The 52,021-nt window shown below is 69.5% G+C and carries 63 protein-coding genes and 1 pseudogene (1 of these 64 cut by a window edge); 30 read left to right on the top strand and 34 right to left on the bottom strand.

Annotation, left to right across the window (positions count from 1 at the left end; translation table 11 throughout):
• Positions 1-559 carry the start of a TAXI family TRAP transporter solute-binding subunit gene (locus AAFN86_RS13220; protein ID WP_347543809.1) on the bottom strand. It extends 815 nt beyond the left edge of the window, so only the first 559 of its 1,374 coding nucleotides appear in the window; it begins with the start codon at positions 557-559; its stop codon lies off the left edge, out of view.
• 41 nt (positions 560-600) lie between these two features.
• Between AAFN86_RS13220 and AAFN86_RS13215 the strand changes: the two genes are divergently transcribed.
• A complete protein-coding gene (locus AAFN86_RS13215) occupies positions 601-1,005 on the top strand; it encodes a VOC family protein (RefSeq protein ID WP_347543808.1) in 405 nt (134 codons plus the stop codon).
• Positions 1,006-1,133: 128 nt separating this feature from the next.
• Entirely contained in the window at positions 1,134-1,697 is a 564-nt protein-coding gene (locus AAFN86_RS13210) for a DedA family protein (protein ID WP_347543807.1), read from the top strand.
• Between the two features lie 274 nt (positions 1,698-1,971).
• On the opposite strand, the gene AAFN86_RS13205 is transcribed toward AAFN86_RS13210, so the two are convergent.
• From AAFN86_RS13205 to AAFN86_RS13175, 7 genes are all read right to left on the bottom strand, one after another.
• Positions 1,972-2,502 carry a papain-like cysteine protease family protein gene (locus AAFN86_RS13205; protein ID WP_347543806.1) on the bottom strand — a complete coding sequence of 177 codons (531 nt, stop codon included), beginning with the start codon at positions 2,500-2,502 and terminating at the stop codon, positions 1,972-1,974.
• A gap of 82 nt (positions 2,503-2,584) precedes the next feature.
• Positions 2,585-3,916, bottom strand: coding sequence for a TRAP transporter large permease subunit (locus AAFN86_RS13200; RefSeq protein WP_347543805.1), 1,332 nt, complete (start codon positions 3,914-3,916; stop codon positions 2,585-2,587).
• Positions 3,916-4,455 carry a TRAP transporter small permease gene (locus AAFN86_RS13195; protein ID WP_347543804.1) on the bottom strand — a complete coding sequence of 180 codons (540 nt, stop codon included), beginning with the start codon at positions 4,453-4,455 and terminating at the stop codon, positions 3,916-3,918. The genes AAFN86_RS13200 and AAFN86_RS13195 overlap by 1 nt, the downstream gene beginning before the upstream one ends.
• Before the next feature lie 97 nt (positions 4,456-4,552).
• A complete protein-coding gene (locus AAFN86_RS13190) occupies positions 4,553-5,551 on the bottom strand; it encodes a TRAP transporter substrate-binding protein (RefSeq protein ID WP_347543803.1) in 999 nt (332 codons plus the stop codon).
• Positions 5,552-5,706: 155 nt separating this feature from the next.
• A complete protein-coding gene (locus AAFN86_RS13185) occupies positions 5,707-6,690 on the bottom strand; it encodes a TRAP transporter substrate-binding protein (protein WP_347543802.1) in 984 nt (327 codons plus the stop codon).
• Between the two features lie 141 nt (positions 6,691-6,831).
• Positions 6,832-7,095 carry a hypothetical protein gene (locus tag AAFN86_RS13180; RefSeq protein WP_347543801.1) on the bottom strand — a complete coding sequence of 88 codons (264 nt, stop codon included), beginning with the start codon at positions 7,093-7,095 and terminating at the stop codon, positions 6,832-6,834.
• Between the two features lie 175 nt (positions 7,096-7,270).
• Positions 7,271-8,692 carry a mannose-1-phosphate guanylyltransferase/mannose-6-phosphate isomerase gene (locus tag AAFN86_RS13175; protein ID WP_347543800.1) on the bottom strand — a complete coding sequence of 474 codons (1,422 nt, stop codon included), beginning with the start codon at positions 8,690-8,692 and terminating at the stop codon, positions 7,271-7,273.
• 154 nt (positions 8,693-8,846) lie between these two features.
• On the opposite strand from AAFN86_RS13175, the gene AAFN86_RS13170 reads away from it, so the two are divergent.
• On the top strand, positions 8,847-9,326 hold the full coding sequence (locus tag AAFN86_RS13170) for a PaaI family thioesterase (protein WP_347543799.1): 480 nt from the start codon (positions 8,847-8,849) through the stop codon (positions 9,324-9,326).
• 44 nt (positions 9,327-9,370) lie between these two features.
• Here AAFN86_RS13170 and AAFN86_RS13165 read toward each other — a convergent pair.
• Positions 9,371-9,718 (bottom strand): annotated as a pseudogene (locus AAFN86_RS13165) (type I-E CRISPR-associated protein Cse1/CasA); the annotation flags it as partial.
• Positions 9,719-10,690: 972 nt separating this feature from the next.
• Here AAFN86_RS13165 and AAFN86_RS13160 point away from each other — a divergent pair.
• Together AAFN86_RS13160 and AAFN86_RS13155 are read left to right on the top strand one after the other, a co-directional pair.
• Positions 10,691-11,116, top strand: coding sequence for a DUF3597 domain-containing protein (locus tag AAFN86_RS13160; RefSeq protein ID WP_347543798.1), 426 nt, complete (start codon positions 10,691-10,693; stop codon positions 11,114-11,116).
• 124 nt (positions 11,117-11,240) lie between these two features.
• Positions 11,241-11,864, top strand: coding sequence for a YidB family protein (locus AAFN86_RS13155; protein WP_347543797.1), 624 nt, complete (start codon positions 11,241-11,243; stop codon positions 11,862-11,864).
• A 182-nt stretch (positions 11,865-12,046) separates the two neighbouring features.
• On the opposite strand, the gene AAFN86_RS13150 is transcribed toward AAFN86_RS13155, so the two are convergent.
• From AAFN86_RS13150 to AAFN86_RS13140, 3 genes are read right to left on the bottom strand one after another with little or no spacing between them, the layout of a single operon-like run.
• Positions 12,047-13,552: a tripartite tricarboxylate transporter permease gene (locus AAFN86_RS13150; protein ID WP_347543796.1), complete on the bottom strand. Its 1,506-nt coding sequence runs from the start codon at positions 13,550-13,552 to the stop codon at positions 12,047-12,049.
• 18 nt (positions 13,553-13,570) lie between these two features.
• Positions 13,571-14,167: a hypothetical protein gene (locus AAFN86_RS13145; protein ID WP_347543795.1), complete on the bottom strand. Its 597-nt coding sequence runs from the start codon at positions 14,165-14,167 to the stop codon at positions 13,571-13,573.
• A gap of 45 nt (positions 14,168-14,212) precedes the next feature.
• The gene (locus AAFN86_RS13140; protein ID WP_347543794.1) at positions 14,213-15,190 is read right to left on the bottom strand and encodes a tripartite tricarboxylate transporter substrate binding protein; all 978 of its coding nucleotides are present in this window, start codon (positions 15,188-15,190) and stop codon (positions 14,213-14,215) included.
• 128 nt (positions 15,191-15,318) lie between these two features.
• On the opposite strand from AAFN86_RS13140, the gene AAFN86_RS13135 reads away from it, so the two are divergent.
• The 4 genes from AAFN86_RS13135 to AAFN86_RS13120 all read left to right on the top strand — a co-directional run bounded on the left by AAFN86_RS13135 (position 15,319) and on the right by AAFN86_RS13120 (position 19,270).
• A complete protein-coding gene (locus AAFN86_RS13135) occupies positions 15,319-16,494 on the top strand; it encodes a M20 family metallopeptidase (protein WP_347543793.1) in 1,176 nt (391 codons plus the stop codon).
• 107 nt (positions 16,495-16,601) lie between these two features.
• Positions 16,602-17,390, top strand: coding sequence for a creatininase family protein (locus tag AAFN86_RS13130; RefSeq protein WP_347543792.1), 789 nt, complete (start codon positions 16,602-16,604; stop codon positions 17,388-17,390).
• A gap of 352 nt (positions 17,391-17,742) precedes the next feature.
• On the top strand, positions 17,743-18,738 hold the full coding sequence (locus AAFN86_RS13125; RefSeq protein ID WP_347543791.1) for a 2-dehydropantoate 2-reductase: 996 nt from the start codon (positions 17,743-17,745) through the stop codon (positions 18,736-18,738).
• A 388-nt stretch (positions 18,739-19,126) separates the two neighbouring features.
• Complete coding sequence (locus AAFN86_RS13120) at positions 19,127-19,270, top strand: hypothetical protein (protein ID WP_347543790.1); 144 nt, start codon at positions 19,127-19,129, stop codon at positions 19,268-19,270.
• Positions 19,271-19,280: 10 nt separating this feature from the next.
• Here AAFN86_RS13120 and AAFN86_RS13115 read toward each other — a convergent pair whose 3' ends face one another.
• Genes AAFN86_RS13115 through AAFN86_RS13105 form a run of 3 tightly spaced genes read right to left on the bottom strand, consistent with a single transcriptional unit; the run spans position 19,281 to position 22,323 of the window.
• Entirely contained in the window at positions 19,281-20,036 is a 756-nt protein-coding gene (locus AAFN86_RS13115; RefSeq protein ID WP_347543789.1) for a metallophosphoesterase family protein, read from the bottom strand.
• Positions 20,037-20,088: 52 nt separating this feature from the next.
• On the bottom strand, positions 20,089-21,348 hold the full coding sequence (locus AAFN86_RS13110) for a hypothetical protein (protein WP_347543788.1): 1,260 nt from the start codon (positions 21,346-21,348) through the stop codon (positions 20,089-20,091).
• Between the two features lie 51 nt (positions 21,349-21,399).
• Positions 21,400-22,323 (bottom strand): hypothetical protein, encoded by a 924-nt coding sequence (locus tag AAFN86_RS13105; RefSeq protein WP_347544009.1) that lies wholly within the window; start codon positions 22,321-22,323, stop codon positions 21,400-21,402.
• A gap of 250 nt (positions 22,324-22,573) precedes the next feature.
• On the opposite strand from AAFN86_RS13105, the gene AAFN86_RS13100 reads away from it, so the two are divergent.
• Together AAFN86_RS13100 and AAFN86_RS13095 are read left to right on the top strand one after the other, a co-directional pair.
• The gene (locus AAFN86_RS13100) at positions 22,574-23,164 is read left to right on the top strand and encodes a cytochrome b (protein WP_347543787.1); all 591 of its coding nucleotides are present in this window, start codon (positions 22,574-22,576) and stop codon (positions 23,162-23,164) included.
• 29 nt (positions 23,165-23,193) lie between these two features.
• Complete coding sequence (locus AAFN86_RS13095; protein ID WP_347543786.1) at positions 23,194-23,508, top strand: hypothetical protein; 315 nt, start codon at positions 23,194-23,196, stop codon at positions 23,506-23,508.
• A 12-nt stretch (positions 23,509-23,520) separates the two neighbouring features.
• Here AAFN86_RS13095 and AAFN86_RS13090 read toward each other — a convergent pair whose 3' ends face one another.
• Complete coding sequence (locus tag AAFN86_RS13090; protein WP_347543785.1) at positions 23,521-24,396, bottom strand: hypothetical protein; 876 nt, start codon at positions 24,394-24,396, stop codon at positions 23,521-23,523.
• Positions 24,397-24,426: 30 nt separating this feature from the next.
• The gene (locus tag AAFN86_RS13085) at positions 24,427-24,642 is read right to left on the bottom strand and encodes a hypothetical protein (RefSeq protein ID WP_347543784.1); all 216 of its coding nucleotides are present in this window, start codon (positions 24,640-24,642) and stop codon (positions 24,427-24,429) included.
• Between the two features lie 80 nt (positions 24,643-24,722).
• On the opposite strand from AAFN86_RS13085, the gene AAFN86_RS13080 reads away from it, so the two are divergent.
• From AAFN86_RS13080 to AAFN86_RS13070, 3 genes are all read left to right on the top strand, one after another.
• Positions 24,723-24,878 carry a hypothetical protein gene (locus tag AAFN86_RS13080; RefSeq protein WP_347543783.1) on the top strand — a complete coding sequence of 52 codons (156 nt, stop codon included), beginning with the start codon at positions 24,723-24,725 and terminating at the stop codon, positions 24,876-24,878.
• A gap of 9 nt (positions 24,879-24,887) precedes the next feature.
• The gene (locus tag AAFN86_RS13075) at positions 24,888-25,220 is read left to right on the top strand and encodes a DUF1491 family protein (RefSeq protein ID WP_347543782.1); all 333 of its coding nucleotides are present in this window, start codon (positions 24,888-24,890) and stop codon (positions 25,218-25,220) included.
• A 146-nt stretch (positions 25,221-25,366) separates the two neighbouring features.
• Positions 25,367-25,660: a GYD domain-containing protein gene (locus AAFN86_RS13070; RefSeq protein ID WP_347543781.1), complete on the top strand. Its 294-nt coding sequence runs from the start codon at positions 25,367-25,369 to the stop codon at positions 25,658-25,660.
• A gap of 319 nt (positions 25,661-25,979) precedes the next feature.
• Here the strand turns inward: AAFN86_RS13070 and AAFN86_RS13065 are convergent, their stop codons facing one another.
• From AAFN86_RS13065 to AAFN86_RS13045, 5 genes are read right to left on the bottom strand one after another with little or no spacing between them, the layout of a single operon-like run.
• Positions 25,980-26,804 carry a GGDEF domain-containing protein gene (locus tag AAFN86_RS13065; protein WP_347543779.1) on the bottom strand — a complete coding sequence of 275 codons (825 nt, stop codon included), beginning with the start codon at positions 26,802-26,804 and terminating at the stop codon, positions 25,980-25,982.
• A gap of 10 nt (positions 26,805-26,814) precedes the next feature.
• Positions 26,815-28,719 (bottom strand): peptidoglycan -binding protein, encoded by a 1,905-nt coding sequence (locus tag AAFN86_RS13060; protein ID WP_347543777.1) that lies wholly within the window; start codon positions 28,717-28,719, stop codon positions 26,815-26,817.
• 17 nt (positions 28,720-28,736) lie between these two features.
• Positions 28,737-29,876 carry a flagellar motor protein MotA gene (locus tag AAFN86_RS13055; protein ID WP_347543776.1) on the bottom strand — a complete coding sequence of 380 codons (1,140 nt, stop codon included), beginning with the start codon at positions 29,874-29,876 and terminating at the stop codon, positions 28,737-28,739.
• Complete coding sequence (locus tag AAFN86_RS13050; protein WP_347543775.1) at positions 29,873-30,403, bottom strand: hypothetical protein; 531 nt, start codon at positions 30,401-30,403, stop codon at positions 29,873-29,875. Before AAFN86_RS13050 ends, AAFN86_RS13055 begins: the two co-directional genes overlap by 4 nt.
• A complete protein-coding gene (locus AAFN86_RS13045; RefSeq protein WP_347543774.1) occupies positions 30,400-31,245 on the bottom strand; it encodes an inositol monophosphatase family protein in 846 nt (281 codons plus the stop codon). Before AAFN86_RS13045 ends, AAFN86_RS13050 begins: the two co-directional genes overlap by 4 nt.
• 243 nt (positions 31,246-31,488) lie before the next feature.
• Here AAFN86_RS13045 and AAFN86_RS13040 point away from each other — a divergent pair, with 243 nt between their 5' ends.
• Positions 31,489-31,737: a hypothetical protein gene (locus tag AAFN86_RS13040; protein WP_347543773.1), complete on the top strand. Its 249-nt coding sequence runs from the start codon at positions 31,489-31,491 to the stop codon at positions 31,735-31,737.
• A 138-nt stretch (positions 31,738-31,875) separates the two neighbouring features.
• On the opposite strand, the gene AAFN86_RS13035 is transcribed toward AAFN86_RS13040, so the two are convergent.
• The 5 genes from AAFN86_RS13035 to AAFN86_RS13015 form a co-directional block, all read right to left on the bottom strand.
• Positions 31,876-32,148: a hypothetical protein gene (locus tag AAFN86_RS13035; RefSeq protein WP_347543772.1), complete on the bottom strand. Its 273-nt coding sequence runs from the start codon at positions 32,146-32,148 to the stop codon at positions 31,876-31,878.
• Between the two features lie 111 nt (positions 32,149-32,259).
• Positions 32,260-32,826: an elongation factor P gene (gene efp / locus AAFN86_RS13030; RefSeq protein WP_347543771.1), complete on the bottom strand. Its 567-nt coding sequence runs from the start codon at positions 32,824-32,826 to the stop codon at positions 32,260-32,262.
• 143 nt (positions 32,827-32,969) lie between these two features.
• The gene (locus AAFN86_RS13025; protein WP_347543770.1) at positions 32,970-33,548 is read right to left on the bottom strand and encodes a hypothetical protein; all 579 of its coding nucleotides are present in this window, start codon (positions 33,546-33,548) and stop codon (positions 32,970-32,972) included.
• A 44-nt stretch (positions 33,549-33,592) separates the two neighbouring features.
• Positions 33,593-34,009, bottom strand: coding sequence for a type II toxin-antitoxin system VapC family toxin (locus AAFN86_RS13020; RefSeq protein WP_347543769.1), 417 nt, complete (start codon positions 34,007-34,009; stop codon positions 33,593-33,595).
• A gap of 23 nt (positions 34,010-34,032) precedes the next feature.
• Positions 34,033-34,305: a type II toxin-antitoxin system prevent-host-death family antitoxin gene (locus tag AAFN86_RS13015; protein ID WP_347543768.1), complete on the bottom strand. Its 273-nt coding sequence runs from the start codon at positions 34,303-34,305 to the stop codon at positions 34,033-34,035.
• Between the two features lie 177 nt (positions 34,306-34,482).
• Here AAFN86_RS13015 and AAFN86_RS13010 point away from each other — a divergent pair, with 177 nt between their 5' ends.
• Both AAFN86_RS13010 and AAFN86_RS13005 read left to right on the top strand, forming a co-directional pair.
• Complete coding sequence (locus AAFN86_RS13010) at positions 34,483-35,040, top strand: transposase (protein WP_347543767.1); 558 nt, start codon at positions 34,483-34,485, stop codon at positions 35,038-35,040.
• 103 nt (positions 35,041-35,143) lie between these two features.
• Positions 35,144-36,064 (top strand): DMT family transporter, encoded by a 921-nt coding sequence (locus tag AAFN86_RS13005; protein WP_347543766.1) that lies wholly within the window; start codon positions 35,144-35,146, stop codon positions 36,062-36,064.
• Here AAFN86_RS13005 and AAFN86_RS13000 read toward each other — a convergent pair.
• Positions 36,061-37,047, bottom strand: coding sequence for a lysine-2,3-aminomutase-like protein (locus AAFN86_RS13000; protein WP_347543765.1), 987 nt, complete (start codon positions 37,045-37,047; stop codon positions 36,061-36,063). The genes AAFN86_RS13005 and AAFN86_RS13000 overlap by 4 nt on opposite strands.
• A gap of 37 nt (positions 37,048-37,084) precedes the next feature.
• Between AAFN86_RS13000 and epmA the strand changes: the two genes are divergently transcribed.
• The 3 genes from epmA to AAFN86_RS12985 all read left to right on the top strand — a co-directional run bounded on the left by epmA (position 37,085) and on the right by AAFN86_RS12985 (position 39,151).
• Positions 37,085-38,107: an EF-P lysine aminoacylase EpmA gene (gene epmA / locus AAFN86_RS12995; RefSeq protein WP_347543764.1), complete on the top strand. Its 1,023-nt coding sequence runs from the start codon at positions 37,085-37,087 to the stop codon at positions 38,105-38,107.
• 115 nt (positions 38,108-38,222) lie between these two features.
• Positions 38,223-38,840, top strand: coding sequence for a hypothetical protein (locus AAFN86_RS12990; RefSeq protein ID WP_347543763.1), 618 nt, complete (start codon positions 38,223-38,225; stop codon positions 38,838-38,840).
• Positions 38,831-39,151, top strand: a complete 321-nt coding sequence (locus tag AAFN86_RS12985; protein WP_347543762.1) for a cytochrome c — start codon at positions 38,831-38,833, stop codon at positions 39,149-39,151. Before AAFN86_RS12990 ends, AAFN86_RS12985 begins: the two co-directional genes overlap by 10 nt.
• A gap of 89 nt (positions 39,152-39,240) precedes the next feature.
• On the opposite strand, the gene AAFN86_RS12980 is transcribed toward AAFN86_RS12985, so the two are convergent.
• Both AAFN86_RS12980 and AAFN86_RS12975 read right to left on the bottom strand, forming a co-directional pair.
• Positions 39,241-40,086: a TauD/TfdA family dioxygenase gene (locus AAFN86_RS12980; protein WP_347543761.1), complete on the bottom strand. Its 846-nt coding sequence runs from the start codon at positions 40,084-40,086 to the stop codon at positions 39,241-39,243.
• Between the two features lie 24 nt (positions 40,087-40,110).
• Positions 40,111-40,848, bottom strand: a complete 738-nt coding sequence (locus tag AAFN86_RS12975) for an FkbM family methyltransferase (protein WP_347543760.1) — start codon at positions 40,846-40,848, stop codon at positions 40,111-40,113.
• Between the two features lie 147 nt (positions 40,849-40,995).
• On the opposite strand from AAFN86_RS12975, the gene AAFN86_RS12970 reads away from it, so the two are divergent.
• The 3 genes from AAFN86_RS12970 to AAFN86_RS12960 all read left to right on the top strand — a co-directional run bounded on the left by AAFN86_RS12970 (position 40,996) and on the right by AAFN86_RS12960 (position 43,623).
• Complete coding sequence (locus tag AAFN86_RS12970; protein WP_347543759.1) at positions 40,996-42,654, top strand: L-lactate permease; 1,659 nt, start codon at positions 40,996-40,998, stop codon at positions 42,652-42,654.
• Positions 42,655-42,756: 102 nt separating this feature from the next.
• Positions 42,757-43,143 carry a DUF1330 domain-containing protein gene (locus AAFN86_RS12965; protein WP_347543758.1) on the top strand — a complete coding sequence of 129 codons (387 nt, stop codon included), beginning with the start codon at positions 42,757-42,759 and terminating at the stop codon, positions 43,141-43,143.
• A 117-nt stretch (positions 43,144-43,260) separates the two neighbouring features.
• Positions 43,261-43,623 carry a nuclear transport factor 2 family protein gene (locus AAFN86_RS12960; RefSeq protein ID WP_347543757.1) on the top strand — a complete coding sequence of 121 codons (363 nt, stop codon included), beginning with the start codon at positions 43,261-43,263 and terminating at the stop codon, positions 43,621-43,623.
• A 6-nt stretch (positions 43,624-43,629) separates the two neighbouring features.
• On the opposite strand, the gene thiE is transcribed toward AAFN86_RS12960, so the two are convergent.
• On the bottom strand, positions 43,630-44,280 hold the full coding sequence (gene thiE, locus AAFN86_RS12955; protein ID WP_347543756.1) for a thiamine phosphate synthase: 651 nt from the start codon (positions 44,278-44,280) through the stop codon (positions 43,630-43,632).
• Here thiE and AAFN86_RS12950 point away from each other — a divergent pair.
• Positions 44,268-44,687 carry a VOC family protein gene (locus AAFN86_RS12950; RefSeq protein WP_347543755.1) on the top strand — a complete coding sequence of 140 codons (420 nt, stop codon included), beginning with the start codon at positions 44,268-44,270 and terminating at the stop codon, positions 44,685-44,687. The two genes, thiE and AAFN86_RS12950, sit on opposite strands and share 13 nt — an antisense overlap.
• Here the strand turns inward: AAFN86_RS12950 and AAFN86_RS12945 are convergent.
• From AAFN86_RS12945 to AAFN86_RS12935, 3 genes are all read right to left on the bottom strand, one after another.
• Positions 44,660-45,049 (bottom strand): DUF4345 domain-containing protein, encoded by a 390-nt coding sequence (locus tag AAFN86_RS12945; RefSeq protein WP_347543754.1) that lies wholly within the window; start codon positions 45,047-45,049, stop codon positions 44,660-44,662. The genes AAFN86_RS12950 and AAFN86_RS12945 overlap by 28 nt on opposite strands.
• A 290-nt stretch (positions 45,050-45,339) precedes the next feature.
• Positions 45,340-46,260, bottom strand: coding sequence for a class I fructose-bisphosphate aldolase (locus AAFN86_RS12940; RefSeq protein ID WP_347543753.1), 921 nt, complete (start codon positions 46,258-46,260; stop codon positions 45,340-45,342).
• 61 nt (positions 46,261-46,321) lie between these two features.
• The gene (locus tag AAFN86_RS12935; protein WP_347543752.1) at positions 46,322-46,762 is read right to left on the bottom strand and encodes a hypothetical protein; all 441 of its coding nucleotides are present in this window, start codon (positions 46,760-46,762) and stop codon (positions 46,322-46,324) included.
• A 106-nt stretch (positions 46,763-46,868) separates the two neighbouring features.
• Between AAFN86_RS12935 and AAFN86_RS12930 the strand changes: the two genes are divergently transcribed.
• The 6 genes from AAFN86_RS12930 to AAFN86_RS12905 all read left to right on the top strand — a co-directional run bounded on the left by AAFN86_RS12930 (position 46,869) and on the right by AAFN86_RS12905 (position 51,839).
• Positions 46,869-47,078 carry a hypothetical protein gene (locus tag AAFN86_RS12930; protein ID WP_347543751.1) on the top strand — a complete coding sequence of 70 codons (210 nt, stop codon included), beginning with the start codon at positions 46,869-46,871 and terminating at the stop codon, positions 47,076-47,078.
• A gap of 1 nt (position 47,079) precedes the next feature.
• Complete coding sequence (locus AAFN86_RS12925) at positions 47,080-47,424, top strand: cell division protein ZapA (protein WP_347543750.1); 345 nt, start codon at positions 47,080-47,082, stop codon at positions 47,422-47,424.
• A 424-nt stretch (positions 47,425-47,848) separates the two neighbouring features.
• Complete coding sequence (locus AAFN86_RS12920) at positions 47,849-48,448, top strand: 5-formyltetrahydrofolate cyclo-ligase (protein WP_347543749.1); 600 nt, start codon at positions 47,849-47,851, stop codon at positions 48,446-48,448.
• Positions 48,445-49,266 carry a TIGR00282 family metallophosphoesterase gene (locus tag AAFN86_RS12915; protein WP_347543748.1) on the top strand — a complete coding sequence of 274 codons (822 nt, stop codon included), beginning with the start codon at positions 48,445-48,447 and terminating at the stop codon, positions 49,264-49,266. The genes AAFN86_RS12920 and AAFN86_RS12915 overlap by 4 nt, the downstream gene beginning before the upstream one ends.
• The gene (locus tag AAFN86_RS12910; RefSeq protein ID WP_347543747.1) at positions 49,263-51,026 is read left to right on the top strand and encodes a solute carrier family 23 protein; all 1,764 of its coding nucleotides are present in this window, start codon (positions 49,263-49,265) and stop codon (positions 51,024-51,026) included. Before AAFN86_RS12915 ends, AAFN86_RS12910 begins: the two co-directional genes overlap by 4 nt.
• Before the next feature lie 21 nt (positions 51,027-51,047).
• Positions 51,048-51,839, top strand: a complete 792-nt coding sequence (locus AAFN86_RS12905; RefSeq protein WP_347543746.1) for an SDR family oxidoreductase — start codon at positions 51,048-51,050, stop codon at positions 51,837-51,839.
• Positions 51,840-52,021 lie beyond the last annotated feature (182 nt).

The following is a 52,021-nucleotide window of genomic DNA, read 5'->3' as shown; positions in this document are numbered from 1 at the left end:
TGCCGGTGACGGGCAGCGCCTCGACATCGTCCGGCCGCAGGTCGTTCGCCGCCATCAGCGCGAAGGCCAGGGCGCGGGTGCCGCTGCCCTCCGGGCCCACGGCGATGCGGCGGCCGCGCAGCGCGGCGAGGCCACCGGCATCCTGCCCCGCACCACGGAACACCCAGACCGGTTCGTGAAACACGGCGCCGAGCGATTCGAGCCCGGCATCGCGCGCCCGGTCGGCGATGCCACCCTGGACAAGCGCGACATCGACACGGCCCGCGCGCAGCAGGTCGAGATTCTCGACCGAGCCCTGGGTCGGCACGCGGCGGACGCGAAAGCCGGTCGCCTCCAGCCGGGCCGCATAGGCCTCCGCCGCCTGGGTATAGGCGGAATCAGCCTGGGTGCCCGTGGCGATGCGGATCTCGCGGGGCGGCGGCGGGGCCGCCAGCGCATATCCCAGCGCGGCGCAGCCGATCAGCAGCGTGATCGCGCTCAGCACCCAATGGCGGACCGTCCAGGCAAGAAGGCGCTGCATCGCGATGCCGACGATGCGACGGCTGCGGCGCGCCGGCAATCCCACTGGCCGGCTGCGGTGCGCCCGGCCATCCTGCGGCGATGCACGCCCCCTTCGATCAGCAGGTCACCTTCCTCTATGCCGAGGACCCCGCGCCAAGCTGGCGCTTCTATGAGGAGGTGCTGGGACTGCCCCTGGCGCAGGACCAGGGATCGTGCCGCATCTATGCGGCCGCGCCGGGCGGGCGCGGCTTCCTGGGCGTGTGCCGGGCGCGCGGGCCGCGCGTGACCGACAACCCGCGCGTGCAGGGCGGCGCCGTGATCACCTTCGTCGTGCAGGACGTCGAAGGCTGGCATGCCAGGCTGCAGGCCGCCGGGGTCGAGGTCGCGGCGGCGCCCGCCTTCTCGGACACCTACCGGGTCACCTCCTTCTTTTTCCGCGATCCGGCCGGCTATACGCTGGAGATCCAGCGCTTCGAGCGGTCGGACTGGCCGGGGCCGGCGTAACCCTCGCCGGCATCCGGAGGTTGACAATTTGGCGTCCAGGGCTCTCTGAGGGGTGTCAGTCTCCGATCACCATTTCCTTACCCGCCAAGGGCATGCATGGTGGTCGCAAGAAACACGGGGGCTTCCGCTTGGCCGAATTCTGGGCCGACTGGGGTGCGTTCGCCTATCTGGGCGCGGCACTCTGGTCATTCTTCGAAGGGGAGACCTTCGTCCTTGCCGCGGCCGCCATCGGCGCGACGGTGGGCGTCGTCGATCCGTGGATTCTGCTCGGTTCCGTCTGGATAGGGTCCTACCTGGGCGACCAGACCTGGTTCTACCTGGGGCGGCGCTACGGCCCCGCCATCCTCCAGCGATTCCCGAAATCCCGACCGCGGGTCGAAAGTGCCAACCGCCTGCTCGAACAATACGGTACGCTGTTCATCCTGAGCTTCCGTTTCCTGTACGGCATCCGCAACGTCGCCTCGGTGGTGTGCGGCCTCGCGGGGTACTCCCGGTTGCGCTTCGCCGTGCTGAACTTCATCGCGGCGGGGGTGTGGGCCAGCAGCTTCGTGGCGGCCGGCTGGTTCCTGGGTGCCTGGCTTGGCGTAGAGCGCCTGTTCTGGACAATCTGCGCCATCGCCGGCGTGGCGCTGGTGTTCTTCGTGGCGCGGCATTTCTGGTGCCGGTCGCGGGCCCGCGCCCCGGCCGAGTAGGGGACGCCGCGCGAAGCCCGGTCCTTTGCGCGGTCGGTCAAGGACCCGGCGAGGCCGGCCAGCACGACGCCAACAGCACGCGGGCTTGAGACTGCCCCCGGCCCTTTCGGTCCGATGCTCTGCATCGGGCCGGGAGCGCAAGGCGCGACCGCGCCCAGGCCACCCGCTGCCGCCAACGCAACAGTGCTTGGCGCGCAAGCCAAGCGCCCGGACGGGCGCGCCGGCGCTTGAGGCCCAATCGAACTCCGACGGCCCATTCCATGGGCCGTCGGCATCAGCCTTGCACGCCGGCCCCGCAGGTGAAGGGCAGCGCGTCGCGGCGCAGCAGCGGCCAGCCCTGCGCGAGCTGCGCCCGCATCGTCTCGAGCGGCGTCTGGCTGCGCGGCGCGTTCTCGGGGTCGTGGTAGATGATGTTGGCGTCCTGCGCGCCGATGATTACCGAGGCATGGCCATAGGTGCTGCCGCCATGCGTCTTCAGCCAGGGGATGAAGATCGGCCCCCATTGGCGCAGCGCGAGGTCCAACTCGGGGACCGAGGCGGGCAGCCCGCCTGTGAGTTCCACCAGATGCTCATTGGCCATCAGCGTCGGCAGCCAGTCGTAGGAGATGGTCCAGTGGCCGATGGTGGTCGTGCCATCGGCCTGCGGCAGCGGGCGGGAATACAGCGCCGGCACGCCCTGTCGTGGCCCGGCCTCGAAGCTGTAGGCGATCATGCAGGCGCTGGCGTACCAGCAGCCCGTCGGGTCATCGAGGTGCTGGTCGCCGCCGAAATCCAACTGACTGACGAAGGGAACATCGAGATACATGGCGCAGCCTCCCGCCCCCGGGGGATGAAGGCTACGCGGTCCGGCCGGGGGCGCGCCATGACGAAGGTCACGCCCCCTTTTTCTACCGCGCCAGCATGGTCTGCGGCAGCCAGGTGACGATGGCGGGGAACGCCGTGACAATCGCAACCCCGATCAGCATCAGGAAGAAGAAGGGCAGGGTGTGCTTCGCCACCTCAAAGATGCCCTTGCCGGTCAGCCCCTGCAGCACGAACAGGTTGAAGCCCACCGGCGGGGTGATCTGCGCGAGCTCGACGACGAGGACGATGAAGATGCCGAACCACACCAGGTCGAAGCCGGTGCCCTGGATGATCGGCAGCACCACCGACACCGTCAGCACGATCATGCTGATGCCGTCGATGAAGCAGCCGAGGATCAGGTAGATCACCGTCAGGCAGAAGATGATCATGAAGGGGCTGAAGCCCTGCGCACCGACCCAGGCAGCCATCGCCGCCGGAATGCCGGAATAGGCCATGGCCTGCGTCAGGAAGGCCGCCCCCGCGAGGATCAGGTTGATCATGCAGGACAGGCGCACCGCGCCCATCAGGCTGTCCGAGAAGGACGCCCAGGACAGCGTCCGCCCCCAGGCCGACAGCGCCAGCGCGCCGACCACGCCGAACACCGCCGCCTCGGTCGCCGTCGCCCAGCCCAGATAGATGCTGCCCATCACGAAGCCGATCAGCAGCACCACCGGGATAAGCTGGCCGCTTTCCTTCAGCTTCTGCGCGAAGGGCATCGGCGGGTCGCGCGGCGGCGTCAGCGCCGGGTTCATCAGCGACCAGATCGCGATATAGCCGCTGAACAGGATCATCAGCATGATCCCCGGCAGCACGCCGGCGATGAACAGCCGCACGATCGAAACTTCGGCCGCCACGCCATAGACGATCATCACGATCGAAGGCGGGATCAGCAGCCCCAGCGTTCCGGCCCCGGCGAGCGAGCCAATCGCCATCGGCGCGTGATAGCCGCGTTGCAGCAGTGCGGGCAGCGCCATCTTGCCGATCGTCGCCGCCGTCGCGGCCGACGACCCCGACACGGCCGCGAAGATGCCGCAGCCGATCACGTTCACATGCATCAGCCGCCCCGGCAGCCGTTGCACCCAGGGTGCCAGGCCACGGAACATGTCCTCGGACAGGCGGGTGCGGAACAGGATCTCGCCCATCCAGATGAACAGCGGCAGGGCCGCAAGCGTCCAGGATGCGAGCGACTGCCAGATCGCTGTGCCCATCACCTTCTCGGGCGGCATGGTCGGCATGGCGGGGACCAGGATCGGCAGCACGACGATGCCGACGAGGCCCACCAGCGCGAGCGCGAGGCCGATCCAGATGCCAAGGCCGAGAAAGACGAAGAGACAGCCGAGCAGCAGCAGCCCGGCTTCCGTCTGGGCGATCTCCATCAGACTTCCTCCATCGCCCGTTCGAGCGCCGATGCCTCGGCCGCGCGGCGGTAGGAGGGCACGCCCCCCGTCAGGTGCACGATCAGGTCGTCGAACAGGCAGATCGCCAGCAGCGCGACGCCGCTGCCCACCATTGCCTGGGGCACCCACAGCTTCCAGGCGACCGAACCCTGCGCGACATCCTCGAACTCGAAGCTGTCGAAGGCGAGGTCGAGCATCGCATAGGCGAAGAAGGCGGCCAGCGCGGCGGTCGCCGTCAGCGCCACGGTTTCCATGACGAAGCGCGGCGCGCCCGACAGCCGGCCGATGATCAGGTCCACGCGGATATGCGCGCCGTGCCGGAAGGCATAGGCGAGCGGCAGCGTCGCCGAGGCCGCGACCGAGAAGGCGGTGAGGTCGTCGGCCCCCAGCACGGTCGCGCCGAACTGCCGGCCGATCACCTGGGCGGCGATGATGGCAGCGATCGCGGCAAGGGCCACGCCGCCAAGCACGCCACCAATGAGATACAGCGCATCGAGCGCGCGGCGCAGCGCGGTCATGTCGGCGCGCACCCGCGGCCGGTCAGTGGAATCATGCGGGCGTGCTCCGTTTCAGGCTTGCGACGTGGCCACCATGGGGGCGACCCCGTCGGCTCTGTCAAGCGACCGCGGCGCGGTAGGATTCGATCAGGCGCTTGCCTTCGTCACCGGCCTTGGCCACCCATTCCTCGGCCTGCGTTGCGCCGATGCGCATCAGCCCCTGCATCAGCGCCGGGCTGGCAGCGGCGACGGTCATGCCGCGCTGCGCCAGGATGGCCTGCTGGCTCACCGTCTCCGAATCGGACATCGCCCAGCCGCGTTCCTCGGCCGCCGCGGCAGCCGCGCGGATCGACGCCTGCACGGCGGCCGGCAGCGCGGCCAGGTCGCGCTGGCGCACGAAGATCGCGTTCTTGGTGCGGGTGAAGCCGATCGGCGTGAAGTACTTGCAGAAATCCCAGGACTGCACGTCGACGCCGGTCGCCGCCGAGGTGACCATCGCGTTCACCACGCCGGTGGCGAAGGCTTGCGGCACCTCGGCCTGCTGCACGAGGGTCGGCGTCGCGCCGCACAGCGTCGCGAAGCGGTTGGTCAGCGCGTTGAAGGTGCGCATCTTGGTGCCGCGCAGCGCATCCACGTTGTCGACCGGCGTGTTGGTGTAGAGGCCGGAGGGCGGCCACGGCACCCAGTAGAGTAGCGACAGCCCCTGCCGGTTCAGCCTTGCCTCGACATAGGGCTTCTGCAGGTCGGCAAGCTTGCGGGCCATGGCCGTGCTGGTGACCAGCATCGGCACGGAATCGACCTCGAAGAAGGGATCCTCGTTGCCATAGGCCGACAACAGGATCTCGCCGATCTGCACCTGGCCGGTCTGCACGCCGCGCTTGATCTCGGGCATGCGCAGCAGCGACGCGTTGGAATGCACCTGGATCTGCAACAGGCCGCCGGACGCCGCCTGCGCCGCGTCGGTGAATTCGCGCAGGTTCCTGGTGTGGAAATTGCCGTCCGGATAGGCGGTGGCGACCTGCCAGCGGGTCTGCGCCTGCGCCGCTCCAGGCGCGATGGCCGCGGCGGCAAGCCCGGCGGTGGCCGCGAGCAGCTCGCGGCGACGAATGGAATGCATGCGGCAGCCCCCTGTTGGCTTTCTTGAGGCGCGCATCTTCATCGCCGCGGCCCGGCGCGTGCAAGGGGGGCACAACCGGCGCACCAGGCCATGATGGCCGGATGTGCCTGCAGGCTGGGCCGCCCGGCGCGCGATTGCACGCCGGGCGCGCAGGATCAGGCGATGCTGGCGCGGTACTGTTCCAGCAGCCGCCGCCCATCATCGCCGGCGCGGGTCACCCATTCATCAGCCATGGTGCGGCCGACCCGGGCGCAGTCATCAAGCAATTGCTGCGTCGGCTGCGTCACGTTCATGCCGCGGGCGGCGAGCGTCGCCTCGGTCTCGCGCTGCGCGGCTTCGGCCAGTTCGTAGCCACGCGTCTCGGCGCGCGCGGCGGCGGCACGGATCGACGCCTGCTGGTCCTGCGGCAGGCCCTCCAGCGCGCGGCGGGACATGAACACCGCATTCTTCGTCATGGTGAAGCCGAGCGGCGTGAAGACGCGCGCATAGTCCCAGGACTGCGTGTCGACGCCGGTCGCCGCCGAGGTGACCTGCGCCTGCACCACGCCGGTGGCGAAGGCCTGGGCGAGTTCGGCCGACTGCACCAGCGTCGGCTGCGCGCCGATCAACTGGGCGAAGCGGTTGGTCATCGGCGAATAGGTGCGGAAGCGCGAACCGCGCAGCTGTTCGAGGCTGGTGACCTCCTGCTGCGCATACAGGCCGGCGGCGGGCCAGGGCACCATGTACAGCAGCGTCAGGCCCTGTCGGTTGAAGCGCGCCTCGATATAGGGCTTCTGCAGGTCGGACAGTTTCTTCGCCTGGACGAAGTTGGTCACCAGCTGCGGCAGCGCGTCGGCGTCGAAGATCGGGTCTTCATTGGCGTAGGCGGTGAGCAGGATCTCGCCCATCTGCACCTGGCCGGTCTGCACGCCGCGCTTGATCTCGGTCATCTTTAGCAGCGCGCCGTTGCTGTGCAGCTGGATGGCCAGGCGACCGTTGCTGGCGCCCTGGATCTCGTCGAGGAAGGTCTTGATGTTGCGGGTGTGCAGGTTCCCGTCGGCATAGGCGGTGGCCATCTGCCAGCGGGTCTGCGCCTGCGCGGTGGTGGCCAGGGCGGCAGCCCCGGCGGCGCCCAGCAGGGCGCGGCGATGCATGGTCATGGTCCGGCGTTGTCCTCTCCAGCGCCGCGATATGAGGGGCGCGGCTGCCGCAGAGGCTACTCCAGGAACCGCCGGCGGCTCAAACCGGCGTGATCGGGCAGGCCTGGCTCGCCCGCGGGATCGCGCCGGCGGCCTGGTGGATCAGGCCGGATAGGCGGTCGGGTCGATGCCGGCCTGGGTGAGGAAATGACGGATCGCCACCACCTCCTCCTTCGACAGGCTGTGATGCGTGTCGTGGAAGGCGTGGGACTGGCCGTTGAGCTTCACGCCGATGCGGCCCGTGCCGGTGTGTTCCACCTCGGCGCCGAGTTCCTCGAAGACCGACTGCACGTGCTTCGGGTCGATATTGGCGCTGACCGGATGGGCGAACAGGGCGTGCAGGACCTTGCGGTGACGATGGTTCATGGGCGGCTGGCCTTTCGTGCCGTGATGGCGTCGGCCGCCATATTCCGCGCCTTGCGCAGCGGCGCCTTGCGCCGGATCAAGGATGCCGCTGCATCCGATCGCGCAGGGCGCATGTCTCGATCCAGGGACCGCCCTGGTTCGGATCGAGGCCGGCGCGCCGCGCGGAGGAAGCGCGCTATGCGCGCCCGTAGGTGTCCTCGTAGCGAACGATGTCATCCTCGCCGAGATACGACCCGGACTGCACCTCGATCAGCACCAGCGGGATGATCCCCGGATTCTCCATCCGGTGCACGCAGCCGAGCGGCAGGTACACGCTCTCATTCTCGCGCAGCATGATCTCCTCGGCGTCGCGGCGGACGATGGCGGTGCCGGACACGACGACCCAATGCTCGGCCCGGTGGTAGTGCTTCTGCAGCGACAGCTTCGCCCCCGGGCGCACCTGGATCTTCTTCACCTGGAACCGCTCGCCGAGGATCAGCCCCTCATAATGGCCCCAGGGACGATAGGCGCGGCGATGCTCGATGGCTTCCTTGCGGCCCTTCGCGCGCAGCTGCTCGACCAGCTTCTTCACGTCCTGCGCGCGGTCGCGATGCATCGCCAGCACGGCATCGTCGGTGACGACGATGACCGCATCCTCAAGCCCCACGACGCCGGCCAGGATCCCCTCGCTGCGCACCAGGCAGTTCTTCGCATCGACCAGTTCGACCGGCCCCTGCGTGACGTTGCCGGCAGCATCCTTCGCGCTGATGTCCCACAGCGCCGCCCAGGAGCCGATGTCGGACCAGCCGATGGCTGCGGGCACCACGGCGGCATGCTGCGTCCGCTCCATCACCGCGTAGTCGATGCTGATCGAAGGTGCGGCGATGAACGCCTCCGGCGCCAGGCGGACGAAATCAAGGTCGCGCTTCGCGCCTTCGACCGCCGCGCGGACATGGGCGAGCATCGCCGGCTCCAGCCGCTCAAGCTCGGCCAGCAGGGCCGAGGCGGTGGCGACGAACATCCCCGAATTCCACAGATGCCGGCCCCCGGCGACGAATTCGGCGGCGCGCGCCGCGTCCGGCTTCTCGACGAAGCGGGCAATGGCCTGCACGCCGGGCAGGCCGGGCAGCGCGTCGCCGGCCTCGATATACCCGTAGCCGGTCTCGGCGGCGGTCGGCTTCATGCCGAAGGTGACGATGCGGCCGGCGCGCGCGGCCGCGGCCGCCTGTTGCAGCGCGGCATGCAGCGCCGGCAGGTTTCCCACCGCCGAATCGGCGGCCATGATCCACATGACGGTGTCCGGGCCGGCTTCCTCGGCCAGCAGGGCGGCGGCGGCGATCGCCGGGGCGCTGTTGCGTCCCGCGGGTTCGAGCACGATCCGCGCATCGCGCCCGCGCAATTGCTCGGCGACCAGGAAGCGATGCGCCTCGTTGCAGACGACCATGGTCGGCAGGAAGCCCGGCCCCTCGGCGCGGGCGGCCGTCTCCTCCAGCATCGGCAGGGCGGAGGCCAGCGGCCAGAACTGCTTGGGGTAGCCTTCGCGCGACAGGGGCCAAAGCCGGGTGCCGGTCCCGCCCGAAAGGATGACGGGAAGGATCTGCAGGGGCGTCTGTGTCATGTCGTCCAGTGGTCTGATGCCGGGGGTCGCGATTGTATGCGATGCAATGGCGGCAAAGGAAAGGCGCCGGCCGGCACGGGCAACAGGGCGCGGCATGCCCGACCCGGCGGACCTGGCCGGGTGGTCCGGGTGCCGGACGTCGCTACAATGCGCCATGGCAACCGAGGTGGCGGGCATGGTCGATGGCAGGGCGGCGGATGGCGTGGCGGAGGCGACCGAGGCCGGCGGCATCCCCGATGGCTTCCTGCCCCGGCGCGCCGGCGGACCCTTCCTCGAACCGATCGGGCCGATCTTCCTCCGCGCGGGGCAGGGCGGGTCGACCTTCGGCATCCGGCTGGAACGGCGGCACTGCAACAACCAGTCCGTCGCCCATGGCGGCATGCTGGCGACCTTCGCCGACCTGGTCCTGGGCATCGGCGGCACCGAGCAGGCCGGCGCGCCAGGGCATTTCATCACCGTCAGCCTGGTGACGGACTACCTCGCTCCCGCCCCGCTCGGCGCCTGGCTGGAATGCCGCCCCGCGCTGCTGCGGCGGACCGCCCGGCTGATGTTCGTGGAAGGGCGCTTCGAGGCCGATGGCACCGCCGTGCTGCGGGCGAGCGGGGTGTTCAGCGTGCCACGGCCGAAGGCGTAAGGGGCGGAGGAGGAGGGCTCCCCGCCGAGTTCCTCAGCGTCCTGCAGGAAGCGCGGCCCATCGCCGTCGAGATTGAAGGCGATCCGGAGCGGCGCGAAGGTCGCCTCAAACACATCCGGCGTCGGAGGGCTGTTCCATGCCGTGAACCAAGCCTCCTCATTCGCTGGCGGCCATTCGGTGCAGAGCAGTCCGATCAGGAATTCCAGCGACGCGGCGCGAAAATCGGCCCGGGGCCACGTCAGAGCGAGGATGGGGTCGCTGCCGTAGCTCGAGGTGAGATCGGCGGGGCGGATGAAGCAGGGGTCGGATGGGCGGGTGGCCGGGAGCCAAGCTGAATCGAGAAGATTGTAGGGCGCCACTCCCTTGAATCTCCCCGGCCTGTTCCGACACATACTCTTCCTGCCGGAAGGAGATGCAAGCGTAAGCCTTGCGATGTGAATAAACGCCGAACTGGGACCCCGGCAGAATTAGGACTACCGCTTAGACTAAGCACAAGAAACCCCACCTGATTGCCAAGTTCGACAACACAATCAGCGCGGTGCGGGCGTTTTCGGGTAGGGCAAGATTCGGTGCTTGTTCACAGTGATCGGACCACGCGAGCAACCGCGGCACGCCGGCGTTGCGCTGACCGGAGTGAGCGATGGCGACCGCGGAGCGTTCGCCAACCCCAAAGGCACACTATTGCATTCCGGTAAAGAATCAATAGCAGCCCCGCATCCTCGCAATCCCCCCTACCTCCGCGAGGGCAATTGTGCCCCTAACTCTCGCCCGTCGGGTCCTGAGCCTGACGGGCTTCCTTTTCTTGCACGTCGTGAAGTTTTACAGCCCGTCGAGCGCGGCAGGCGGAGGCCTATTAACCTCCTGGGCTCACGCGATATTACTTTCCGGCACATTGCTTGCATTTCCGTCGCCTGCGCAAAGCGGAGGATCGTCCAATGCAATTTTGGAACGGCTTGCTCGCCTCTGGTCCGTTCGCCCTCTTGGCCGGCGCGTGGGCGTTGGATCCCATTTCGGCCTGAGCTGGCGCACCGGTGTCGATCCCGGAGCCCACCTCGCTCTCAATCCTGGGTGGCGGCGCGGTCGCTGTGATCATGCTCTACCGGGCTGTGCGCGGTAAGTAAGACACGAAACCGCTTGCGTGAGGCAGTTGGGGTCGCTTCTCGGCGCCTGACGAGGCCTTTTCGGATAGGCCTCCCTCCCCGGGAAGTGAGGGCGCCTGTGGTTAACCGGGCCGCCCGTCCCTACGCCGGAGGGGCTGACGGCGTAGGGATCACAGCTTCATTCAGCGGCTCACCGGCGTTTGGACCGCGCGCGCTTCGGGACGATCGGAAAGCGTTCCATTTGTCATGTCCAGGAGACAAGCCATGAGCATATTCGGATCCATCATGAACGGCATTTTCGGGCGGTCGGCCGCGGCACAGACCCCTGGCGCCCAACCGATCGCCTCCCAATCGACGATCGAGGCCGGTTCGACACCTCCAGTCGCTGCGCCTGGATCCGCCCCGGCTACACCGGCCGCCGCCCCGGCCGAACCCGTGGACGTCGTCGCGGTGCTGACGGAGATGCAGTCCAAGGCCGGCCAGCCGTTGAACTGGCGCCAATCGATCGTGGATCTGATGAAGCTGCTCGGGATCGACAGCAGCCTGGCCGCACGGAAGGAACTCGCGACGGAACTCGGCTACACCGGCTCCACGGATGACAGCGCGACGATGAATGTCTGGCTGCACAAGCAGGTGATGACCAAGCTCGCCGCCAATGGCGGCAAGGTGCCGGACGCACTCAAGGGCTGAGCGGCCTGGGACGCTGCCCGTCGCGGTCGGCCGTCGTCCCAGCGCCCCATTTTGTGGCCGACGCCCAATCCGTCACGGGTCCGGCGGATCAGACGCGGGGCATTACCATCACGGGAGGACAACTATGTCGGATAGAACCAGTGACGGTGGGATTGGCGCGCTGCTCGGCGCGCTGACGGGCGGGCGCGGCGGAGTGGAAGGCCTCGGCGACCTCGTGAAGCGCCTGCGGCAAGGCGGCCTGGGAGAGGAAGTCGATAGCTGGGTCGGCTCTGGCGAGAACCGCGATGTCGCGCCCGAACGCCTGGCCAACGCGCTTGGGCCGGACCAGTTGGCGGTGCTCGCACAGCACCTCGGCCTGAGCGGCGGCGAGGCCGCTGGCGGCGGCCAGGGCGCGGCCGGCGGTGGCATGATGGCGGGGATCCTCGCCCAGTTGCTGCCGCTGGTGGTCAACTGGCTGACGCCGCAGGGGCGCGTGCCGCAATCCGATGCCGAATACGGCGCGGGCGGGATGGGCGGCCTGCTGGCGGAGATGATGGGTGGCGCGGGGCAGCCGCAAGGCGGTGGAGGCGGTGGCGGCATCGCCGGGATGCTTGGTGCTCTGATGGGTGGTGGCGGCGGCGGGTCAGCAGGCGGGCTCGGGGCGCTGCTCGGCGGGCTTGCTGGTGGCGACGATGGCCAAGCGCCATCGGGCAAGCCGGGCATGGGCGGCACCGGCCCGCTACCACAGAAGCCGCGGCCGTTGCGCTGAGGCCTCCATCGCGGTGGGGAGGGGCTCACCGCGCCGCTGGCCCCGCGGCCGCATCGCGCGCAGGCCAAGGCCCCCGCATGCGGGCCGCGCGGCATCCGAGGGCACCAAAAACACGAAAGGCGGGTCCCCTGGTGGAACCCGCCTTCCAATCACCCGACCACCTTTCGGCGGTCAGGGAAACCTCAGCCGCCTTCCGCCAGGGCCGAGTCCTTGCCCTTGCGAATGTTGGGCAGCAGCATCGCCGCGAGCGCGACCGCCGCGATGGCGAGCATCGAAGCGCTGATCGGCCGCTCGATGAACACCATCGGGTCACCACGCGACAGCAGCATGGCGCGGCGCAGGTGTTCTTCCATCATCGGCCCGAGCACGAAGCCGATCAGCATCGGCGCGCCTTCCAGCCGCAGCTTCGAGCAGAGGTAGCCGAAGATGCCGAAGAACACCGTCTGGTACACGTCGAACACGTTGTTCTGCAGCGAATACACGCCGATCGCGCAGAAGATCATGATGGACGGGTACATGTAGCGGTACGGCACCGCGAGCAGCTTCACCCACATGCCGACCATCGGCAGGTTGATGACCAGCAGCATCAGGTTGCCGACCCACATGGACGCGATCAGGCCCCAGAACAGGTCCGGCTGGGCTTCCACCATGCGGGGCCCGGGCTGGATGCCCTGGATGATCAGCGCGCCCACCATCAGCGCCATCACGGCGTTGGCCGGGATGCCGAGCGTCAGCAGCGGGATGAAGGAGGTCTGCGACGCGGCGTTGTTGGCCGATTCCGGACCGGCCACGCCTTCGATCGCACCGGTGCCGAATTCGTGGCGGTACTTCGAGAGCTTGCGCTCCATCATGTAGGACCCGAAGGAGGCGAGCGCGGCGCCGCCACCCGGCAGGATGCCCAGGATCGAGCCCAGCGCGGTGCCACGCAGCACCGACGGGATGGACCGCTTCACTTCGGCGCGCGTCATCATCAGGCTGCCGACCTTGCCCGACATGACCGAACGCGATTCCGGCCGCTCGAGGTTGAGGATGATCTCGGCGATGCCGAACATGCCCATGGCGATCGAGACGAAGCCGACGCCGTCCGACAGTTCCGGGATGCCGAAGGTGAAGCGCTGCTGGCCCGTCTGCACGTCCGTGCCGACCATGCCGAGCGAGACGCCGAACACCACCATGCCGATCGACTTGATGACCGAGCCCTGCGCCAGCACGGCCGAGATGATCAGGCCCAGGAACATAAGCGAGAAGTAATCCGCCGGACCGAATGACAGCGCCACCTGGGTCAGCGCCGGGCCCGACGCCGCGACCAGCAGGGTGGAGACGGTGCCCGCGAAGAAGGACCCGAGGGCCGCGATGGTCAGCGCCGCGCCGGCCCGCCCGTTGCGGGCCATCTTGTAGCCTTCGAGCGTGGTGACGACCGAACTGACCTCACCTGGCAAATTCAATAGGATGGCCGTGGTCGAACCGCCGTACTGCGCGCCGTAGTAGATGCCGGCGAGCATGATGATGGCGGTGGTGGCCGGCTGGCCGAAGGTGATCGGCAGCAGCAGCGAGATGGTCGCCACCGGGCCGATGCCCGGCAGCACGCCGATCGCCGTGCCGATGATGCAGCCGATCAGGCAGAACAGCAGGTTGTTCAGCGTGAGCGCGACCGCGAAGCCGTGCCCAAGATTGGTAATGAGATCCATTGGTTCGTTCCCCCCGTCTCAGAACTGCGGCCAGACGGGCACGCGGATGTCGAGTTCCCAGATGAACACCGCCCAGCACAGCACGCAGAGGAAAACCACCAGGCCGGCGACCCCCTTGGGCGTATGCGTCTCATCGGCCAGCGCCGACAGGATGACCGAGGCGGCGATCGCGATCATCAGGCCGAGCGGTTCGAGTAGCAGGCCGAACAGGGCGAAGGCCGCGCTGATCAGGAACAAGGGGCGCCAGGACGGGATGATGCTCGGCACCATGCAGCCGACGAACATGCCGATCCCGAGCGGGTTCCAGCTCGACGACGGCCAGCCCGGGATCTGCGCGGCGACCAGCCCCGCCACGGTGCCGATCACGACGCCGCCGATCAGGGTCCCGACTTCGGCACCCGTCCATTTTTCGAGCGGGTCCGGGCCGTTGAAGAACGCCGCGATCAGCACCAAGATCCCCAGGCCCAACTGGATGGCGAAGGCCAGCCAGGGCATGTAGCCCGGGCCCATGCGCCGCGCGCTGCCCATCGTGTGGTCCATGTTGAGCCAGAGGCCGATGGCCGCCAGCCCTATCAGCAGACCCGCAGAAATCAGGTCCTTTGTGTTTAGCTTCATCCGCTTTCGCCCACCCACTAGATGATGAAGTTGATCGTTGACCGGCTAATCGGCCGTCGCGCCGGAAGCCTGCACGAGTGGCGCCCACAGGGCCACCTCCCGTCGCACGAAATCCGTGTAACCTTCCGCCGTCAGATCCCCGGGCGTGCCGCCGAGCTCGGCGAAGCGCGACCGAATCTCCGGACTGGACAGGAAGGCGCGCGTCTCACTGTTCAGGCGGTCGACGATGCCTGCCGGCGTGCCGGCGGGAAAGGACAGCCCGAACCAGGAATCGCTCGCCAGGTCGAAACCCTGCTCGCGGAAGGTCGGAACATCGGGGAATGACGGGTGCCGCTCGGCCGAGGCCATGCCGACCGCCACCACCGAACCCTGGCGGATATGCGACGCGGCCGAAGGCAGGCTGTCGGACATCATCGCGACCTGGCCGGCGATCACCGCCTGCATCGCGGGCCCCGCGCCACGGAAAGGAATGTGGTTCAGTTCCTTGTCGACCAGCTGGCCCATCCGCACCACCATCAGGTGGTTCGACGACCCCGCGCCGGAGGTCGCGACATCAAGCCCGCTCGGCGAGCGCGCCTTCGCGACGGCATCGCCCAGGGTGCGGATGCCCGAGCGCGGATTGGCCACCCACACGGTCGGATTGGTCACCACCAGCGCAGCATGCGCGAAGTCGGTCACCGGGTCGTAGCGGACGCGACCGCGATAGACCGCCGGGCTGATCGCATGGCTGGCGATGTTCGACATCACCAGCGTGTACCCGTCGGGGGCCGAGCGCGCGACGAATTCGCTGCCCAGCGTCGCCCCGGCGCCGGGGCGGTTGTCGATGATGACCGAGACGCCCAACCGGTCCTGCAGACCCGCCGCGACCAGGCGCGCGACAAGGTCAGTCGTCCCGCCGGGCGCGAAGGGCACCACGATGCGGATCGACTGCGACGGCCATGACTGCGCAACGGCGCTGCGTCCGGCGATCGGTGCTGTGACGATCGAAGCCAGCAATGCGCGCCGGCTTGGCGCCCAGGACATTGAACCTCCCCACTTCTTCCCGGTTCGCCCTATGGCATGCGCCTTGCGGCCCCGCAAGCGCCAGCCTTGTCTGCGCGCCGCGCTCACCTATGCTCGAAGTAATCTGACGTTTCATCGGAATTCCCGCCATGCTCACCAACGACCCGCAGCGCGCAATCCGCGAGGCCGCCGATGCTGCGGCGCCGCATCTGATCGCGATGCGCCGCGACATCCATCGGATGCCGGAACTCGCCTTCCAGGAAACCCGCACCGCGGGCATTGTCGCGGCCGAACTCGCGCGGATGGGCATCCCGCATCGCACCGGCGTGGGCGTGACCGGCGTGGTCGGCGAGATCAAGGGCGGCAGGCCCGGCCCGACGCTCGCGATCCGCGCCGACATGGACGCGCTGCCGATCCATGAGGAGACGGGCCTCGACTTCGCCTCCTCGATCGACGGCCAGATGCACGCCTGCGGGCACGACATTCACACCGTCACGCTGCTTGGCGTCGCCGCGCTGCTTAAGGATCTCGCGCCACAGCTGGCCGGCACGGTGCGGCTGATCTTCCAGCCGGCGGAGGAAGTGCTGGAAGGCGCCGCCGCGATGATCGCCGAAGGTGCGGCGGACGGCGTCGACCTCGCGCTCGGCTTCCACAACCATCCCGACATGCCCGTGGGCAGCTTCGGCTTCGTGCGCGGCCCCTGCCTGGCGGCGTCGGACCGCTTCGACCTGGTGGTGCGGGGCAAGTCGGGCCATGCCGCGCACCCCTACGCCGCCGTCGATCCCATCGTCGCTGCGGCCCATTTCATCACCCAGGCGCAGACCGTCGTCAGCCGGGAGATCAAGCCGCTGCATCCGGCGGTCGTGACGGTGGGCATGGTCCAAGGTGGCGCCACCTACAACATCATCCCCGAGCGGGTGGCGCTGAAGGGCACGGTGCGCACCCTGCATGCCGCCGCGCGCGACACCGCCGAAGCCGCGCTGCGCCGCCTCGCCGACGGGCTGGAGACAACGATGCGCGTGCGCTGCACCATGACCTATGCGCGCATGGTCCCCGCCCTGCTCAATGACGACCGCGTGCTGGAACCCGTGCTGGCGGCCGTCACGCGCCAGATGGGCGTGGCGCCCGAGGAAGGCGAGCCGTCAATGGGCTCGGAGGATTTCGCCGCCTTCGCCGCCCGTGCGCCGGCCTTCCACCTGCGCATCGGTGCCGGTGCCCCCGGCCGCGACGACCGCCTGCACAATGCGATGTACCAGCCCGACGAACGCTGCATCGCCCTCGGCGTCCAGGCGCTTTCCCCCGCGGCCCTGGACATGCTCTCCTAGGAGGCATGCTCTCGTAGGATGGGCGGGCCGGTCCCGTTCGCGCACCCTGCCGACAGACAGAAAAAGGAGGGGGCAGGGGGGAGTGCTCTCCCCCGCCCTTATGTCGAATGACCCATCGCATCGCTGAACTCGCGGCCCCCGAGGTCGCCTCCCGCCTGGCCGCGGGCGCTGTCGCCCTGCTCCCTATGGGCAGCCTCGAAACCCACGGCCCCGCCCTGCCGATGGGCGACTACATCATCGCCGAGGAGATCGCCGCGCGCATCGCGTCGGCGGCGACCGCCATCGGTGCCGACGCGCTGGTCGCCCCCGCGATCCCCTTCGGCGGCGAGGACTACTTCACCGGTGTGGCGGGCGGCATCACGCTGTCCGTGGCGACGCTGACCGCGGTGATCGAGGAGATGGCCGAGGCCTTCATCCGCACCGGCACGCGCCGGATCATGATCGTCAACGGCCATGCCGGCACGATCGGCCCGGCGGAAGCCGCCGCCCGTGCCCTGCGCCGCCGCCACGGCGTCATTATCCCGGCGCTGCATCTGTGGCGGGAGGGGGCGAAGATCCACACCGCGCTCGGCGGCACCGCCGAGACCTTCGGCCATGGCGGCGACCCGGTCGCCTCGGTGGCCTACGCCCTGCGTCCGGAACTGTGCCTGCCGCAGGCGATGCGCCAGCGCGAGCCGGTGGGACCCTATCTTGGCCTGCCGCCGACGAATTTCGGCGTGGTGCGCACCCATGGCCTCGATTTCTCGGTGCCGATGTGGGTCGAGGAGGTCGCACCCGGCGGGCTGATCGCACCCGATGCCAGCGGTGCCGATGCGGCGCATGGCGCGGCGATCGTCGAGCGGCTGGTCGCCGGCGGGGCGGCGATGTGCGCGCTGCTGCGGGACCAGGTGAGCTGAGGGTCGCGCGGGCCGGACCAGAGGGGCCTTGCCCCTCTCGTGCTCACTCCACCAAAGGGCAGTGGCCCTTTGGAAACCATCACCTGGCGCCGGGCATGACGGTCAGGAACGGTGCCCCGGATCATTGTTATGCCGGGCGCGATCCAGGTCGCCGGAGCGGCCGCCGTCCGCCCGGCATCAAGTTGAGGTTTCCAAAGGCCTTAAGCCTTTGGTGGGGGAGGTCCGGAGGGGGCAAAGCCCTCTCCGGTCCCATCGCCCGACCGAACCATGCCGGCGCCCAAGGGGCAGGTCTTTCACGCGCCCCGGCGCAGGATTTGCAAAACCGCCTGCACGACCGCATCAAGGATTCTCCATGACCCGCATTTGCGTTTTCGGCGCCGGCGCCATCGGCAGCCACCTCGCCACCCGTGCCGCGCTTGGCGGGGCGGAGGTCTGCGTCATCGCCCGCGGCCCCCACCTCGCCGCGATGAAGGAACACGGCATCACCCTGCATGCCGCCGACGGCGTGAAGACGGTGAAGGTGCAGGCCGCCGCCACCGCCGCCGAGATCGGCCCGGTCGATGCCGTGCTGATCACCACCAAGGTCCCCGCCCTGCCGGTCGCGGCCGAGGCGATCGGCCCGCTGCTCGGCGCCGACACCCCGGTCGCCTTCGTCACCAACGGCATCCCCTGGTGGTATTTCCTGCGCCATGGCGGCGCTCAGGAAGGCCGCCGGCTGCCGCTGCTCGACCCGGGCGGGGTGATCGAACGCCTGGTCGGCATCGAGCGCACGCTCGGTGGCGTCGTCTATTCCGCCAGCGAGGTCATCGCCCCCGGCGTGGTGAAATCCGAACATGCCGACATCAAGCTGTTCCTCGGCGAACCCGATGGCAGCCTGTCGGACCGTGCGAAGATGATCGCCGGCTTCATCGATGCCGGCGGCATGCCCTGCCCGGTGGTGAACGACATCCGGCATCGGGTGTGGGGCAAGCTGATGGGCAACATCACGTCCGGCCCGCTGTGCATCCTGTCGCGCTCGCACATGAAGGCGACGCTCGCCGACGGGGCGGTGTTCGATGCCGGCGTGCGCATCGCCGACGAAGGGGCGGCCCTGGCGCGTGCCTATGGTTTCGATCTCGCCACCTCGGGCGAATCACGGATGCGGAGGTCGGCCGACATCACGCACAAGCCGTCCATCCTGCAGGACCTTGAACTCGGCCGGGCGATGGAAATCGACGCGCTGCTGACGGTGCCGCTGCTGATGGCGCAGGAAGCGGGCGTGGCGATGCCGACTTTCGAACTCGTCGCAAGGCTGGCGACGCAGGCGGCGACGGCGTCGGGGCTCTACACGCCGGCTGGGGGGATGTAGGGCGAGGCAGGCGGCCCCTCCCGGTCCCTTCGCACCAAAGGCCATTGGGCCTCCCGCCGGCCCCAGTGGCGCGAAGCGGACCGGCATGACGAACCGCATGGGTCCATCCCCCCTTGGCGGCGAGGATTCCCGACAGCGCCCAAGGCAATTCCGGCACCGATCCCCACATTCCGGGCTGCGCGTGCAAATTGCCCAGAATCCCGCGGTCCAGGGACCCCGGCGGTCCCTGGCGGGGTGGCTTGGAGGGGCGGCGCCCCTCCAACTTTCGCGCCATGAGCCGCCACCGTTCGCGGATTGGCCGCGCATGGGTCAACGCCCATCATCGCGATGCAACCTTCCGCCATGTCCCGCGTTGGCTCGTCACCACACCACGAAAGGTTGAGCCACGATGAGCAGCAATGCCCTTTATTTCATGGTCGGTGCCCTGCTGGTCGGGCTGATCGGCGCCGGGGTCTGGATGTATCAGGACAGCCACCGCCCGGGTGTCGAGATCTCGGTCGGCCGCAACGGGGTGTCGATCGAAGGGCGCTGACGGCGGCTGCTCACGCGCTTTCGGGCAGCAGGCCGGTGCGGATCACATGCGGCCAGGCGGCGTTGAAGCCGACATCCTCGGCCCGCTTCGCCGCCGCTTCCCAGTCGTAGGCGATCGCCAGCATCTCCACCTGGACCGCATCGCCATCCAGGTGCAGCACGGCATAGCGCGCATGCGGCGTGCCGGCTTCCTGCCGATGCGCCGGCTCGCGGCTGATGCGGAAGCCCGGCAGGCCGAGGCTGCCCGGATTGACCACCAGCGGCCCGCCCGGGACCTGCACGAGCCCGCTGCGATGACTGTGGCCGCACAGCACGACGCGCGCGGCCATGCCCGCCTCGCCCAGCCGCTCGCGCAGCACCGCCATGGGGGCAGGGCGCAGGCGTTCGGCGACGACTTCCTCGATCAGGTTCTGCACATCCGACCCGGGCGACCCATGCACCGCGAGCACGCCCGGCTCGGGTTCCAGCGCGGTCGGCAAGCCCAGCAGCCAGCCACGCTGGTCCGATGACAATTCATCGTAGGCGAGACGATCCTGCTTACCCATCGTCGCGGGGTCGTGCTCGCTGATCCAGCGGTCATGGTTGCCGCGGATGCAGGGGATGCCGGTCGCGGCGAGCATCTCCACCGTCTCGCGCGGCCAGCCCGCGCCCGAGGCGATGTCGCCCAGGCAGATGATCTCCCGCAGGCCCCGCGCGGCCGCATCCTCCAGCATCGCGTCGAGGGCCGCGGCATTGCCGTGGATATCCGTGATCACTGCCAGTCGCATGCGCGCGCCCTCTCGGTCCGGCGCGCAGTCTTCGCCTTTCCACGCCGCCGCGTCACCCCCGCCGCAGCGCTGCCCCGCCCGCATCGCGCGCCGCGCGGTCGCGCATGGCGACGAAGACCGAACGCTGCGCATGGCTGCCGCCGAGGTCGTGCAGCCGCGGCAGCACCGCATCGAAGCCGCATCGCGCATCCGTCGCCGCGCCGGCCATCGCCGCCGCCACGGCACGCGCCGCACCGAGCCCGACCTCGGCATGAAGCCGCGCCTGGCTGTCGGTTTCGCGTTCCGCATGGGCGGCGATGGCGGCGATCATGCGCGACGCCGCTTCATCCCGCCCGGCACCGCCCAGGGCCAGAACGTAGTGTAGGTCGGCGAAGGCCCAGGCCTGCTCGCCGATGCGGCGTTCGGCGATGTCGGCCAGTGCTTCCCAGCGCCGCGCGCCGACCGGCATGCCGGCCGCCTGCAGTCGCCACAGCAGATGCGCGGCATTCATCAGGTCGCGAACATCCTCGCTCGGCGCCGCCCAGACCTGGCGGTCATACAGCGCCAGCGCTTCCTCATTCTGCCCCAGGGCGAGATGGAACAGCGCCCGGTGCCAATGCACGTGGCGGACGAAATTGCTGCCGCCGGCGAGGTTCGGTTCCAGCCAGCGCAGCCAGGCGATGCCTTCGCGCATGCGCCCCTGCGCGCCGATGGCATGGGCCACCGCATGGGCGCCCCACAAATCACCCGGTTCCATCGCGACGGCGCGGCGCCCGACCACCTCGGCGCGGGCGGCATCGCCGGTCTCCTCCAACGCGAAGGCATGGCAGCCGAGCAGGTACGCGTAGCCCTGCATGGTCGCGTCCCAGCGCGGCAGCGCGCCTTCGATGGCGTGGCGCATCTCGGCCGCCTGGCCGAGCATGAAGCGGATGCCGTGCGACAGCCGCAGCGCCAGGATGTCGTGCGGGTCCTCCTGCACCATGGCCTCCAGCCCGGCAGCCGCCCGGTCCATGTCGCCGCCCTCCGTCCAGCAGGCCAGCGCCTGGGTCAGCGCCCGCTCGCGCGGCGTGGCGCCGCGCGCGGCGATCGCGTCCCGCGCCCGTGCCAGGCTGGCCATCGCTTCGGCGATCAGCGGCCGGCGCGCTGCCAGCATCTGCGCGAAACCGGCCAGCGCATGCCCGGCGACGAGCAGCGGGTCCGCCGCCAGTGCCGCGCCGAGCCGTGCGCCTGCCTCCGCCTTCTGCCCCAGCAGCGCCATGACCGCGGCATCGAAGTCCTGCGCGGCGGCGGCGCTCTCGGTGGTGATGGCCAGGCTGCGGGGGTCGTGCTGCATGGGGTGCTCCTTGCGCCTCTGACCCCGCTTTCGCCGCGTGGTGCGGCGCGGTTACGGGCGCGGCAGCGCGGTCTGGCCGAGCACCCAGCCTTCCCAGGCGTGGATCGCCGGATCATCCGGGATGAAATCCGGCCGCGCCCCATCCAGCACGCCGATCAGGCCGAGCAGCCCGATCACCGAATCGAAGCGGTCCTCGCCGGCGGCATCGGCGCCGAAGCCTGCCGCGACCATGCCGTGGAGGGCGACATCAGGGGTCACCCGCCGCGCCGCCATCGCCGCCAGGACCGGTTTCGCCAGCGCCGCGCGATCCGCCTGCACCCGCTTCGACCCGCGCATCACCAGGCCGCAATGCCGCAGCGCCTCGGCCGGATAGACCTCCGCCAGCACGGCCCGCCCGGGCGCGAGCAGCCCATGCAGCCCGCCCGCGAAAGGCCAGATCGCATAAGGCGCGCCGGCGGCCAGCCCCGGCGCCAGCCAGTCCCGCCAGGCCGCGATCGCCGCCTTGCCCGACTGGTTGGCGCCGAGCGTCCAGAACACCGGCGCACCTGCCGGCCGCTCGGTGGTCGCCCGGTCGCACCAGCGCGACAACCCCCGCGCATCGTCCAACCCCAGCGCCTGCGCATGCGCCGCCCGCGTCATCCCCTTCACCCCTCGCGCCGGATAGAAGGGCCGGCCGCGCGAAACCTCCGCCAATGTTGCCGCCACGCTGAAGAAGCCGGCATCACCCGCCCGCCCGCGCAGGAAATCGACGAAGCCGCCCTCGGCCCGCCCCTGCGCGAAACCCCGCGGCACGCCAAGCGGCAGGTCGAGCCCCATGGCCACCGGCACCCCTTCGGCCAGCAGCCCGCCCACCCGTGCCGCCGGGTCGCCGACCGGCACCGGCGCTGACGCCACCCAGCCACGCGGCCCGCGCCGGGCGATGCTGACCCAGCGCTTGCGCGGGTCGATGCTCCAATCCGCATGCGCCGCGATCATTTCCACGCGCCATCCGCTCCGATCATTCCGCGCGCCTTCCGGTGCCGGCTGTTTCCCACGCGCCTTCCGGTGCCGGCTGTTTCCCACGCGCCTTCCGGTGCCGGCTGTTTCCCACGCGCCTTCCGGCGTCATCTTTCCCACGTGCCTTTCGGCGTCACCTTTCCCACGTGCCTTTCGGCGCCAACTTTCCCACGCGCCTTTCGGCGCGATGTTGCGATACGCTGACGTGACGACCACACGGAGAGCGACCATGGACGCGACCCCAGTCATCGCCCTGCCGGGCCAGGACGCCGCTCATCCGGATGGGCAATACGGCTCCGTCGCCAAATGGTTCCATTGGATCACGGTCGGCCTCATCGCCATCGCCCTGCCCACCGGCTTCGTCATCAAGTTCATCACCGAGGCATCCGACAGCGTCTACAAGATGGGCTTCTACGCCATCCACGAGAGCGCCGGGCTCACCATCCTGTTCGCCGCCATCGCCCGCATCCTGTGGAAACTGACGCACAAGGCGCCGCCGCACCCAGCCGACCTGCCGCCCATCCTGCGCACCGCCGCCACGGCGACGCATCACGGGCTCTATGCGCTGCTGATCCTCCAGCCGCTGCTCGGCTTCTTCGCCACCAATGCCTGGGGCTTCCCGCTGCGCGACCAGACCGCCTATCTCGGCTTCATCCACCTGCCGAAATTCATGGAAACCTCCGAAGGCCTGGCGAACATCCTGCAATGGGGCCACACCATCGGCGGCTACCTGTTCGTGGTGCTGCTGGCCGCGCATATCGGCGGGGCGATCTTCCACCACGCAATCCGCCGCGACGGCACGCTAATGCGGATGCTGTAGTCAGCCCCACGCCGCACCATATCGGGGGCATGGCAGCGACCCGAAGCGACCCCCCGCGCGAGGACGACCTGCGGCACGCGGTCGTCGAATGCCCGATCTGCGGCGAGCCCACCATGCCCAACCTTCTCGCCGATGGCAGCCGCGTCTGCTCCTGCCCGGCGGAACGCGCGCTGGTGCTGCCCGGCGACACCAGCCCGCCCCTGCCGCCACCGGTGGACGACACCAGTTTCGTGGCCACCAAGCACGACGCCTCGGCCGCCCTGCCGATTTTCACGGGCCAGTTTGGCCGAGACATCCAGACCGATGCGTTCAAGCCGCTGAACGATCCGCCGGGCACGGAATAGCCAACTCGCCCTTCACGGATCATCGGCGTCGGCCGTCACCACGCGCAGGCGCATCAGCAGCCCCGGCCCGGCCTCGACCTCCGCACGCAATCCGCGGGCCGAAACCTCCACCACCGGCGCCTCGCCCGGCCCGGCCGCCAGCGCTGTCAGCACCGGCCCGACCGGCAGCCCGAACAGGTCGAGCACCGCACCGGCCGCCGCGGCGGCCCGCCACCATGCCTCCCCGTCGCCAGGCCCGGTCGGCCAGGCCAGCACCACCGCGACCCGCCGACCACCCGCCACCCGCTGCACCGTCAACACCGGCACGGCGGAAGCCGGCACCGCCGTCGGGCATTGGAAGGGCGGCACCTCGATCGCCCCGCGCCACAATTCCGGCTCGGCGCAGCCCAGCGCCCGGGCCACCAGCGGCGCCAGCGCGGCGATGAAACCGGGCAGCACCGCGACATCAAGGGCGAGCGCCTCGGCCTCCGCCACGCCGGCCAGGCGCGGGCCGGGGCAGGGGCGCAGCTCCACCCGGTCGTTCATCGGCTCGGCCAGGCCGGGTGCCGCGAGTTTCGCCGGCACGCGGTCGCCGACCGCATCCAGCGCCACATCGCGCGGATCGATGCCCTGCCGCGCCATGACCCCGGCGATTGCCTGGGCACGGGCCAGCGCCAGCGCCTCCGCTCCCGGTCCGCGGTCGGCATGGCCGCGCAGGCACTGCCCGCGAAAGCCGGGCGGGCGCGGTGGGCGGAGAAAGCCGAGCAGCGCATTGCGCGCATCGACGGTGACTTCGGCGCTGCCGGGGGCGAACAGGATCACCGCGCCATCGGGCACGAACAACTGGCCCCGCGCCGGCATCGCCAGCACGGTCATGCCCAGCAGTATGGCCGGCAGGATCCTCCGCATGGCGCCACGCTACACCGCGCGGCGCCGCGGTCAGAGCGGCTTCTGCGCCTTTTCCAGCAGGCGACCGAAGAAGCCGGGCTTCTTCGCGGCCGCCGCGGCCTTGGCCGGTGCCGCGGCTTCCTCGCGGGCTTCCGCCGCCGCGCGCTTGTCCTTGTCGGCCAGCCACCTGTCGAGGCTCATGCCCGCCTTCGCTGCGCGCTTCGCCTCATAGGCGCGCTGCGCCTCCGTCATCTTCCGATCGCTCATGCCGGGAACCTTTGCCGAGGCGCCGTGAATGGCCCGGCGCGCGCCTTCCGGCAAGGGGCCGCGCGTGCGAGTCTGGCATCATGGATATTCCGGACACCCCCTTCCGTGCCGACACCGCGGCCTTCGGCCCGGGGCGCACCGCCCCGGCCGGGCGCACGCATGCGCAACCACGCGCGACCGACCGCTGCCCCATCCGCGCGAAAGCCGGGCGGGCGGATGCCGGCGCCGGCGTCTGAGGTCAGGACATGGAACCGAAGGTCAAAGCCGGCATCTGGGTCTCGATGGCGATCCGCCTGTCGGACATGGCCGGCCGCCCGGCCGCCGTGCTGCGCAAGGGAGACCCCGATTCCGGCGGCATCCTGTGCCTGCTGCGCGGGCGGGACGGCTTCGTGGTGCTGTCCCAGGCGCGCGACGCCGAAGGCCGCCCGTCCTGGGTCCGCGGTACCGGCGCGGCGCCGGTCGAGGAAGCGCTCGCCAACGCCTATGTCGATCGGCAGGTGAAGCGCGACCCCGATCTTTGGGTGCTGGAATTCGAGGCGCCGGACCTGATGCCGCCGTTCGAGGCGCGGATGATCTGATCGCCCGCCGCGGCGACACCGGCGGTCATCCCGCGGGCCGGCCCGCCGGCGCGATTTCGGCGGCAGGGCATCGCCGCGCATGCTACCGTTCCGACCGGCAACCTTCTTCCACCCCCTCGACCCGTGGCCGGAAAGGAGCACCGCCGATGACCACCTACATCATGCTGGGCGATTGGACCGACCAGGGCATCCGCGCCATCGCGGACAGCCCGAAGCGGCTCGATGCCGCGCGGAAGATGCTGGCCGAGATGGGCGGCAGCTTCGGCGCCTTCTACATGACCATGGGCGACCACGACATGGTCGCGGTCTACGAGGCACCGGACGACGCCATCGCGGCCCGTTTCTCGCTGATGCTGGCACGCAGCGGCGCGGTCCGCACGCGGACCCTGAAGGCGTTCCCGGAAGCGGCCTACCGCCAGGTGATGGCGTCGCTCGGATAGAGCGTGATTCGTACCAACGGCCCGAGTCAAAGCCTCGGGCCGTTGGTATCAAACCTTCGGTGCATTCGCACCCATGGTCATCACACTCCATTGGCCCGGGCAGTTCGACCTGGCGCCGCAGTCGCGCGAAGGGTGTCGCGCGCACGCCGCATCATGACGGGCCCCTGTCCGTGGCGCCGAGCCCATCGATCGCACGTCACGACGACCGCCCGCCATGCCCGTCGCCAAAAGCCCGCGGTCCAGGGGCCCGCTGGCCCCTGGCGGGGAGGTTTGGAGGGGCGGCGCCCCTCCATTCCGCGTCACCGCCCCCTCGGGCTCATCACGCGACCACCACCCGATCCCGCCCGCCCTGCTTCGCCGCATACAGCGCCCGGTCCGCCGCCATCAGCGCCGCCTCGACGCCGTCCTCCATCCCCTCCACCGCCGCCACCCCGGCCGAGGTGGTGACCACCGCCCCGTGGCCCGCCGGATGCGGCACGGCGCTGCGGATCTCGCCGCGCACGCTTTCGGCCAGGGCGGCGGCCTGGGCCGTCGTCATGCCGGGGCACAGCACGGCGAATTCCTCCCCGCCGAGCCGCCCGACCACATCCGATGCCCGCACATGCCGGCGCAGGGCTGCGGCGGTGCCGCGCAGCACTGTGTCGCCGGCGGCGTGGCCGTGGCCGTCATTGATGCTCTTGAAACGGTCGAGGTCGAACATCACGACGGCGGCGCCCTCGCCGCGGCGCCGACACGCGTCCAGCGCGGCCGAGGCGTCGGCGGCGAAGCCCCGGCGATTGGCGAGTTCGGTCAGCGCATCGGTCACCGATGCCCGTTCCAGCGTGGCGAGGGCAGCGTCGCGCTGCCGGACCAGGCGCAGCGCCTGGATCATCAGCAGCGGCACGCCCGCGTCGAACAGCAGCCACAGCCACGCGCCGGCATAGGATGCCATCTGCTCGCCGGGGCTGAGGGCGGCGTGGATGTCGTTGAGCGTGAGCAGCCCGGCGACCAGCAGCAGCGCGGCGGCGAAGCCCAGCATCGGCCGAGGGCTGACGCCGACCGGGGTGCCTGCCCGTGCCTGGCGCCCGACGATCAGCAGCGTGACCAGGCACAGCGCCACGATGCCCGACCGCGCCGCGATGTAGACGATCTCGGTATGGGTCACGGATGCGCGCTCACCGGTCGGTCAGCCGCACCTCGATCCGCCGGTTGCGCGCATAGGCGGCTGGGCCGTCGCCCTCGTCGATCGGCTGGGTGTCGCCGAAGGACGTCGCCGCCACCCGGTTGGCCGGCAGGCCCTCGGCGATCAGCAGCTGCGCGACGGCGATGGCGCGCGCGGCCGCCAGTTCCCAGTTGCTGGCGAAGCGGCTGGAGCGGATCGGTGTTCGGTCGGCATGGCCATCGACGCGCACCACCCAGGCGATTTCGCGTGGGATCTGCGGCGTTACCTCCAGCAGCACGCGCGCCAGGTCGCGCACCTGCTGCCGCCCGGCCTCCGACAACTCGGCCGATGCGGGGGAGAACAACACTTCTCCCTGGAACACGAAGCGGTCGCCAACGATGCGCACCTCGGGGCGTTCGCCCAGCACCTGCCGCAGCCTGCCGAAGAAGTCGGAGCGGTAGCGCTGCAATTCCTCGACGCGGGCGGCCAGCGCCGCGTTCAGCCGCTGGCCGAGCATGGTGATCTGCGCATCGCGGTCGCGGCCAGATGCTTCCTCCAGCTGCAAGGCGGTGACCAGGCGTGCGATCTCGGCGCGCAGGGATTCGACTTGGCGCGTCAGCAACGCGACCTGGGCGCGCGCGCTGTCGGCGAGGCGCGTCTGCTCGGCGGCGGCGGTCTGCGCCTCGGCGGCGCGGGTCGAAGCGGCGGTGCCCTGGTTCTCGGCCTGGGCGCGCAGGGCGTCGGCCTCGGCACGGGCGCGTTCGGCCGCGGCGATGCGCGCGGCGGCATCGCGTTCGGCCTCGGCCCGCGCGCGCTCGGCATTCGCTTGCACGGTGGCGGCCTGGCGGGCGATGTCCTCGGCGCGCTGGCGCGCCTGTTCGGCGGTGGCGGCCCTGGTGACGGCATCGCGGGCGGCGGCTTCGGCAGTGCGTTGCGTGGCCTCGGCAGCGGTCGCGCGCTGCTGGGCGGCGCGGGATTCGGCTTCCGACGCACCGGCGCGCGCATTGGCGGCAGCGGCGAGGCCCTCGGCGGCCTCGCGCCGGCGCTGCGCCTCGGCGGCTTCGGTGGCGGTGCGCGCGGCGGCCTGTTCGGCGGCGATGCGGCCGCGTTCCTCCTGCCCGGCCCGTGCGAGCGCGGCCTGCGCCTGGCGTTCCAGTTCCTCGCGCAGCGCGGTCAGCGCCTGCACCTGCTGGTTCAGCCGGGCGAGGTCGGCAAGCCGGGCGGTGATGGTCTCGCGGTCGGTGCGCACCTGCTGGTTCAGCGTGGCCGCCTCGGCGCGCAGCGCTTCGAGGTCGCGCCGCGCGGCGGCGAGTTGTTCGGCCGTCTGCGTGGCCTGCCGTTCGAGTGCGGCGCGCTGCTGTTCGGTCTGCGTCAGGTTGCGCCGCGCATCGGTCAGGTCCCGCGTGGTGCGCGCGGCATCGCCGCCGACGTTTTCCGCCCGCGCCACCGCCTCGGCCAATTGGCGTTCCAGCGTGGCGACGCGTTCTTCCGTGCCGCGCGCGCCAACGCCGAGGTCGGCGAGCCGCGCCGCCAGCCGTTCCTGTTCGCTGCGCGCGGTGTCGCGTTCGCCGGTCAGCCGGTCGCGTTCCTCGCGCAGCGTGCCCAGTGAGCGCAGCGCGTCGTCGCGCGCCGCGGCAGCGGATGCCAGCTCTCCGGTCGCGCGCGCCAGCCCGCTGCGCAATTCCTCGGCCTGGCCACGTTCCAGCGCCAGCAGTTCCGCCAGTTCCGACACCTGCCGGTTCAGCCGGTCCAGCGCGCGGTCGCGCGAGGTCAGCGCGACCGACAGGAACCCCTGCGCCAGCACGAAGACCATCAGCACGAAGATGATGACCATGAGCAGCGTGGACAGCGCATCCACGTAGCCCGGCCAGACATCGAGGCCGCCACCGCCGCGGCGACGGTTGGAGGAGCCGGCCACGACCTAGGCCCGGCCGGTCATGAGCGCGGCGATTCCTCGGCGATCGCGGCGATGGTACGCGTCAGGATCTTGATCTCGTTCCTGATCTCGGACGTCGCCTGGACGCGCCCCTGCGCCACTTCCTCGATCAGCCGCGCCATGTAGATCTCGAGGTTGCGGATATTGCCCCGCGTCGCCTCGTCGATCGCCCCGCGTTCCTGCCCGTCGGCCAGCTTCGCCAGCGCCATCGCGATGGTGGACTGGCCTTCGGCGACGCGCACCATCACCTGGTTGTTGGCGCGCATCTGCTCGGTCAGCACGGTCAGCCGCTCGGTCATCGTCATGATGGCGTTCGACGTCGCCGCGCGGCCTTCCTCGCCACGCTGCAGGATGGTCTGCAGGCCTTCGAGGTTCTCTGCCGTCTGTTCCAGCAATGCGCTGACATAGGCCGGCACGCTGCCTTCGCCTTCCTGCCCCAGCACGCCGGTGGACAGCCGCGTCAGCCCGGCCAGCCATTCTTCCAGTTCATTGGTGAAGCGCGTCTGCGCCTGCCCGGCCGTCAGGTCCATGAAGCCCAGCACGAGCGCGCCGGCGAGGCCCAGCATCGAGGTCGAGAACGCCGTCCCCATGCCCTCCAGCGGCCGGGCGAGGCCAGCCTTCAGCTGGTTGAACAGCAGGTTCAGGTCGCCCGATCCCACCGACATGTTGCCGATCACATCCGCCACCGACCCGATGGTCAGCAGCAGCCCCCAGAAGGTGCCGAGCAACCCCAGGAAGATCAGCAACCCCGTCATGTAGCGCGACAATTCCCGCGTCTCGTCCAGCCGCGAGACGATGCCATCCAGCAGCGAGCGCATCGCGATCGCCGACATCGACACCCGTTCGCTGCGCCGCGCAGACAACATCGAGGCCATCGGCGCCAGCAGCCGCGGCTGCACCTTCTGATCCGCCCCGCGCACCGACCGGAAGCCTTCGAGCCAAGTCACCTCGGTCCGCAGCACCAGCACCTGGCGCAGGTTCCACCCGACGCCGAACAGCAGCACCGCGACGATCACCGCATTCAGCACCGGATTGGCCGCGAAGGCGTGGCGCAGCTCACCCCACAGGGCGAAGGTCACCAGCGCCACGAAGGCGAGGAACCCCAGCATCCGCCACAGATAGACCACCGGCTGCGTCATCGGCCGCTCCGCGCCTCCGTATTCGGGCTTGCCACGCCGGGCGGGACGACGTCCACCACCTCCACCGCCGCGGGCAGCCGCCCCAACGGGCGCAGATCGATCCGAGTCGCGTCCAGCCCACCTGCCACCAGCGCCGCCTTCACCGCCTGTGCCCGCGCCAGCGACGCCCGCCGCGCGAGCGAGGCATCATTGGCCGGCCCGGCGACCTGCGCCTCGATCGTGATGCGCCCGAAGGGCAGGGCGGCGAAATGCATCCCCATCACGCGCAACGCCTCGGCCAGCGCAGGTTCGATCCGGTCGCTGTGCAGCGCGATCCGCACCACGCCATCGGCCATCGCCGTCATCCCCGGCGGCAAGGCGGGCTGCGCCGGCGCGGCCTGCGGCGCCATCGGTGCCCCGGTCGGCGCCAGCGCCGGCGGCGCGGGCGGCGCGGGTGCCGGTTCCGGCAACAGCGCGTCCGGCACATCCTGCGCCCAGGCCGGCAACGCCAGCAGCAGAACCCCCGACAGGACCGCCCGCCGCATCATCCCGCCGGCCGAGCCTTCACCGCGCCAATCCCCTCCAGCACGATCTCCCGCAGCTTCGGCTGCATCGCCTGGTTTCCCGCCACCACATTGCCGGACACGTAGGGATCGCCGCCCTCCGGATCCGTCGCCGATCCACCGGCTTCCTTCACCATCACCAGCCCGGCCGCGATATCCCACTTCTTCAGCCCGAGTTCCCAGAAGCCGTCGTACCGCCCGGCTGCCAGCCAGGCGAGGTCAAGCGCCGCCGCCCCGAACCGCCGCACGCCCGCCACATGCGGCATCACCCGATGCAGGATGGAACTGAATTCCGCCTTGCGCGGCACCCCCGCGAAGGGGATGCCGGTCGCGAACACCGCCTCCCGGATGTCCTTGCGGCCCGACACCCGCAGCCGCCGGTCGTTCAGGAAGGCGCCCACGCCCTTCTCCGCCCAGAACAGCTCATCGGAAGCCGGGTTGTAGATCACCCCGGCCACCACCTCTGACGTATCCGTCCCCGTCCGCTTCTCGATCCCCACCGAGATCGCCCAATGCGGAATGCCATGCAGGAAATTCGTCGTCCCATCCAAGGGATCGACCACCCAGCGCCATTCCCAGGATTCATCGCCCGACGCCCCGGATTCCTCCATCAGGAAGGCAAAGCCCGGCCGCGCCTTGGACAGCTCCTCCTTCAAGGTCTGCTCCGCCCGCATATCCGCGGTCGAGACGAAGTCCGACGGGCCCTTCATGCTGACCTGGAGTTGCTCCACCTCCCCGAAATCCCGCAGCAGGCGGCGCCCAGCCTTGCGCACGGCCGAGGTGACAACCTGCATGGCAGGCGAAAGACGCGAGGAAACGGGAGCCATGACGGATGAAGACCTTGCGGGGTGGAAAGAGCGTGGGGGGGAGGGTTAGCGGAACAGCGTAGCACAGGCCAGGGGGACAGCCCTGGGGCAGGCGAGGCCGGCAGGGGGGCCTGCCCCCCTGCACCCCCCGCTGGGGGCATACGTGCCCCCAGACCCGCGGATTCGAAGGCGTGTCGAATGGTTCAGCGGGCGGCGGGCGAGTGGGCGTATAGTGGCGGCGCCACACGATCCGGAGGACCAGCGATGGACCGGCTACTGATGGACACCGCGGCGGAGAATTTCGACGACGCGGGGGGGCTGAGCGGGGCGGCGCAGATGCAGCGCCTTCTCCTCGGGCTTGAGCAGATGGCACGGGCAGCACGGGTCGGGTCCCGCAACGCCCTGCTGCTCGCCACCGCCGCGGAGAATTTCGAGGACGCGCAGAACCTGGCGGGGGCCGAGCAGATGCAACGCCTCTGCCTCGGCCTGGAGCAGTTCGCCCGCGCCCTGTGAGGCGTGAGGGCGCAGCCCTGCCCGCACGTGCTACGCCGGCAGGGGGGACGCTGCGCCCTTTACAGGCGAGGCCGGGGCAGGGGGCCAGCCCCCTGCACCCCCGCTGGGGGCATACGTGCCCCCAGACCCGCGGGATTTTTAGCGGCGGCCGACGCGGTTGACGGGGCCGCCCCGGTTCATCGGCGTGCCAGGGGCAACGCCGACACCGGGGGCTCCGACGCCCACGCCAGGGGCCACGCCCACGCCGGGGGCGCCCAGGCCAGGGGTCGCGCGCGCCACGGGCGCGGCCGGGCGCACCACGCAGCCGGCCGGAACACCCACCGTCCGGCAATACACGACAGCCTCGGCCGGGCGGACCGCGCCAACCACCGCCACCAGGGCCAGCATCAGGATCGACTGCCAACGCATCATGACAAAAACCCCCCAGGCACGACGACCGCACCGGAGGGGGAGCATGACACGGATGGGTTAGGCGAGGGTTGCCGCTTCACGCGGCGCCGGGATGCCCGGCGCCGCCGCGCATCACTTCGCGCGTTCGTAGTAGGTGCCATCCGCCGTCTTCACGACGATCTTCTCGCCCGCCGTGATGAAGGGGGGGACCATGACCTTCGCGCCATTCGACATGACGGCCGGCTTGTAGGAGGAGGAGGCGGTCTGGCCCTTCACCACCGGGTCGGCCTCGATCACTTCCAGCACGATGGTCTCGGGCAGGTCCATCGAGACGGCCTCGCCCTCGATCAGCTTGACGTTGACCGTCATGTTTTCCTGCAGGAAGGGCAGGCGGTCACCCAGGATGTCCTGCGGGACCATGGTCTGCTCGAAGCTTTCCGGGTCCATCAGCACCAGGTTGTTGCCGTCGGTGTAGGAGTACGTGAACTCCTTGTCCTCGGTCTGGAGGCGTTCGACGGTGTCGGCGGTGCGCCAGCGCTGGTCCTTCTTGGCACCCGTCTTGATGTTGCGCATGTCCACCTGGATGATGGCATTGCCTTTCCCAGGGATCATGATGTTCTGCTTGATGATGGTGTAGCGCTGGCCTTCGAACTCGATGACCATGCCGGCACGCATCTGGTTGGCTTGCATCTTTGCCATCGGTAACGACCCTAGCCGAGTGAAATTGCAAAGCCGCTTCGGGCCCGCTTCGATGCGGCGGTTTAGGCGCAGCTTGAGGCGCTGGCAATACCGGCGCCGACTTCGTCGCTGACGCGGTAAATAAGCTCGACGCGAAAAAACAACTATCGCCAATGCTTCTTATAGAAAGAAGCGAGCATAGAAAATAAAACATCAGAATCGATTAATGTTCTGATTTCTCGACGTTTTGCTGAAAAAAGCCAATTTCCTTTAGTTATTTCTATAAATAATAAAAATGGTGATTTTAACAGTGGTCCATCTCGATAAATATTAAATGTCCAGCTATGAGAAGAAATATCGCCATTTTTGAAGAATTTCTTCTCATCATAGTTAAAGTAGCCAAATTCATGCCATGATTGTAGATATTTTTCTGCTCTATTCTTAAATGTCATTCTGCATAATTCATTCCATTTGGCAATCAGACTTTGTGACGATTTTTCTCCAAAAGAAAATCCGTGAAATGATAGGAATCTGGGGCCTGTCTTGATTTCCAACGGTGATGAACGTCCCTTGATATATATCTTGGCATCAATTTCATGATCAATGCCGGATGCGACAAAATTCATTGTTTTTTGAACTTGAACATAATAAAAATATAGATAATTGATTTCGTCATATGAAAAATGATCATTTTTATAGAAAAAACCATTGTTATCCAGTGTAAGAACGCTTTGCTTTGCCATATGTCTGTTTCCTTTCCTCTGTTATGCGGTTCGGCGGTTGATTACTAACAGAAAATCGACATGATGCTACTGGTTCTACTGTAGGTCAGGATGCTTCGATCCCGTGTTACCACGGTAACTCCAATTGCTTGCGCCGTCGCCACAATCAACCGATCCCCCGGGTCCCCATGAAACTCGCCCGGCAGATAACTCGCCCCAATCGCAATCCGCGCTGTCAGTCGCGCCTCCTTTACCCCCGGCGCCGCCATCACTCGCGCGAACCACGTCTGCACATTCGGCAGGAACTTCACCGCGGCCTCCCGCCCCGGCTTCGGCCGGCTCAGCATCCCGACCTCCCAGGCCGAAATCGGGGACACGAACACCCCCTGGTGCCGTGCCGCGTGTTCAATCGCCGCCAGAGCCTCCGGCGCCATCGGGTCGCCATTCGCTAGCCAGATCATCGCGCAGGTATCCAACAGCACCGCCTCGGGCAGTCCTGCCCCGCTCACCCGTGCAGCACCCCGTCCTCGGCGAGGAACCCGTCCTCATTCACCGGTGCCGTCAAATCCACGCCCTCGCTCACCTGAACCGACCCGCGCAGGAACCCGTGGAGCCCGTCCGCACTTGGCGGGGCGGGGGGTGGCGGCACCAGCACCGCGACCACCTTCCCCCGCTTGGTGATGGCCACGCTCTCCCACTCCCCGGTCCCGACGCGGTCGAGCATGTCCAGGCACTTCGCCTTGAACTCCGTTGCGTTCACCGTATGCGTCTCATCCATGACCATATCTCCTGACTGGTCCTCTCCCATGACCATATGGCATCGCGTCTCCCGCCTTTCACGCGCCAAGTGATGGCGGGGTCCGGGGTGACACTGTCACCCCGGCGGGGGTCTCGGGGGCGGCGCCTCCGCCTCTTTCCTTGAAAATCAGATAAAATTCCTATACAAACGCACCCCATGCGCCCCCACCCCTTCCTCCCCCTCACCGACCCCGAATACGCCTTCCTTTCCCGCCACCTCCCACCCATCACTGGCCGCCGAGGTCGCCCGCCCACCGACCCGCGCCGCACGCTCGACGCCATCTTCTGGGTCGCCTGTTCCTCTGGCCCGTGGAAGGACCTGCCCGAGGAATACGGCCGTCCGGGCACTGCCTCCCGCCAGCTCCGCCGCTGGGCAAAGACCGGCCATATGGACCTCCTCCTCACCCTCGTCGCCGGCCGCGAACCGGAGGATGATATTCTTAACGCCCTCGCCTGGCGCATCTGCCGCGCCTGGCGGCGGGTCAGCCGTATCGTTCCGCTGTCCAGCCTGGTCCGAGCGAAAAACCTCAATGTCCGCGAGGCCTTGCCGGCCCCGCCGCGGTTTCTCCCCAATCCGAATTTGTCCAAAGCAGCACAAGCTTTCGTGATCGCCGCCCTGAAGACGCCGAGGGCCCACCCGCCCGGCACCTTCAACCGCCTCGGCAAATTGTTGCTCGATGCCGGCGGCCGCCCCCGCCACTGGCGCCTCCGCTAACATGGCGCACCAGGTCACGGCGGGGTCCGGGGTGACACTGTCACCCCGGCGGGGGCTTGGGGGCGGCGCCCCGGACCTTCACTGCGCCGCCACACCCCCCGCCATGGACACCCCCACCCCCGCACCGCACCATGCCACCGTGTCGCAACATGCCCCGCCGCCGCAGCGCATCCTTCTAGGTATTCTTTTCGTCTGCATGGCGGGTGGCTGCTTTGCCTTCATGCTGGCCGCGGCGAAGTCGTTGGGGGCGCATTACTCGTCCTTCCAGGTCTCCTGGGCGCGGGCTTTCGGGCATATCGTCTTCCTGCTGGCGGCATTCCTGCCGCGGCATGGGCTGGCGGTGCTGCGCACGCGGCGGCCGGTGCTGCAACTCACCCGCTCGGCGCTGCTGTTCAGCTCGAATCTGTTGAGTTTCATGGCGCTGAACTTCATCCCGCTCGCCAAGCAATCCTCGATCAGTTCGACGGCGCCGTTGATCGTCACCGCGCTGGCGGGGCCGATGCTGGGGGAACGCACGACGCTGCCGCGGGTGCTGGCGTTGCTGTGCGGGTTTGCGGGGGTGCTGCTGGTGATCCGGCCGGGGACGGGGGTGTTCCATTGGGCGTCGCTCGCGGTGGTGCTGAGTGCGACGGCCTATGCGCTGTACCAGATCCTCACCCGGAAGGTGGCGGGGCAGGAAAGTCCGGAGACGTCGGCGCTGTATTCATCCGTGGTGGGTGCGTTCGGGATGCTGCTGGTGATGCCGTTCGTGTGGATCACGCCGGCGACGCTGGTGGACCTTGGCCTGTTCTGTGCGCTGGGGGTGCTGGGGGCGCTGGGGCATTACTGCATTGCCATCGCCTTCGGCTTCGGGCCGGCGAATATTCTCTCGCCGTTCCAGTATTTCCAGCTGCTGGCCTCGGTGGGCGTGGGTTTCGTGCTGTTCGGGGAGGCGCCGGACCTGTTCACCTGGCTGGGGGCGGCGGTGATCGTGGGCAGTGGCCTGTTCATCGGCTGGACGCAGACGCGCAAGGGCGCGGGTTAGGATGCCTCGACCGGCCGTTTCCCCCCGCCTTGCGGCAATTCCCGCACGAAGCAGGGCAGGGCGTGGCCGGGCAGGCGGCCGCGCAGGGACCGCAGCAGCGCGAGGCCTTCGGCGTCCGGCACGGCGAAGCGGGCGGTGCCCGGGGCGGCGTCCAGCGCGTGCAGGTAGTATGGCTTCACGCGGGTGCGCAGCATGGCGCGGAACAGGTCTTCCAGGGCGGCCGCGCTGTCGTTCACCCCGCGCAGCAGCACGGATTGGCCGAGCAGCGCCACCCCTGCATCGGCCAGGCGCCCGATCGCTGCCGTCGCTGCCGGGGCGAATTCGCGGGCGTGGTTGGCGTGGACCGCGACGAATACCGGCTTGCCGGGGCGCAGGGCGTCCAGCAGGGCGGCGTCGATGCGCGCGGGGTCGGCCACCGGCACGCGGGTATGGATGCGCAGCGTCTCGATATGCGGGATGGCGGCCAGGCGGGCGAGGATCGGGCCGAGCCGGCGGGCGCTCAGCATGAACGGGTCGCCGCCGGTCAGGATGGCCTCGCGGATGGCGGGCGTGCGTTCGAACCAGGCGATGGCGGTGTCGAGTTCGGCTTCGGTCAGCACACCGCCATCCGGGCCGACCACCTCGCGGCGGAAGCAGAAGCGGCAATACACGGGGCAGGCGAGCAGCGGTTTGAGCAGCGCGCGGTCCGGGTATCGGTGCACCACGCCCTTGACCGGGGTGAAGGGGGCGTCGGCGGTGGGGTCGTCGGTCTCGTGCGGCGCGGTGGTCAGTTCGGCGGCGTCGGGGATGTATTGGCGGGCGATCGGGTCGGCGGGGTCGGCGGGGTCGATCAGCCCGGCGACGTGGTCGGTGACGGAAATGGCGAAGCGTTCGGCGACCGCTGCGGCGGCGGCCTCGGCGTGCGCGGGCAGAAGCCCGGCGTCACGCAGGGCGCGCGGGGTTCGCAGGGTCCGTCCCTGGCGTGTGGTGTCACCGTCCGGCATGGTCGGCGGCCCGTACTCCAAGGCATCCGCGCAGACAATGGCGAAACCCCACTGGCATCCGGAACGGCTGGCCGCGCGGCTGCCTTTCCTCGACCGCCGCGCCGCGCTGACGGCGGCGACCCGCGCCTTCTTCACCGGCCGAGGGTATCGGGAGGTGGAGACGCCCTGTCTGGCCACCGCCCCGGGTGCGGAGGTGCATATCCGCGCCTTCGAAACGCGGTTCGAACCGCATATCGGCGTGGGGGAGGGGCGGGCGCTGTGGCTGCGGACCTCGCCCGAATTGGCGATCAAGAAATTGTTGGCGGGTGGGTGCGGGCCGGTCTTCGAGTTCGCGCGGGTGTGGCGGAACGGGGAGGTCTCGGCCCGCCATGCGCCGGAATTCACCATGCTGGAATGGTATCGCCCCGGCCTGTCCTTCGACGCCCTGATGGACGAGACCGAGGCCTATATCCGCGCCGTCTGCCCCCAGGTGGTCGAACATGGCGGGGTGCGGACCGACCTCGCCCTGCCGTTCGAACGTCTGACCATGCAGGACGCCTTCGCGCGCCATTGCAACGGGTTGGACCTGTTGGGGACGGAGGGCGACACGGCCCGCCTGCATGCCGCGGCGGCGCGCGCCGGCCTGCCGCCGCGCGCCGACGAATCCTGGGAGGACCTGTTCTTCCGCCTGCTGCTGGAGCGCGTGGAACCCGCGATCGGGCGGGATCGCGCGACGTTCCTGACGCATTGGCCGGCGCCGCAGGCGGCCCTGGCGCGGCGCGATCCGGCCGATCCGCGCGCCGCGCTGCGCTTCGAGTTGTTCGCCGCCGGCATCGAATTGGCGAATGCCTTCGACGAGTTGACCGACCCGGCGGAGCAGCGCCTGCGCTTCGAGGAAGCGAATGCCGAACGCCGCCGCACCACCGGCGCGCATGGCTGGGATGTCGACGAGGATTTCTTGGACGCGCTGGAGGCCGGGCTACCGCCCACGGCAGGCATTGCGCTGGGCTTCGATCGGCTGGCGATGTTGGCGGCCGGCGCGCCGCGGATCGAGGACGTGCTGTGGCTTCCCGTCACTTGACCCCGCGCGGGTGCCTCGCGTCTAAAGGCGGCGCATGTCGATCGGATCAAGACGCAACCGGGAACGCCGGCGCCGCACCGGGCAGATTGTCCTGCGTGTGGCGAAGTGGACTGTCATGCTCGCGATATTCGTGGGCCTGGGGTTCTGGTCATACCAGAGCGGGCTGGACCTCGCTCGCGCCGAGGTCACCCAGCTGGAAGGGCGGCTCGAGACGCTGTCGGCCGATGCGCGCGCCGTCTATGCCCGCAACGCCGCGCTGGAAGGCGAATTGCGTCAGGCGCGCGACGACATGGCCGCGTTGCAGCGGCGCTATGAGCGCGACGTGCCGACCGGCGATGCCGCGGCGCTGTTCGCCCTGGCGCAGGGCCGCATCGGCGCCGGCGTGCCGCGCCCGCGTGTCGAGCAATTGCTGCGTGATGCCGGCCCGGTGCGGCAATGCGAGGGCCGGGCGAGCGGCCGCCGCTTCGCCGTCGCCTATGGCGCCCGCATCCCGGACAATGCGGGGATCGAACTGCTCGACGGCCTGGTGCGCGTGGTGGTGAGCGCACCGAACCAGACCGATGACCTGGCCCGCGCGGCGAGCGTGGTGGTCACCGTGTCCGGGCAGGACCCGGTGACGCTGACCGGGCTGCCGCAGCGCCATGCGGTGACGCTCGGCAATGCGGAGCTGACGCTGAACGTGACGTCGGAAATCCGCGGCTTCGCGACGGCGGCGCTGTCCACATGCGGCTGACCCTGTTCGCTCTGCTGGTGGCCGCCTCCTGCGCGCCGGCGGGTGAGGAGGCCTCCGCGCAATCCGTCGCGCAGGGTGAGCGCCTGGCCCAGACCCGGTGCGCCGCCTGTCATGCCGTCGGGCGCACCGGCGCCAGCCCGCGCGGTAACGCGCCCGCCTTCCGCGACCTGCACAATCGCTATCCGGTGGACCAGTTGGCGGAATCGCTGGCCGAGGGCATCGTCACAGGCCACCCCGACATGCCGGAGGCGTCCTTCGACCAGGCGGAGGTGGCGTCCCTGATCGCCTATCTCCGCAGCCTGGAGCGATAGGCTGGGTCGCCTTCGGACTGGAACATCGGAAGACGGCGCGATGCATGCTTGGCCAATCCCCGGGGCAGGCGGCGTGAACGCAGCAAGGTCTAGGCGGGCACGTCGCCCTGCAGGGTGATGCGGTGCATCTCCCGCCGATGGCCGTGATAATCGTTCACCGGGTAGTGCTGGACGGACCGGTTGTCCCACAACGCAATCGACCCCGGCGCCCAGTGGAAGCGGCAAGTGAACTCCGGGCGGGTGATGTGGGCGAATAGGAAGTCGAGCAGCGGCTTCGATTCCGCCTCGGTCCAGCCGTCGAAGCGCGTGGTGTGGCCGAGGTTTACATACAGCGACCTGCGCCCCGTCTCGGGGTGCGTGCGCACCACGGGATGGGTGGCTTCCAGCGCCTCGGCATTGGTCACGGCGCCGCGTTCCTTCTGGCGGTCCTCGCGCGTCTTCGACGCATCCGCCTTCTTGGATGAATTGATCGCGCGCAGCCCGTCGAGCGTTGCACGAAGGCCGGGCGACAGCGCCTCATAGGCCGCGCGGCAATCGGCGAACAGCGTGTCGCCGCCGGCCGGGGGCACTTCCCGCGCGATCAGCATCGTCGCCATGGGCGGGCGTTCGAGATAGGCGGTGTCGGAATGCCAGACACCGCCGAAATTGATGCGTTCCTCAGGCTCCTTGATGACCGGGGTGATCTGCGGAAGGCCATCCAGACCGCGCACGAAGGGGTATTCGACCGGCGTGCCGAAATGCGACGCGAAGGCCAGGAAGCCCTGCGGCGACAGTGCCGCATCGCGCAAGAACAGTACGCCATGTTCCAGCCAGATCGCGCGTAGCTCTGCGATGATGCGGCCATCCGGCACAGCGGCGAAATCGAGGCCCGAAACCTCTGCCCCCACGGCGCCCGAGGCGCGGGTGACAGTCAGGCGCTGCGCAGTGACGGACATGGCTTCCTCCATTTGGCTGGAAGGCTACGCCGCCGCCTTCAGCCGCGCCAGCATCCCCGCCGCATCCTCCCGCGGTAGGGCGTAGAACACGAAGACGTAGGGGTCCGAAGCCTCGAACACCGAGGGATCGGGTGAGGCGCGCTGCATGGTTGGACGGTCGAGTGCGGCGACCGGGAACCAGCCCCCCTGCAGTTCGAAGACTACGTCATAGCCCAGCGCATCGAGGAAGGCCGGCACCGCCCAGGTGCTGCCCTCCCGGTGGCGTTCCTCGACCTCCAGCGTCAACACCGGGCGGCAGCGCAGCAACGTCTCGCGCGCCCCGCGCAGGATCTCGTATTCGGCGCCCTCGGCGTCGATCTTGACGTGGGTCAGGTCGCGGATCGCGCGGTCATCCAGGCGCTGGAGCGGCGCCGCGAAATGCCGGATGGCGAGGCGCGGGCCGCCAAAGGCCGCATAATCCTTCGCGGTCGAGGCCCACTGTTCCTGCGCCACGCCGTCCAGCACCGGCATGGCCAGGTCGGCCTGCCCGGCATGGTCGCCAAGCGCGGCCTGCACCAGTTCGACATGCGGCGGGATCTCGCCGCCGAAATGCGCGGCCAGCGCCTCGGCGAGCCGCGCGAAGGCCATGGGCAGGGGTTCGAAGGCCAGCACCCGGCTGCCGGGCAGCCGCGCGAAGGGCAGGGTGATCAGCCCATCATGAGCCCCGACATCGACCAGCGTTCCCGGGCGGTGGAGCAGCGTGTGGAAGGTGATCTCGTCCATGGCTGTGCGGCTCCGAAAGCGTTACGAAACAGTTATCTTGCGTTCGATTTCAGTAGCGGCTCACAGTGAATCACACTCCCGGCATCCGCCGAAATCCTGGCGCTTGTCGCGGCTGCGCAGACCCGTTGCGAGACGGAGACGGCGAGCATGTGGAACCAGATCTACGATCCCTTCGGCAATGCGACGCTTTCGACGATCGCTGCCGCCGTGCCGGTGGTGATGCTGCTGGCGCTGATCGCCTCGGGCAAGGTGCAGGCGCATCTCGCCGCGCTGGTGGCGCTGGTCGTCGCCCTGCTGGTCGCGATCTTCCTGTTCACCATGCCGGCGGGCCTTGCGGTGCGAGCCGCGGTCCTCGGTGCGGCGATCGGGCTGTTCCCCATCGGCTGGATCATCCTGAACGTGATCTTCCTCTACCGGCTGACGGTGCAGAAGGGCTGGTTCCAGATCCTGCAGCAATCGATCGGCGGCATCACGCCGGACCGGCGCCTGCAATTGCTGCTGATCGCCTTCGCCTTCGGCGCCTTCTTCGAAGGGGCTTCGGGCTTCGGCACACCGGTTGCGGTGACGGGCGCGATCCTGATCGGGCTCGGCTTTTCGCCACTTGCGGCGTCGGGGCTGTCGCTGATCGCGAATACCGCGCCGGTGGCCTATGGTGCGCTCGGCACGCCGATTGCGGGGCTGGCGTCGGTGACGGGCTTCGATCCCTATGTGCTGGGCGCGATGGTCGGGCGGCAATTGCCGTTCTTCTCGGTGATCGTGCCCTTCTGGCTGATCGCGGCCTTCGCCGGCTGGCGCGGCATGGTGCAGATCTGGCCGGCGATCCTGGTCTGCGGCGTCACCTTCGCGATCCCGCAGTTCCTGATTTCGAACTACATCAATCCCTGGATCGTCGACATTGGCGCCGCGATCATCTGCATGGCCTGCCTGGTCGCCTTCCTGCGCGTCTGGCAGCCACGCCAGGTCTGGAGCTCCCCGGCGCTGCGCACCGCCGATGCCTCGGCCGGCACCATGCCGCCGCCGCCCGCGCCGGTGACCGCGACGCGCGACCAGGTCATCTGGGCCTGGGTGCCGTGGATTATCCTGTCCATCGTCGTGGCGATCTGGGGCACGGGCTGGTTCAAGGCCTACGTCAATCCGATCGCCACCTGGAACTACCCGGTGGAGGGGCTGCACAACCTCGTGCAGAAGGTGCCGCCCGTCTCCTCGCCGCCGGTGCGGGAGGGCGCGGTCTTCGCCTTCACCTGGCTGTCCTTCACCGGGTCCGGCATCCTGATCGCGGCGATCATCTCCGGCTTCGTCATGGGCTTCTCGCCGATGGCGCTGATCCGCGCCTATGGGCAGACCATCTGGGTGGTACGGAAGTCGCTGATCACCATCATGGCCATGCTCGCGATCGGCACGCTGACCCGATTTTCGGGCATCGATGCGACGCTTGGCCTCGCCTTCGCCGGGACCGGGCTGCTCTATCCCTTCTTCGGCACGCTGCTCGGCTGGCTGGGTGTCGCGCTGACCGGGTCCGACACTGCGTCGAACGTGCTGTTCGGCAATCTGCAGAAGGTGACGGCCACACAACTCGGCCTGTCGCCGATCCTGATGGCGGCGGCGAATTCCTCGGGCGGCGTGATGGGCAAGATGATCGACGCGCAATCGATCGTGGTGGCGTCGACCGCGACGAACTGGTTCGGGCATGAAGGCAGCATCTTGCGCTTCGTGTTCTGGCATTCGATCGTGCTGGCCTGCCTGGTCGGCGGGTTCGTGATGCTGCAGGCCTATGTGCACCCGTTCAGCGCGATGGTGATCCAGTAGGGCGCAAGGCCATTCCATCGCGGCCCCCGCCTGCGGCATGATCGCCGCAGGCGGCCGCCATGCCGCATGCCGGGTTCCACCCATCGATGGGGAGGTCGAGGCATGCATTCCCACCTGAAGCTCTCGCTAGCCATGACCGCCGGCTTTGCCCTGGGAGCCGCAGTGTCCCAGGGCCTGCGCGCCCAGCAGCATCCGCCCGCCTATGTGATCTCGGAAATCGAGGTGACGGACGCCGAGGCCTATCTGCGGGACTATGTCCCCCTCGCGAACCGCGCGCTGGCCGAGAACGGCCAGAGGCGCCTTGCCTCGGGCGGCCGGACGGTGACGCTGGCGGGTGCGCCGCCGGCCACGCGCGTCGTCGTCTCGGTCTTCGACAGCCTGGAGAAGGCGGAGGCGGCCTATACCTCGCCGGCCTATCTCGAGGCTCGGAGGATCGGCGACCGCTATGGCCGCCTGCGCATCTTCGCGGTCGAAGGGCTGCCGCAATAGGGCAGGGGCGTCGGGCCGCTGCGATCGCGATGGTCCAGCGGGCAGGGTTGGCCCCGGATCATCCGAATGGACGATGTTGATCTTGTCCGGGGGTGGCAATTATTGGGAGGGCGGCGGATGCGCGACGCGGATCTCGACGCCATCGAAGGGGTTGCCTGGCTCGACATGGACGTCTGCGACCCGACGCTGTTCAGCGCCGCCTTCCATCCGACCGCCCGCATCCAGGGTTATCGCGGCGGCCAGTGGCGTGGGCTGACGCGGGAGGAATTCGTCGGTCATTACACGCAACTCGGCTCACGTGCCGCGGCGGGCGAGGCATTCGACATGCGCATCCTGTCTATCGACCGCGCTGGGCGTGCCGCGGTCGTGAAGGTCGGGATGCGCTGGAACGAGCGCGACTACGTGGATTTCCTATCCATGATCCGCCGCGACGAGGGCGGATGGTCGATCAGCGAGAAGACCTTTTTCTCGCCGACCTGAATGCCGTCACGCCGCCGCGATCGCCGCGTTCATCGCACGCACGCCGGCGGCGGGGCCTTCGGGGTGGTTCCACACCGCGCCGACCACGGCGAGGAAATCCGCCCCCGCGCGCACCAGTGGCGCGCAGTTCGCCGCGGTAATGCCGCCGATCGCCACGCAGGGGACCTCCATCATCTCCGACCACCATTCCAGCAGGTCGGTCCCTGCGGTGTGGACCGTCTCCTTCGTCTCGGTGGGGAAGAAGGCGCCGAAGGCGACGTAGTCCGCGCCGAGTTCCCCCGCTTCCATCGCCAGGTGCCGGGACGCGTGGCAGGTGATGCCCAGGATGCGGTCCTTCAGCAGCTTGCGCGCCCCCGCATGGTCGCCATCCGTCTGGCCCAGATGTGCGCCGTCGCAGCCCAACCGGGATGCCAGGGCAGCGTCATCATTCAGGATGAAGGCGACGTCGTGCGCCTGGGTCACCGGCATCAGGGCGTCCACGGCGCGCTTGATCTCGTCGGGCGGCGCATCCTTCAGCCGCAATTGCAGGCAGGCGACGTCGCCGGCATCGAGTGCGGCGGCCAACTGATCACGATACGCGGCGAGATCGATCCGCGGCGGTGTGATCAGGTACAAGCGGCAACCATTCGAGGAGGAGGTGTCCCGTGCCGCGTTCATCGTCCGTCATTCCCTGTCTGCGCTACGCCGACCCCGGCGCCGCGATCCGCTTTCTGACCGAGGCCTTCGGCTTCGTCGAGAAGCTGGTGGTGCCGTCCCCCGATGGCGGCGTCATCCATGCCGAACTGACCTATGGCGAGGGCGAGGCGCAAGGCATGCTGATGCTGGGCGGCGATCGCCCCTTCTTCGACATGCGCCTGCCGAAGCAGGCCGGCGGCGTGACGGACTGCATCTATGTCGTGGTGAAGGATGCCGATGCGCATTGTGCCAGGGCACGGGCGGCCGGGGCCGAGATCCTGGAGGGGCCGCTCGATCGCGACTACGGGTCGCGCGAGTATGTGGCGCGTGATCCGGGTGGGTATCTGTGGGATTTCGGGACCTACGACCCCTGGGCCGACCGAGACTGACCACAGGCGGCCGTGCGATGCGCCGCGAACCACAATGCCGGAACGACGCCGAGTTCCATAACCAGCGCGGCCAGGTGCGGCCAGGGCGGTAGCGGGTCCACTGCCAACCCACACAATCGCGCCAGGCCGCCCAGCGTGACGATCGCGCAGAGCACGCCAAAGACGCCCGCCCGTCGCGGCAGCGCTGCCGCGCACCACCAGGCCAACAGCCCGATGCCGAGCAGGAGGCCGGACAGGTAGCGGACTTGGCTCGACGTCGCGGGGCCGCCGGCTTCCCCCAGGAAGGCGGGACCGAACAGTGCGCCCCCGCCTCCAGCGAGGACGGGGACCAGGGCGGCGAGACGGATGGCGAGAGGAAGCATGCCGATATTACGCGCCCCAGCGGCGGGCGGATGCATGGTGCGGTCCGATGCTCCGCCTGGGCGACCGAAAGGGGCGTTGCCCCGCTCGGGCTCACCCCACCAAAGGCCCAAGAGCCTCTGGAAACCTCAACCTGGCGCCAAGCGCGCAACGCCGCCACCCGCTTGCGTGCACAGCGCGCGCTTCACGGGGTCAGCAGGCCCCACGCGCCCGGCGCCAAGAAACCGGCATTCCAAAGGCCCCCTGGCCTTTGGCGGGGTGGTTTGGAGGGGCGGCGCCCCTCCAACCTTCCTCAGGCCTTCGTCTTGTACACCTCGATCATCGAGGCCAGCAGCTTCAGCGCATCCTCCTTCGGCCGCTGGAACGCGTTGCGCCCGACGATGGACCCGTTGCCGCCGCCGGCATGGATGGCGCGCGCCTCATCCAGCAGCGCATCGGCGCCCTTCGCCTCGCCGCCCGAGAACACCACCAGGCGCCGCCCGTTGAAGCAGGACTGCACGACATGGCGGATGCGCGCCGTCAGGTTCGACCCGTCGATCTTGCGATCGGTGTAGGTCTTCTTCGCGGCGTCGAGGGAGACCGGCTCCATCGGCGGCTTCACCTTGATGATGTGCGCACCCATCAGCGCCGCCATGTGCGCGGCATAGGCGCAGATGTCGAAGGCGGTCTCGCCGGTCTTGTCCAGCATCGGGCCGCGCGGATAGGACCACACCACCACGGCCAGGCCGGCCGATTTCGCTTCCTCGGCCAGCTCGCGCAGTTCCTCCATCATCTCGAACTGATATTCGGAGGACGGGTAGATGGTGAAGCCGATCGCCGAGCAGCCCAAGCGCAGCGCATCCGCCACCGACCCGGTCACCGCCTGGTCCTTTGTGGTGGACAGGCTGTTCGACGAATTCACCTTCAGGATGGTTGGGATCGCACCCGCGAAGGTCGCGGCGCCGGCCTCGATCATGCCGAGCGGCGCGGCATAGGCGTTCAGCCCCGCCTCGATCGCCAGCTCGAAATGGTAATGCGGGTCATAGGCCGCGGGGTTCGGGGCGAAGGACCGCGCCGGGCCGTGCTCGAAGCCCTGGTCGACCGGCAGGATCACCATGCGGCCGGTGCCGCCGAGCTTCCCCTCCATCAGGATGCGGGCGAGGTTCGCCTTGGTCCCGGGATTGTCGCTCTCATACCAGGAGAGGATTTCCTTCACGCGGCGGGTGAGCTTCATCTGGCGTCCTTCCTTCGGTCCGGCCTTGTGCGGGGCGCGATAGCGCAGCGTTACCCGCCTGTCACGATGCCGGCGGTGTCGTCGATGCCTGTGGCACTTCCATGGCGAGCCAGGCGGCCAGCCGCACCAGGTCGTCGCGCCGGCGCAGGTCGATGCCCGCCAGGTCGAAGGCGGGTGGCCGCGCGGGCAGCAGCCGCGCCCCGGTCTCCGCGGCCGCCGCGGCGACAGCGGCGAATCCGGCGCACGTGCCGTCCAGGATGATCACCCGCACCCCGGCCCGGACCGCGGCAAGCGCGCTGCCGGCCGCGTCCGCACAATCGAGCGCCGCGTCCCAGCGTGCGTCCGGATGCCGCCGGCCAGCCTCCGCCACCAGGGCCAGGAACCAGCCCGGCCCGGCGAAGCCCCCCGCGCCATGGGCTGACAGCAGCAGCACGCCGCGCGGGCCGGCCGCCGCCAGCGCGGCTTCCGCCTGGTCCAGCGCATGGACAACCACCGCCAACATGCCCCCACAAGCCGTCACCGTTGACCCCGAGGCCCCTCTCTGCCAAGGCTTTCCCCTAGCCCCGCGGGCGTCTGCGGGGAAGCGCAAGCGGACCTCCAGGGGGCGGATGAACGACGCGGTGGACCCGGTGGCCGAAGCCACCCAGCGGCTGGAAGCAGCGGTCGAACGCCTGGCCCGTGCGGCCAGCGCCCGCCCGGCATCTGTGCGTGCCGAGGATGACGCGCCGGGCGTGGACCCGGCGGCCGTCGCTGCCCTGGCGGCGCGCCTCGACGAAACCATTGCCCGGCTGCGCGGCGTGCTGGGCGAGGACGCCTGACATGGCCCAGGTTACGGTTCGCGTCGGCGGCTATTCCCACCCGGTCGCCTGCCAGGACGGCCAGGAACGCCACCTCACCAATATGGCGGCCGAGGTGGACAAGCGCATCGGCACGCTGAAGGCCATGGGCATGCAGTTCGGGGAAACCCGCATGCTGCTGCTCGCCGCCCTGCAACTGGCCGACGAGACGGCGGATCTGCAGGCGGAAGTCGCCGCGCTCAAGGCCGGCGGTGCGGTCGCGGCCCCGGCGCCGGTGGTGGCCGGACCCGATCCGGTGGTCGTTGAACGGCTGAACGGTCTCGCCGATGCGATCGAGGCCATTGCGGCGGGGCTGGAGCGCGCCTAACTTCACGGGGCGGGGCTGCCCGGTGCGCCCAGGCAATTCATCCCCAGGGCCAATAAGCATCCTCCGGGAGCTGGCTCTGTCTGGATCTTGGTCCAGGCATCTGGTGCCCACCTGCATAGCAGGCCTTGGGAGGGTGAGACGCCAGCGGCCCATGGTGGCTCCGCACTGTTTCTCGACCCTCAGACGGCGGGCGCCGCGCATCCGCGCGGCTTGCCTTCGCGCCATGCACTGGTGCGATGGCGACGATTGACCGTCTGGGCGCGGTCGCGCATTGCGCTCGCGGATCGAGGCGCGGCCTCGATCCGTTTCGCTCTCCTGGCCGTCGGCTGTCGCGTCGCACCCTGCGCTGCCGCATGGACGCGCCGTGACAACGGCCTCGGCGGCCAGGGGCGCGCATCCTTGGCGACTGCGATAGGGTGGTCCCATGAACGCTGACGCGCCCTATTGCGACGTGCTGCTCGCCGAAATGAAGATCGAGGCGCGCAAGGTGGCTCTCGCGCGCCGCGCCGCCATCGACCCGGCCGGCAAGGGTGATGCCCTCGCCGCCATCGTGCTGCGCGACTGCCCGCCACCCCCTGGCGCGCTCGTCTCCGCCTTCTGGCCCATGGGGCCGGAGATCGATGTCCGGCCGCTGATCGACGCGCTGCACGCCCGCGGCCAACCGCTCTGCCTGCCGGTCACGCCGAAGCGCGGCCAGCCGTTGCGCTTCCGGCGCTGGGCGCCGGGCGACCCGCTCGGCCATGGGCCGATGGGCACGCGCCAGCCCGCGAGCGGGGAGGAGGTGACGCCCGACTGGCTGTTCGTGCCGCTGCTCGCCTTCGATCGATCCGGCCGCCGCCTCGGCTATGGGGGCGGATACTACGACCGCACGCTGGCGGGTTTGCCTCACGCCGCCGCGATCGGGGTTGCCTATGCGGCCCAGGAGATGCAGGACCCTCCCGGAGTGCCAGCAGGGCCGACCGATATCCGGCTCGGGCGCGTGGCGACGGAGGCGGGCGTGGTGGTCTGCGGCGGGGCCCCGTGAGGCTGCTGTTCCTCGGCGACATTGTCGGCAGGTCCGGGCGCGATGCGGTCATCGGCGCGCTGCCGAGGCTGCGCCGCGACCTCGCGCTCGACCTGGTCGTGGTGAATGCGGAGAATGCCTCGCACGGCTTCGGCCTGGCGCCCGACATGGCGCGCGCGCTGTTCGCCGCCGGGGCGGATGTGCTGACGCTTGGCAACCACGCCTGGGACCGCAAGGAGATCATCCCCTTCATCGCCGAGGAAGGCCGCCTGATCCGCCCGATGAACTACCAGCCCGGCACGCCGGGGCAGGGCGCGGCAGTGGTGACCGTGCCCGGTGGGCGTCGCGCCCTGGTGGTGCAGGTGATGGGCCGGCTGTTCATGGAACCGCTCGACGACCCGTTCCGCGCGGTGCAGGGCGAATTGGCGAAGCACACGCTCGGCGCGCAGGGCAGCGTGCAGGCGGTGGTGGTCGACATCCACGCCGAGGCGACCTCCGAGAAGCAGGCCATGGCGCATTCCTTCGACGGGCGCGCCTCGCTCGTCATCGGCACCCATACCCATGTGCCCTCCGCCGACCATCGCATCCTGCCGGGCGGCACTGCCTTCCAGACCGATGCGGGGATGTGCGGCGACTACGACAGCGTGATCGGCATGCAGAAGGGCGGCGCGTCCCTGCGCTTCTGGCGCAAGGTGCCGTCCGAGAAGCTTGCCCCCGCCGAAGGCGAAGCCACCGTCTGCGGCCTGTTCGTCGAGACGGATGACGCAACGGGCCTTGCGCGGCGCGTCCTGCCGCTGCGCCTCGGAGGCTCGCTCGCCCAGGCGATGCCCGCGCTGTGAGTGCGGAAGTCGGGAAGGCCCCGCTCGCCACATGGCTGGCCGCCGCGTTCGGCCGGCAGGGCGACCGGGTGCCGGCCCACATGCCGGATGTGGTGCTTGGCCTCGACGACCGTGCGGCGCCGCCGCGCATGCTGGCCCTGGCGCTGCAGCAGATCGCGCTGCAGTCGATCTATTTCGTGCTGCCCGTCATGGCCGCCGCCGCCTTCGGCGCCGGGCCGGTGGCGGCGACGAACTACCTGTGCCTGTCGCTGCTGGGCCTGGCCGTCTTCGCCGTGCTGCAGGCGCTGACGCGCGGGCCGGTGGGCGCTGGCTATCCGATGCCGGCAACGCCGTCGGGCGTGCTGTTCGCGCCCTTGCTGCTGGCCGCCGCGCAGGGCGCGACACTGGCGCAGGCCACGGCGCTCATCATGATCAACGGCGTCGTCGCGCTGCTCATCGCACCCGTCGTGCGTCGGCTGACCACCTTGATGCCCACCGAGGTTACGGGTGTGGTCGTCTTCCTGGTCGGTGCGTCGCTGCTGCCGAGTGTCATGGCGATGCTGCATGTGGATGCGGCCATGCCGGCGGCGTCGCTGCCCGCGATCATCGTGGCGATGGGCTGCTTCATCGTGATGGTGGTGGTCGCGGTGCTGCGCTGGCACCTCGCCCCCTTCGCCGTGCTGATCGGGGCGGCGACTGGCACGGTGGCTGCGCTGTTGGCCGGCATGGCGCCGGCCGGGGCGCGCGACGTGCTGGCGATCGAACCCTGGTTCGCGCTGCCGATGCCCGCCGCGGCGCCGGATTTCGACTTCGCCCCCGGCCTGCTCGTGCCCTTCCTGCTGTGCCTGGTGGCGTCGCTGGCCTCGCTGATCGGCACGACCGTCGCGCTGCAGCGGGCGACGGATGGCGGCTGGACGCGGCCGGACCCGGGGCCGATCCGCCGGGCGATCATCGCCCATGGTCTGGCGGGGGTGCTGGCCGGGATGGCGGGCGGCATGGGCAGCGCCGCGTCCACATCCTGCACCGGGCTGTCGATCGCCACGCGCACCTTCGCGCGCAACGTTGCCCTGGCCGGGGCGGCGATCCTGTTCGTCCTCGCCTTCTGTCCCAAGGCAGTGGCGCTGTTCGTGCTGGTGCCCGCGCCGGTGCAGGCGGCGATGCTGCTGTACGTCGCCGGCTTCATGATGGCGCAGGGCTGCGAGATGATCGTCCGCCGCAGCCTCGATACGCGGCGCACGGTCGTCGCTGGGCTCGGGCTGACCTCCGGCCTGGCGGTGCTGGTCTCGCCGGCCTTCTTCACCGCGGCGCTGCCGGCGCTGGCGGCGCCGCTCGCCTTCGGCGCGCTGGTGGCGTTCCTGGCCAATCTGGTGACGCTGCCGCTGGTGAGGCGGGTCGAACGCTTCGTCGTGCCGCTCGGCGGCCGTGCTGCCGACCTGGTCGAGGACCACACCTTCGCCATCGGCGGCGCCTGGGGCCTGCGTCCCGATACGGTGCGCAAGCTGCACCATGCTTTGACCGAACTGGGCGACCTGCTGGCCGCGCGCGGCACCGCCGCCATGGCCGTCACGGCAACGCAGCAGGAGGATGCGGTGGAACTGGCCGTCAGCTTCCCCGGCGCGCCCCTGCCGACGCCGGCCCGCCGTCCGCGTGCGGCCGATATCGAGGCCGGCGGCGATGCGATGGAGGCGGTGTCCCTGTGGCTTGCGCTGCGGGAGGCGACGCGGCACGCCATGCGCAGCACATCCGAAGGCCAGGAATTGCGGATCGTGTTCCACGATTGATCGAATGGGGGGAACGGGGCGATGGACCTCGGCTATGCAGGGCGGCGCGTGCTGGTGGTTGGCGCGTCGGCCGGGATCGGCTTCGCCACGGCGCATATGCTGGCGGCGGAAGGGGCGGAACTGCTGATCGCATCGCGCGATCCGGCCGGGATCGCCGCGGCGGCCGACCGTATCGAAGCAGCGACAGGACGCCGCCCGGCGACCGCGACCGCCGATATCACCGAGGCCGGCGCGGCGGATCGCCTGCTGGCTGATGCCGCGTCGCGCTGGGGGGCGCTCGATGCGCTGGTCGATGCCGTGGGCGGTTCGATCCGCTCGGGCTTCGAGGCGCTGAGCGACGAGGACTGGCTCGGTAACTACAGCTTCAACGTGCTGTCGGCGGTGCGCGTGGTGCGCGCCGCGCTGCCGTTGCTGCGCAAGGGGGCGGCGCCGTCCATCGTGCTGCTGGGGGCGGCGGCGTCGCGCATGCCCTATCCGAACCAGGTCGTGTCCAACGTCCACAAGGCCGGGCTGCTGGGGCTAACCAAGACGTTGGCCGGTGAATACGCGGCGGAAGGCATCCGCGTGAACTGCGTGGCACCCGGGCGGACGCTGACGCGGCTGTGGACCGATCGCGCGGCGAAGATGGCGGCTGAGCGCAACGTCTCCGCTGATGACGTCATCGCCGAATTCGCGCACGAAATCCCGCTTGGCCACTTCGGGCAGCCGGAGGAGATCGCGGCGATGGTGCTGTGGCTGTCGAGCCCGCGCGCGGGCTACGTCACGGGGCAGACGGTAAACGTGGATGGCGGGATCGCACGCGGATTGCTGTGATCGGGCAGGGTGGAACCGAGAGGGGCTTTGCCCCTCTCGGGCTCTCCCCACCAAAGGCTTAGAGCACGCTGCTATTCGTTGGAATCGGGGTTCCGAAACGGGGCGGGATCTGATTCAAGCGTTGGGCTGGGCGATGGAGGCCAGCGCTGATGCGGCCGTACTCCGAGGATCTGCGTGAGCGC

This window comes from Roseomonas sp. CAU 1739, from assembly GCF_039839775.1.
Lineage (GTDB): Bacteria > Pseudomonadota > Alphaproteobacteria > Acetobacterales > Acetobacteraceae > Neoroseomonas.
The sequence above is the reverse complement of the archived record's forward strand: the minus strand, read 5'-3'. Positions and strand labels throughout refer to the sequence as shown.

Excerpts from the sequence above, each read along its gene's own strand:
- AAFN86_RS13215 (WP_347543808.1), top strand. The coding sequence starts at position 601 with ATGCACGCCCCCTTCGATCAGCAGGTCACCTTCCTCTATGCCGAGGAC.
- AAFN86_RS13205 (WP_347543806.1), bottom strand. The coding sequence starts at position 2,502 with ATGTATCTCGATGTTCCCTTCGTCAGTCAGTTGGATTTCGGCGGCGAC.
- AAFN86_RS13200 (WP_347543805.1), bottom strand. The coding sequence starts at position 3,916 with ATGGAGATCGCCCAGACGGAAGCCGGGCTGCTGCTGCTCGGCTGTCTC.
- AAFN86_RS13195 (WP_347543804.1), bottom strand. The coding sequence starts at position 4,455 with ATGACCGCGCTGCGCCGCGCGCTCGATGCGCTGTATCTCATTGGTGGC.
- AAFN86_RS13190 (WP_347543803.1), bottom strand. The coding sequence starts at position 5,551 with ATGCATTCCATTCGTCGCCGCGAGCTGCTCGCGGCCACCGCCGGGCTT.
- AAFN86_RS13185 (WP_347543802.1), bottom strand. The coding sequence starts at position 6,690 with ATGACCATGCATCGCCGCGCCCTGCTGGGCGCCGCCGGGGCTGCCGCC.
- AAFN86_RS13180 (WP_347543801.1), bottom strand. The coding sequence starts at position 7,095 with ATGAACCATCGTCACCGCAAGGTCCTGCACGCCCTGTTCGCCCATCCG.
- AAFN86_RS13175 (WP_347543800.1), bottom strand. The coding sequence starts at position 8,692 with ATGACACAGACGCCCCTGCAGATCCTTCCCGTCATCCTTTCGGGCGGG.
- AAFN86_RS13170 (WP_347543799.1), top strand. The coding sequence starts at position 8,847 with ATGGCAACCGAGGTGGCGGGCATGGTCGATGGCAGGGCGGCGGATGGC.
- AAFN86_RS13160 (WP_347543798.1), top strand. The coding sequence starts at position 10,691 with ATGAGCATATTCGGATCCATCATGAACGGCATTTTCGGGCGGTCGGCC.
- AAFN86_RS13155 (WP_347543797.1), top strand. The coding sequence starts at position 11,241 with ATGTCGGATAGAACCAGTGACGGTGGGATTGGCGCGCTGCTCGGCGCG.
- AAFN86_RS13150 (WP_347543796.1), bottom strand. The coding sequence starts at position 13,552 with ATGGATCTCATTACCAATCTTGGGCACGGCTTCGCGGTCGCGCTCACG.
- AAFN86_RS13145 (WP_347543795.1), bottom strand. The coding sequence starts at position 14,167 with ATGAAGCTAAACACAAAGGACCTGATTTCTGCGGGTCTGCTGATAGGG.
- AAFN86_RS13140 (WP_347543794.1), bottom strand. The coding sequence starts at position 15,190 with ATGTCCTGGGCGCCAAGCCGGCGCGCATTGCTGGCTTCGATCGTCACA.
- AAFN86_RS13135 (WP_347543793.1), top strand. The coding sequence starts at position 15,319 with ATGCTCACCAACGACCCGCAGCGCGCAATCCGCGAGGCCGCCGATGCT.
- AAFN86_RS13130 (WP_347543792.1), top strand. The coding sequence starts at position 16,602 with ATGACCCATCGCATCGCTGAACTCGCGGCCCCCGAGGTCGCCTCCCGC.
- AAFN86_RS13125 (WP_347543791.1), top strand. The coding sequence starts at position 17,743 with ATGACCCGCATTTGCGTTTTCGGCGCCGGCGCCATCGGCAGCCACCTC.
- AAFN86_RS13120 (WP_347543790.1), top strand. The coding sequence starts at position 19,127 with ATGAGCAGCAATGCCCTTTATTTCATGGTCGGTGCCCTGCTGGTCGGG.
- AAFN86_RS13115 (WP_347543789.1), bottom strand. The coding sequence starts at position 20,036 with ATGCGACTGGCAGTGATCACGGATATCCACGGCAATGCCGCGGCCCTC.
- AAFN86_RS13110 (WP_347543788.1), bottom strand. The coding sequence starts at position 21,348 with ATGCAGCACGACCCCCGCAGCCTGGCCATCACCACCGAGAGCGCCGCC.
- AAFN86_RS13105 (WP_347544009.1), bottom strand. The coding sequence starts at position 22,323 with ATGATCGCGGCGCATGCGGATTGGAGCATCGACCCGCGCAAGCGCTGG.
- AAFN86_RS13100 (WP_347543787.1), top strand. The coding sequence starts at position 22,574 with ATGGACGCGACCCCAGTCATCGCCCTGCCGGGCCAGGACGCCGCTCAT.
- AAFN86_RS13095 (WP_347543786.1), top strand. The coding sequence starts at position 23,194 with ATGGCAGCGACCCGAAGCGACCCCCCGCGCGAGGACGACCTGCGGCAC.
- AAFN86_RS13090 (WP_347543785.1), bottom strand. The coding sequence starts at position 24,396 with ATGCGGAGGATCCTGCCGGCCATACTGCTGGGCATGACCGTGCTGGCG.
- AAFN86_RS13085 (WP_347543784.1), bottom strand. The coding sequence starts at position 24,642 with ATGAGCGATCGGAAGATGACGGAGGCGCAGCGCGCCTATGAGGCGAAG.
- AAFN86_RS13080 (WP_347543783.1), top strand. The coding sequence starts at position 24,723 with ATGGATATTCCGGACACCCCCTTCCGTGCCGACACCGCGGCCTTCGGC.
- AAFN86_RS13075 (WP_347543782.1), top strand. The coding sequence starts at position 24,888 with ATGGAACCGAAGGTCAAAGCCGGCATCTGGGTCTCGATGGCGATCCGC.
- AAFN86_RS13070 (WP_347543781.1), top strand. The coding sequence starts at position 25,367 with ATGACCACCTACATCATGCTGGGCGATTGGACCGACCAGGGCATCCGC.
- AAFN86_RS13055 (WP_347543776.1), bottom strand. The coding sequence starts at position 29,876 with ATGACGCAGCCGGTGGTCTATCTGTGGCGGATGCTGGGGTTCCTCGCC.
- AAFN86_RS13050 (WP_347543775.1), bottom strand. The coding sequence starts at position 30,403 with ATGATGCGGCGGGCGGTCCTGTCGGGGGTTCTGCTGCTGGCGTTGCCG.
- AAFN86_RS13045 (WP_347543774.1), bottom strand. The coding sequence starts at position 31,245 with ATGGCTCCCGTTTCCTCGCGTCTTTCGCCTGCCATGCAGGTTGTCACC.
- AAFN86_RS13040 (WP_347543773.1), top strand. The coding sequence starts at position 31,489 with ATGGACCGGCTACTGATGGACACCGCGGCGGAGAATTTCGACGACGCG.
- AAFN86_RS13035 (WP_347543772.1), bottom strand. The coding sequence starts at position 32,148 with ATGATGCGTTGGCAGTCGATCCTGATGCTGGCCCTGGTGGCGGTGGTT.
- efp (WP_347543771.1), bottom strand. The coding sequence starts at position 32,826 with ATGGCAAAGATGCAAGCCAACCAGATGCGTGCCGGCATGGTCATCGAG.
- AAFN86_RS13025 (WP_347543770.1), bottom strand. The coding sequence starts at position 33,548 with ATGGCAAAGCAAAGCGTTCTTACACTGGATAACAATGGTTTTTTCTAT.
- AAFN86_RS13015 (WP_347543768.1), bottom strand. The coding sequence starts at position 34,305 with ATGGATGAGACGCATACGGTGAACGCAACGGAGTTCAAGGCGAAGTGC.
- AAFN86_RS13010 (WP_347543767.1), top strand. The coding sequence starts at position 34,483 with ATGCGCCCCCACCCCTTCCTCCCCCTCACCGACCCCGAATACGCCTTC.
- AAFN86_RS13005 (WP_347543766.1), top strand. The coding sequence starts at position 35,144 with ATGGACACCCCCACCCCCGCACCGCACCATGCCACCGTGTCGCAACAT.
- AAFN86_RS13000 (WP_347543765.1), bottom strand. The coding sequence starts at position 37,047 with ATGCCGGACGGTGACACCACACGCCAGGGACGGACCCTGCGAACCCCG.
- epmA (WP_347543764.1), top strand. The coding sequence starts at position 37,085 with ATGGCGAAACCCCACTGGCATCCGGAACGGCTGGCCGCGCGGCTGCCT.
- AAFN86_RS12990 (WP_347543763.1), top strand. The coding sequence starts at position 38,223 with ATGCTCGCGATATTCGTGGGCCTGGGGTTCTGGTCATACCAGAGCGGG.
- AAFN86_RS12985 (WP_347543762.1), top strand. The coding sequence starts at position 38,831 with ATGCGGCTGACCCTGTTCGCTCTGCTGGTGGCCGCCTCCTGCGCGCCG.
- AAFN86_RS12980 (WP_347543761.1), bottom strand. The coding sequence starts at position 40,086 with ATGTCCGTCACTGCGCAGCGCCTGACTGTCACCCGCGCCTCGGGCGCC.
- AAFN86_RS12975 (WP_347543760.1), bottom strand. The coding sequence starts at position 40,848 with ATGGACGAGATCACCTTCCACACGCTGCTCCACCGCCCGGGAACGCTG.
- AAFN86_RS12970 (WP_347543759.1), top strand. The coding sequence starts at position 40,996 with ATGTGGAACCAGATCTACGATCCCTTCGGCAATGCGACGCTTTCGACG.
- AAFN86_RS12965 (WP_347543758.1), top strand. The coding sequence starts at position 42,757 with ATGCATTCCCACCTGAAGCTCTCGCTAGCCATGACCGCCGGCTTTGCC.
- AAFN86_RS12960 (WP_347543757.1), top strand. The coding sequence starts at position 43,261 with ATGCGCGACGCGGATCTCGACGCCATCGAAGGGGTTGCCTGGCTCGAC.
- thiE (WP_347543756.1), bottom strand. The coding sequence starts at position 44,280 with ATGAACGCGGCACGGGACACCTCCTCCTCGAATGGTTGCCGCTTGTAC.
- AAFN86_RS12945 (WP_347543754.1), bottom strand. The coding sequence starts at position 45,049 with ATGCTTCCTCTCGCCATCCGTCTCGCCGCCCTGGTCCCCGTCCTCGCT.
- AAFN86_RS12940 (WP_347543753.1), bottom strand. The coding sequence starts at position 46,260 with ATGAAGCTCACCCGCCGCGTGAAGGAAATCCTCTCCTGGTATGAGAGC.
- AAFN86_RS12935 (WP_347543752.1), bottom strand. The coding sequence starts at position 46,762 with ATGTTGGCGGTGGTTGTCCATGCGCTGGACCAGGCGGAAGCCGCGCTG.
- AAFN86_RS12930 (WP_347543751.1), top strand. The coding sequence starts at position 46,869 with ATGAACGACGCGGTGGACCCGGTGGCCGAAGCCACCCAGCGGCTGGAA.
- AAFN86_RS12925 (WP_347543750.1), top strand. The coding sequence starts at position 47,080 with ATGGCCCAGGTTACGGTTCGCGTCGGCGGCTATTCCCACCCGGTCGCC.
- AAFN86_RS12920 (WP_347543749.1), top strand. The coding sequence starts at position 47,849 with ATGAACGCTGACGCGCCCTATTGCGACGTGCTGCTCGCCGAAATGAAG.
- AAFN86_RS12905 (WP_347543746.1), top strand. The coding sequence starts at position 51,048 with ATGGACCTCGGCTATGCAGGGCGGCGCGTGCTGGTGGTTGGCGCGTCG.